General features: G+C 70.5%; 56 protein-coding genes and 1 tRNA gene. 35 read left to right on the top strand and 22 right to left on the bottom strand.

Annotation, left to right across the window (positions count from 1 at the left end; translation table 11 throughout):
- The coding region (locus tag AC156L_RS27860; protein ID WP_484407392.1) for a Shedu anti-phage system protein SduA domain-containing protein at positions 1-1,073 on the bottom strand (1,073 nt) is incomplete at its 3' end.
- On the opposite strand from AC156L_RS27860, the gene AC156L_RS27865 reads away from it, so the two are divergent.
- The 4 genes from AC156L_RS27865 to AC156L_RS27880 all read left to right on the top strand — a co-directional run bounded on the left by AC156L_RS27865 (position 1,059) and on the right by AC156L_RS27880 (position 6,497).
- Positions 1,059-2,897: an NHL domain-containing thioredoxin family protein gene (locus tag AC156L_RS27865; RefSeq protein ID WP_484407393.1), complete on the top strand. Its 1,839-nt coding sequence runs from the start codon at positions 1,059-1,061 to the stop codon at positions 2,895-2,897. The two genes, AC156L_RS27860 and AC156L_RS27865, sit on opposite strands and share 15 nt — an antisense overlap.
- Before the next feature lie 49 nt (positions 2,898-2,946).
- Positions 2,947-3,267, top strand: a complete 321-nt coding sequence (locus AC156L_RS27870) for a GroES family chaperonin (protein WP_259626260.1) — start codon at positions 2,947-2,949, stop codon at positions 3,265-3,267.
- A gap of 562 nt (positions 3,268-3,829) precedes the next feature.
- Positions 3,830-5,581, top strand: a complete 1,752-nt coding sequence (locus AC156L_RS27875) for a VanW family protein (RefSeq protein ID WP_484407411.1) — start codon at positions 3,830-3,832, stop codon at positions 5,579-5,581.
- A gap of 100 nt (positions 5,582-5,681) precedes the next feature.
- Positions 5,682-6,497: a DUF1206 domain-containing protein gene (locus tag AC156L_RS27880; RefSeq protein ID WP_484407395.1), complete on the top strand. Its 816-nt coding sequence runs from the start codon at positions 5,682-5,684 to the stop codon at positions 6,495-6,497.
- 63 nt (positions 6,498-6,560) lie between these two features.
- Here AC156L_RS27880 and AC156L_RS27885 read toward each other — a convergent pair whose 3' ends face one another.
- Positions 6,561-8,396, bottom strand: coding sequence for an acyl-CoA dehydrogenase (locus tag AC156L_RS27885; protein ID WP_484407412.1), 1,836 nt, complete (start codon positions 8,394-8,396; stop codon positions 6,561-6,563).
- A gap of 470 nt (positions 8,397-8,866) precedes the next feature.
- Between AC156L_RS27885 and AC156L_RS27890 the strand changes: the two genes are divergently transcribed.
- The 3 genes from AC156L_RS27890 (at position 8,867) to AC156L_RS27900 (ending at position 11,807) form a co-directional block, all read left to right on the top strand.
- Positions 8,867-10,393, top strand: a complete 1,527-nt coding sequence (locus AC156L_RS27890; RefSeq protein WP_484407396.1) for a sodium:solute symporter family protein — start codon at positions 8,867-8,869, stop codon at positions 10,391-10,393.
- Between the two features lie 71 nt (positions 10,394-10,464).
- A complete protein-coding gene (locus tag AC156L_RS27895; protein WP_484407397.1) occupies positions 10,465-11,265 on the top strand; it encodes a class I SAM-dependent methyltransferase in 801 nt (266 codons plus the stop codon).
- Entirely contained in the window at positions 11,262-11,807 is a 546-nt protein-coding gene (locus AC156L_RS27900; protein ID WP_484407398.1) for a DUF6886 family protein, read from the top strand. Before AC156L_RS27895 ends, AC156L_RS27900 begins: the two co-directional genes overlap by 4 nt.
- Here AC156L_RS27900 and AC156L_RS27905 read toward each other — a convergent pair.
- Positions 11,785-12,276, bottom strand: a complete 492-nt coding sequence (locus AC156L_RS27905; RefSeq protein ID WP_484407400.1) for a Gmad2 immunoglobulin-like domain-containing protein — start codon at positions 12,274-12,276, stop codon at positions 11,785-11,787. The genes AC156L_RS27900 and AC156L_RS27905 overlap by 23 nt on opposite strands.
- Positions 12,277-12,402: 126 nt before the next feature.
- Here AC156L_RS27905 and AC156L_RS27910 point away from each other — a divergent pair, with 126 nt between their 5' ends.
- On the top strand, positions 12,403-12,930 hold the full coding sequence (locus AC156L_RS27910) for an AAA family ATPase (RefSeq protein WP_484407401.1): 528 nt from the start codon (positions 12,403-12,405) through the stop codon (positions 12,928-12,930).
- A gap of 189 nt (positions 12,931-13,119) precedes the next feature.
- Here AC156L_RS27910 and AC156L_RS27915 read toward each other — a convergent pair.
- Positions 13,120-13,193: transfer RNA gene (locus tag AC156L_RS27915), tRNA-Gly, on the bottom strand.
- Positions 13,194-13,308: 115 nt separating this feature from the next.
- Here AC156L_RS27915 and dcd point away from each other — a divergent pair.
- Positions 13,309-13,890: a dCTP deaminase gene (gene dcd, locus AC156L_RS27920; protein WP_484407402.1), complete on the top strand. Its 582-nt coding sequence runs from the start codon at positions 13,309-13,311 to the stop codon at positions 13,888-13,890.
- Here the strand turns inward: dcd and AC156L_RS27925 are convergent.
- Complete coding sequence (locus AC156L_RS27925) at positions 13,887-14,870, bottom strand: cation diffusion facilitator family transporter (protein WP_484407403.1); 984 nt, start codon at positions 14,868-14,870, stop codon at positions 13,887-13,889. The genes dcd and AC156L_RS27925 overlap by 4 nt on opposite strands.
- A gap of 225 nt (positions 14,871-15,095) precedes the next feature.
- Here AC156L_RS27925 and AC156L_RS27930 point away from each other — a divergent pair, with 225 nt between their 5' ends.
- Positions 15,096-15,476, top strand: coding sequence for a phage holin family protein (locus AC156L_RS27930; RefSeq protein WP_484407404.1), 381 nt, complete (start codon positions 15,096-15,098; stop codon positions 15,474-15,476).
- A 48-nt stretch (positions 15,477-15,524) separates the two neighbouring features.
- On the opposite strand, the gene AC156L_RS27935 is transcribed toward AC156L_RS27930, so the two are convergent.
- Positions 15,525-17,783 (bottom strand): (Fe-S)-binding protein, encoded by a 2,259-nt coding sequence (locus tag AC156L_RS27935; RefSeq protein WP_484407405.1) that lies wholly within the window; start codon positions 17,781-17,783, stop codon positions 15,525-15,527.
- A gap of 272 nt (positions 17,784-18,055) precedes the next feature.
- Here AC156L_RS27935 and AC156L_RS27940 point away from each other — a divergent pair, with 272 nt between their 5' ends.
- The 9 genes from AC156L_RS27940 (at position 18,056) to AC156L_RS27980 (ending at position 26,975) form a co-directional block, all read left to right on the top strand.
- Entirely contained in the window at positions 18,056-18,184 is a 129-nt protein-coding gene (locus tag AC156L_RS27940; RefSeq protein WP_330874668.1) for a hypothetical protein, read from the top strand.
- Positions 18,181-18,786: a TetR/AcrR family transcriptional regulator gene (locus AC156L_RS27945; RefSeq protein WP_330874667.1), complete on the top strand. Its 606-nt coding sequence runs from the start codon at positions 18,181-18,183 to the stop codon at positions 18,784-18,786. Before AC156L_RS27940 ends, AC156L_RS27945 begins: the two co-directional genes overlap by 4 nt.
- Positions 18,783-19,367: a hypothetical protein gene (locus AC156L_RS27950; protein ID WP_330874655.1), complete on the top strand. Its 585-nt coding sequence runs from the start codon at positions 18,783-18,785 to the stop codon at positions 19,365-19,367. Before AC156L_RS27945 ends, AC156L_RS27950 begins: the two co-directional genes overlap by 4 nt.
- 79 nt (positions 19,368-19,446) lie before the next feature.
- Complete coding sequence (locus AC156L_RS27955; protein ID WP_330874653.1) at positions 19,447-20,316, top strand: DUF4097 family beta strand repeat-containing protein; 870 nt, start codon at positions 19,447-19,449, stop codon at positions 20,314-20,316.
- A gap of 233 nt (positions 20,317-20,549) precedes the next feature.
- Positions 20,550-22,673: a substrate-binding and VWA domain-containing protein gene (locus AC156L_RS27960; protein WP_330874651.1), complete on the top strand. Its 2,124-nt coding sequence runs from the start codon at positions 20,550-20,552 to the stop codon at positions 22,671-22,673.
- 168 nt (positions 22,674-22,841) lie between these two features.
- Positions 22,842-24,710, top strand: a complete 1,869-nt coding sequence (gene dnaK, locus AC156L_RS27965) for a molecular chaperone DnaK (protein ID WP_330874649.1) — start codon at positions 22,842-22,844, stop codon at positions 24,708-24,710.
- Entirely contained in the window at positions 24,707-25,330 is a 624-nt protein-coding gene (gene grpE, locus AC156L_RS27970; RefSeq protein ID WP_330874647.1) for a nucleotide exchange factor GrpE, read from the top strand. The genes dnaK and grpE overlap by 4 nt, the downstream gene beginning before the upstream one ends.
- A 26-nt stretch (positions 25,331-25,356) precedes the next feature.
- Positions 25,357-26,541 (top strand): molecular chaperone DnaJ, encoded by a 1,185-nt coding sequence (gene dnaJ, locus AC156L_RS27975; protein WP_330874646.1) that lies wholly within the window; start codon positions 25,357-25,359, stop codon positions 26,539-26,541.
- Positions 26,538-26,975, top strand: a complete 438-nt coding sequence (locus tag AC156L_RS27980; RefSeq protein WP_330874644.1) for a heat shock protein transcriptional repressor HspR — start codon at positions 26,538-26,540, stop codon at positions 26,973-26,975. The genes dnaJ and AC156L_RS27980 overlap by 4 nt, the downstream gene beginning before the upstream one ends.
- 762 nt (positions 26,976-27,737) lie before the next feature.
- On the opposite strand, the gene AC156L_RS27985 is transcribed toward AC156L_RS27980, so the two are convergent.
- Positions 27,738-28,841 carry an FAD-binding oxidoreductase gene (locus AC156L_RS27985; RefSeq protein ID WP_330874643.1) on the bottom strand — a complete coding sequence of 368 codons (1,104 nt, stop codon included), beginning with the start codon at positions 28,839-28,841 and terminating at the stop codon, positions 27,738-27,740.
- Positions 28,842-29,297: 456 nt separating this feature from the next.
- On the opposite strand from AC156L_RS27985, the gene AC156L_RS27990 reads away from it, so the two are divergent.
- Entirely contained in the window at positions 29,298-29,759 is a 462-nt protein-coding gene (locus tag AC156L_RS27990) for a MarR family winged helix-turn-helix transcriptional regulator (protein WP_330874642.1), read from the top strand.
- Positions 29,756-31,387, top strand: coding sequence for an MDR family MFS transporter (locus AC156L_RS27995; RefSeq protein ID WP_330874641.1), 1,632 nt, complete (start codon positions 29,756-29,758; stop codon positions 31,385-31,387). The genes AC156L_RS27990 and AC156L_RS27995 overlap by 4 nt, the downstream gene beginning before the upstream one ends.
- Before the next feature lie 60 nt (positions 31,388-31,447).
- On the opposite strand, the gene AC156L_RS28000 is transcribed toward AC156L_RS27995, so the two are convergent.
- Positions 31,448-31,831 carry a VOC family protein gene (locus tag AC156L_RS28000; protein WP_330874639.1) on the bottom strand — a complete coding sequence of 128 codons (384 nt, stop codon included), beginning with the start codon at positions 31,829-31,831 and terminating at the stop codon, positions 31,448-31,450.
- Positions 31,832-31,969: 138 nt separating this feature from the next.
- On the opposite strand from AC156L_RS28000, the gene clpB reads away from it, so the two are divergent.
- The 8 genes from clpB to AC156L_RS28040 all read left to right on the top strand — a co-directional run bounded on the left by clpB (position 31,970) and on the right by AC156L_RS28040 (position 39,915).
- A complete protein-coding gene (gene clpB / locus AC156L_RS28005; protein ID WP_330874637.1) occupies positions 31,970-34,552 on the top strand; it encodes an ATP-dependent chaperone ClpB in 2,583 nt (860 codons plus the stop codon).
- A 259-nt stretch (positions 34,553-34,811) separates the two neighbouring features.
- Entirely contained in the window at positions 34,812-35,513 is a 702-nt protein-coding gene (locus tag AC156L_RS28010) for a type III secretion system chaperone family protein (RefSeq protein ID WP_330874636.1), read from the top strand.
- Between the two features lie 25 nt (positions 35,514-35,538).
- Positions 35,539-36,333, top strand: coding sequence for an SDR family NAD(P)-dependent oxidoreductase (locus AC156L_RS28015; protein WP_330874634.1), 795 nt, complete (start codon positions 35,539-35,541; stop codon positions 36,331-36,333).
- A gap of 41 nt (positions 36,334-36,374) precedes the next feature.
- On the top strand, positions 36,375-36,929 hold the full coding sequence (gene pyrE, locus AC156L_RS28020; RefSeq protein WP_330874666.1) for an orotate phosphoribosyltransferase: 555 nt from the start codon (positions 36,375-36,377) through the stop codon (positions 36,927-36,929).
- Positions 36,929-37,618, top strand: coding sequence for a hypothetical protein (locus AC156L_RS28025; RefSeq protein ID WP_330874633.1), 690 nt, complete (start codon positions 36,929-36,931; stop codon positions 37,616-37,618). Before pyrE ends, AC156L_RS28025 begins: the two co-directional genes overlap by 1 nt.
- 63 nt (positions 37,619-37,681) lie before the next feature.
- Positions 37,682-38,068: a DUF2784 domain-containing protein gene (locus AC156L_RS28030; RefSeq protein ID WP_330874631.1), complete on the top strand. Its 387-nt coding sequence runs from the start codon at positions 37,682-37,684 to the stop codon at positions 38,066-38,068.
- Entirely contained in the window at positions 38,028-38,765 is a 738-nt protein-coding gene (locus AC156L_RS28035) for a TrmH family RNA methyltransferase (protein ID WP_330874629.1), read from the top strand. Before AC156L_RS28030 ends, AC156L_RS28035 begins: the two co-directional genes overlap by 41 nt.
- 55 nt (positions 38,766-38,820) lie before the next feature.
- The gene (locus tag AC156L_RS28040) at positions 38,821-39,915 is read left to right on the top strand and encodes a glycoside hydrolase family 76 protein (protein ID WP_330874664.1); all 1,095 of its coding nucleotides are present in this window, start codon (positions 38,821-38,823) and stop codon (positions 39,913-39,915) included.
- Here AC156L_RS28040 and AC156L_RS28045 read toward each other — a convergent pair.
- From AC156L_RS28045 to AC156L_RS28060, 4 genes are all read right to left on the bottom strand, one after another.
- A complete protein-coding gene (locus AC156L_RS28045) occupies positions 39,912-40,994 on the bottom strand; it encodes an SDR family oxidoreductase (protein ID WP_330874627.1) in 1,083 nt (360 codons plus the stop codon). The genes AC156L_RS28040 and AC156L_RS28045 overlap by 4 nt on opposite strands.
- Positions 40,991-41,953 carry a cytochrome P450 gene (locus tag AC156L_RS28050; RefSeq protein ID WP_330874625.1) on the bottom strand — a complete coding sequence of 321 codons (963 nt, stop codon included), beginning with the start codon at positions 41,951-41,953 and terminating at the stop codon, positions 40,991-40,993. Before AC156L_RS28050 ends, AC156L_RS28045 begins: the two co-directional genes overlap by 4 nt.
- Before the next feature lie 305 nt (positions 41,954-42,258).
- Entirely contained in the window at positions 42,259-42,921 is a 663-nt protein-coding gene (locus tag AC156L_RS28055) for a hypothetical protein (protein ID WP_330874624.1), read from the bottom strand.
- 228 nt (positions 42,922-43,149) lie between these two features.
- Positions 43,150-44,127, bottom strand: a complete 978-nt coding sequence (locus AC156L_RS28060; RefSeq protein ID WP_330874623.1) for a LacI family DNA-binding transcriptional regulator — start codon at positions 44,125-44,127, stop codon at positions 43,150-43,152.
- Between the two features lie 71 nt (positions 44,128-44,198).
- Here AC156L_RS28060 and AC156L_RS28065 point away from each other — a divergent pair, with 71 nt between their 5' ends.
- Positions 44,199-45,050 (top strand): PfkB family carbohydrate kinase, encoded by an 852-nt coding sequence (locus tag AC156L_RS28065; RefSeq protein WP_330874622.1) that lies wholly within the window; start codon positions 44,199-44,201, stop codon positions 45,048-45,050.
- Positions 45,032-45,667, top strand: coding sequence for a nucleoside/nucleotide kinase family protein (locus tag AC156L_RS28070; protein ID WP_330874621.1), 636 nt, complete (start codon positions 45,032-45,034; stop codon positions 45,665-45,667). The genes AC156L_RS28065 and AC156L_RS28070 overlap by 19 nt, the downstream gene beginning before the upstream one ends.
- Here the strand turns inward: AC156L_RS28070 and AC156L_RS28075 are convergent.
- Complete coding sequence (locus AC156L_RS28075) at positions 45,651-46,337, bottom strand: DedA family protein (RefSeq protein ID WP_330874620.1); 687 nt, start codon at positions 46,335-46,337, stop codon at positions 45,651-45,653. The genes AC156L_RS28070 and AC156L_RS28075 overlap by 17 nt on opposite strands.
- 189 nt (positions 46,338-46,526) lie before the next feature.
- Here AC156L_RS28075 and AC156L_RS28080 point away from each other — a divergent pair, with 189 nt between their 5' ends.
- Positions 46,527-47,150, top strand: coding sequence for a TetR/AcrR family transcriptional regulator (locus AC156L_RS28080; RefSeq protein ID WP_330874618.1), 624 nt, complete (start codon positions 46,527-46,529; stop codon positions 47,148-47,150).
- On the opposite strand, the gene AC156L_RS28085 is transcribed toward AC156L_RS28080, so the two are convergent.
- Positions 47,133-48,773, bottom strand: a complete 1,641-nt coding sequence (locus AC156L_RS28085; protein WP_330874616.1) for an MDR family MFS transporter — start codon at positions 48,771-48,773, stop codon at positions 47,133-47,135. The two genes, AC156L_RS28080 and AC156L_RS28085, sit on opposite strands and share 18 nt — an antisense overlap.
- Before the next feature lie 124 nt (positions 48,774-48,897).
- On the opposite strand from AC156L_RS28085, the gene AC156L_RS28090 reads away from it, so the two are divergent.
- On the top strand, positions 48,898-50,277 hold the full coding sequence (locus tag AC156L_RS28090; RefSeq protein ID WP_414719817.1) for an FAD-binding oxidoreductase: 1,380 nt from the start codon (positions 48,898-48,900) through the stop codon (positions 50,275-50,277).
- Positions 50,278-50,341: 64 nt separating this feature from the next.
- Here the strand turns inward: AC156L_RS28090 and AC156L_RS28095 are convergent, their stop codons facing one another.
- The 4 genes from AC156L_RS28095 to AC156L_RS28110 are packed head-to-tail and all read right to left on the bottom strand — an operon-like array spanning position 50,342 to position 53,465.
- The gene (locus tag AC156L_RS28095; RefSeq protein WP_330874612.1) at positions 50,342-51,094 is read right to left on the bottom strand and encodes a DedA family protein; all 753 of its coding nucleotides are present in this window, start codon (positions 51,092-51,094) and stop codon (positions 50,342-50,344) included.
- Positions 51,095-51,150: 56 nt separating this feature from the next.
- A complete protein-coding gene (locus AC156L_RS28100) occupies positions 51,151-51,351 on the bottom strand; it encodes a hypothetical protein (protein ID WP_330874610.1) in 201 nt (66 codons plus the stop codon).
- Between the two features lie 27 nt (positions 51,352-51,378).
- Entirely contained in the window at positions 51,379-52,536 is a 1,158-nt protein-coding gene (gene nagA, locus AC156L_RS28105; protein ID WP_330874608.1) for an N-acetylglucosamine-6-phosphate deacetylase, read from the bottom strand.
- On the bottom strand, positions 52,533-53,465 hold the full coding sequence (locus AC156L_RS28110; protein WP_330874607.1) for an ROK family protein: 933 nt from the start codon (positions 53,463-53,465) through the stop codon (positions 52,533-52,535). Before AC156L_RS28110 ends, nagA begins: the two co-directional genes overlap by 4 nt.
- An 81-nt stretch (positions 53,466-53,546) precedes the next feature.
- On the opposite strand from AC156L_RS28110, the gene AC156L_RS28115 reads away from it, so the two are divergent.
- Complete coding sequence (locus AC156L_RS28115; protein ID WP_330874605.1) at positions 53,547-54,311, top strand: DeoR/GlpR family DNA-binding transcription regulator; 765 nt, start codon at positions 53,547-53,549, stop codon at positions 54,309-54,311.
- Here the strand turns inward: AC156L_RS28115 and AC156L_RS28120 are convergent.
- On the bottom strand, positions 54,308-54,886 hold the full coding sequence (locus tag AC156L_RS28120; protein WP_330874603.1) for a SigE family RNA polymerase sigma factor: 579 nt from the start codon (positions 54,884-54,886) through the stop codon (positions 54,308-54,310). The two genes, AC156L_RS28115 and AC156L_RS28120, sit on opposite strands and share 4 nt — an antisense overlap.
- A 66-nt stretch (positions 54,887-54,952) precedes the next feature.
- On the opposite strand from AC156L_RS28120, the gene AC156L_RS28125 reads away from it, so the two are divergent.
- The gene (locus AC156L_RS28125; protein WP_330874602.1) at positions 54,953-55,231 is read left to right on the top strand and encodes a YciI family protein; all 279 of its coding nucleotides are present in this window, start codon (positions 54,953-54,955) and stop codon (positions 55,229-55,231) included.
- A gap of 15 nt (positions 55,232-55,246) precedes the next feature.
- Here AC156L_RS28125 and AC156L_RS28130 read toward each other — a convergent pair whose 3' ends face one another.
- Genes AC156L_RS28130 through AC156L_RS28140 form a run of 3 tightly spaced genes read right to left on the bottom strand, consistent with a single transcriptional unit; the run spans position 55,247 to position 56,667 of the window.
- Positions 55,247-55,702: a hypothetical protein gene (locus tag AC156L_RS28130; protein ID WP_330874600.1), complete on the bottom strand. Its 456-nt coding sequence runs from the start codon at positions 55,700-55,702 to the stop codon at positions 55,247-55,249.
- On the bottom strand, positions 55,686-56,207 hold the full coding sequence (locus tag AC156L_RS28135; RefSeq protein ID WP_330874661.1) for a SigE family RNA polymerase sigma factor: 522 nt from the start codon (positions 56,205-56,207) through the stop codon (positions 55,686-55,688). Before AC156L_RS28135 ends, AC156L_RS28130 begins: the two co-directional genes overlap by 17 nt.
- Before the next feature lie 49 nt (positions 56,208-56,256).
- Entirely contained in the window at positions 56,257-56,667 is a 411-nt protein-coding gene (locus tag AC156L_RS28140; RefSeq protein WP_330874598.1) for a hypothetical protein, read from the bottom strand.
- Positions 56,668-56,711: the final 44 nt, after the last annotated feature.

Genomic DNA, 56,711 nt, shown 5'->3' on the forward strand with positions numbered 1-56,711 from the left:
TCCAGGATCGCGGCCCGGTTCTCGTCGAACGAGCACAGGTAGTTCGCGACCTGGGCGACCGCTCGGTTCACCTCGTCGGTCGTGATCGGAACGCCTCGGTGCAGCTTCACCGACCGCGTGTTCGCCCTCTTGAGTTCGACGACGTGCAGCACCCCGTCCGGCCGCAGCAGCGCCAGGTCGACCTCGGTGCCGGACGTGAGCCTCCTGATCTCGGAGACCTCGCTGTACTCGCCTCCGAACAACCATGCCGCGCGTTCCACCAGCCGCTGCAATCCGGATTCCTTGGTGAACGGGTTCTCGACCGCGGCGTGGAGTTCGTCCAGGTGCGTGCGTCTCAGCCTCAACTGAGCCGCCGCGATCAGGAGTTCCGCGTCGGGTGCCGCGAGCAGCGCCCCGACCCGGTGGTCGGTGGTCGTGTCGGCGTGGAACTCGAGTCGGTCGACCATGACGTCGACCATCCAGGCGAAGGTGCCGGACGAGCCTCGGAACGCGCCGTAGTGTCCAGCTCGTCTGGCCCTCACGAACCGCACCGCGCGCCGGCCCGCCCGGTCGAAGTGGGCGCGGATGTCGGCGACGGCGGCAGCGGGGTCATCGACGAGGAGTCCGTCCACTTCCTGCCGGACGAACTCGTTGATGCCGCTCAACCAGGTCTGGATCATCTGTGTTTCACGCATCTGGCCCGAGCCGCCGTACAGGTCGTGCTTCATCGTCAGGTCGCGTTCCAGCAGTCGGCCCGTCATGTAGGCGATGGCGTCCTGCGCACCTTCCTCGCTCGTCGCGTCCCTGGCCTGGCGTGCCTCCCTCTCGATGAACTCCAGCAGCTCGAAAAGGCGCTTTCCTCCCCGGTAGGGGCTCCGGTCGGCCATCAGGTCGAGCGCGTCCATGAAGTGCGGCGCGATCTCGGGGGACGCCAGTTCGTGCAGTTCGAGGAGCAGCGACTTCAGCGTGTAGTCGGTCTTGAGTGCCACGGTGGCAATCATCGCTCGACCGGTACGGTCGGACCGTCCACATGGTGGACCCCGGAACAGCCGCCCGGCGGCTTGTTGTTGACTTCCGTCGTGACCACCGCTCATCGCCGCCGTGCCCGTGTCCGCGCCCCCGAACTGGTCGGCCGCGGCTGGCTGAACACCGGCGGCGGGGACGTCCGGCTCGCGGACCTCCGCGGCAAGATCGTGCTCCTGGACTTCTGGACGTTCTGCTGCATCAACTGCCTGCACGTCCTCGACGAGCTGCGCCCGCTGGAGGCCGAGTTCGACGACGTCCTGGTGACCATCGGGGTGCACTCGCCGAAGTTCGTGCACGAGGCCGACCCGGAGGCGCTGGCCGCCGCCGTGGAGCGCTACGAGGTGCACCACCCGGTGCTGGACGACCCGGAGCTGGTGACCTGGCAGGCGTACGCCGTGAAGGCGTGGCCGACGCTGGTCGTGGTGGACCCCGAGGGCTACGTGGTGCACGTCGCCGCTGGTGAGGGGCACGTGGACGCGTTGCGGCAGGTCATCACCGAGCTGGTGGCGGAGCACGGGGCGAAGGGCGCGCTGCACCGCGGCGACGGGCCGTACGTGGCGCCGGAGCCCGCCGGGACCGAGTTGCGGTTCCCCTCGAAGGCGGTCCTCACGCCCGCGGGCACGCTGCTCGTGGCCGACTCGGCGCACCACCGCGTGGTGGAGCTGGAGGCCGACGGCGAGACCGTCGTCCGCGGCTTCGGCACCGGGGAGCGCGGTCGTCGGGACGGGCAGGACCCCACGTTCTCCGAGCCCGCGGGCCTGGCCGTGCTGCCGCCGGAGGTCGCGGACCGGGTCGGCTACGACGTGGTCGTCGCGGACACCGTCAACCACCTGCTGCGCGGCCTGAACCTCACCACCGGCGAGGTCACGACGGTGGCGGGCACGGGCGAGCAGTGGCGCGGCGGCGACACCGACGGGCCCGCCTCCGAGATCGAGCTGACCAGCCCGTGGGACGTCGAGTGGTGGGCGCCCGCGAACGGCGTCGCCATCGCGATGGCGGGCAACCACACCCTCGGCCTGTTCGACCCGGTCGCCGGGCGGCTCAGCCGGCTGGCGGGCACCACCGTCGAGGGGCTGAGCGACGGTCCGGCGCTGGAGGCGTTCTTCGCCCAGACCTCCGGGCTGGCCGCCGACGGGGACAGGCTGTGGCTGGTCGACTCCGAGACCTCCGCGCTGCGCTGGCTCGACGCGGACCGCACGGTCCACACGGCCGTCGGCAAGGGGCTGTTCGACTTCGGCCACCGCGACGGCGCGGCCGACCAGGCGCTGCTCCAGCACCCGCTCGGTGTGACCGTGCTCCCGGACGGCAGCGTCGCGGTCGCGGACACCTACAACGGCGCCCTGCGGCGCTACGACCCGAGCACCGACGAGGTGTCGACGCTGGCCACCGGCATCGCCGAGCCGTCCGGAGCGGTGCTCGTGGACGGCGAGCTGGTCGTCGTGGCGTCGGCCGCGCACCGGCTGGACCGACCGGTCTCGCCCGGCGTGGCGGCGGAACTGGTGTCGGGGCAGGCGCACAGGGTGCGCAGGCCGCCGTCGGAGATCGGGACGGGCGAGCTGGAGCTGGCGGTCGTCTTCACCCCGGCAAAGGGGACGAAACTGGACGAAAGGTATGGTCCCTCCACGCGACTGGAGATCACGAGTTCGCCACCGGAATTGCTCCTCGGCGGAGCGGGCGTGACGACCGACCTGACCCGCACCCTGCGGATCGCCGAGGGCATCGGCGAGGGCGTGCTGCACGTCGTCGCACAGGCCGCGAGCTGCACTGATGACCCCTCGGTGGAACACCCGGTCTGCCGGCTCACGCGCCAGGACTGGGGCGTGCCCGTCCGCGTCACGGCCGGTGGTCCGGACCGGCTGCCGCTGATGATGGGCGGTCTCGACGACATCTAGGGGTGGACACCTGGTCCAGCCCCCTGGCTCTGGCACGTAGACTCTGCGAGTGGCTGATGTCAAGCTCGAGATCCAGATGCTGCACGACCGCGTCTTGGTGCGGATCTCGCCCGAGGACGGGGAGCGCCGCAGCAGCGGGGGCATCGTGATCCCGTCCACGGCGCAGATGGCCAAGCGCCTCTCCTGGGGTGACGTCCACGGCATCGGCACCCACGTGCGCCACGTGAAGGTCGGCGACCGGGTGCTGTTCAACCCGGACGACCAGCTCGAAGTCGAGGTGCACGGGCAGACCTACCTGGTCATGAGGGAGCGGGACGTGCACGCGACCGCGACCGAGCAGACCGATCAGGGGACCGGTCTTTACCTGTGACACCCCCCGAACGTGATCACCGCGTGATGGCGTTCCGGTAACCACTCGCTAGACGACCTTTGACGAGCCAGAAGGGGGCGCGGTGCCGGACAAGCAGCGGCCCGAGCACGAGGCGGAGCGGACGATGGCGATCGAGCCCGTCCGGCCGCGGGAGACCGCGTCGGAGCAGACGGCGAAGTTCTCCGCGGACTCGCTCCAGGCGTCGCAGAACACTGGCTGGCCCGAGCACGAGCCCGACGGCGAGGCCGAGTTCGCGGCCTCCCCGACGGTGCGCACCATGCCGCCGCCCCCGCCGCCGTTCGTCCCGCCCACGCCCCAGGCCGAGGCGACGTCGTTCCTGAACACCCCGCCGCCCCCGCCGCCCGGCCCGCCCGTGGAGACGTTCCCCGGCGCGTCGAGCCCGACGGCGGAGGCGACCTCGTTCGTCAGCACGCCGGGCCCGACGGCCGAGGCGACCTCGTTCCTCGGCGCGCCCACGCCGCCTCCGCGCGCCGAGCCGCCGTCGTCGTTCTACGGTCCGGCCACGCCCGCGGACGGGACCACCGCGGTCCACGGCCCGGTGATGGTCGAGCAGCCGGAGGACGGCGACCCCGAGGCCGCCGAGGCGGCCCGCAAGAAGCGCCTGCGCAAGATCGGCATCATCGCGGGCGCGGCTGCCGGTGTGCTCGTCGCCCTGTACGGCCTGGACATCCTGGTCTCCAGCGGCAACGTGCCGCGCGGTGTGACGGTCGCCGGTGTCGAGGTCGGCGGGCTGAGCCACGGCGAGGCCGAGGCCAAGCTGCGCCAGCAGATCGAGCCGCGCCTGAGCCTGCCGTTCAAGGCGAAGGCCGGTGACGTCGAGACCGAGATCGACCCGAAGGCCGCCGGTCTGACGCTCGACTGGTCCTCCACGATCGACCGCGCGGGCAGCCAGCCCCTGTCGCCGTTCACCCGCGTGACCTCGTTCTTCACCTCCCGCGAGGTCGGATTCGCGACGTCGAGCGACCAGGCGAAGCTGACCGCCGCGCTGGAGGCCATGCGCGCCACGACCGACCACGACCCCGTCGAGGGCACGATCGTGTTCGAGGGCGCCACGCCCAAGGCCGTCGACCCGAAGCAGGGCCAGAAGCTCGAAGCCGACAAGGCGTCCGCCGTCGTGCTCGCCGACTGGGCCGAGGGCCAGGTCGAGCTGCCCGTGACGACGACCCCGGTCAAGACCACCAGGGAAGGCGTCGAGAAGGCGCTGAACGAGGTCGCGAAGCCCGCGGTCGCCTCCCCGGTCCTGGTCAAGGGCGAGGGCAAGGACGCGACCCTCACGCCGGAGCAGCTCGCCTCGGTCCTCGTCTTCGAGCCCGCCGACGGCGGTGCCCTCAACGCGAGGATCGACGGCACCAAGTTCGCCGAGGCCGCCGGTCCCCAGCTCAAGGAGACCGAGAAGGAGGGCAAGGACGCCGAGATCGTCTTCGACAGCGGCGCACCCGTGGTCAAGGAGTCCGTCGACGGCCTCTCCGTCGACTGGGAGAAGAGCCTCGTCACCGGCTTGGACGTGCTGAAACGTGCCGACCAGCGGGAGATCAAGGCCGAGTACAAGAAGACGCCCGCCAAGGTCACCACCGAGGCGGCGAACAAGCTGGGCATCAAGGAGGTCATCGGCTCCTTCGAGACCGGTGGCTTCGCGGCCGACTCCGGCACGAACATCAAGGTCGTCGCGGCCAAGGTGAACGGCGCCATCGTCAAGCCCGGCGAGACGTTCAGCCTCAACGGCTTCACCGGCCAGCGCGCGGCGGCGCAGGGCTACGTCGAGGCGGGTATCATCAACAACGGCGCCCCCGGCCGCGCGGTCGGCGGTGGCATCTCGCAGTTCGCCACGACGCTGTACAACGCGTCGTACTACGCGGGCATGAAGGACGCGGGCCACCAGCCGCACAGCTACTGGATCTCCCGGTACCCGGCGGGCCGCGAGGCCACCGTGTTCGAGAACCCGGACGGCTCCAGCGTCATCGACCTGAAGTTCACCAACGACGCCGAGACCGGCGTGGCCATCCAGACCATCTGGACGCCGTCGACGCTGAAGGTCGTCCTCTGGGGCACCAAGCGCTTCCAGGTCGAGGGCGTGACCGGCGAGAAGACGAACTTCACGGACCCGCAGACGATCCACAAGGAGACCCAGCCGTGCGCGGCGGGCACCGGTGCCCCCGGCTTCACGGTCACCGACACCAGGATCATCAAGGACCTGGCGGGCAACGAGATCCGCCGGGAGAACCAGACGGTCAAGTACGACGCGTCGCCGACGATCGTGTGCGGTCCCAAGGAGGAGAAGCCTCCGGGTAGCTGACCCCGCTTCCGCGGAAGCCCGTCCGGTGCCACCGGGCGGGCTTTCGTGTGTGAAGGGGGCGTTGGATGGGTATCACTCGTCCGAGTGATTGGAGCCCGCCGTGGGTACAGCACAACGCACAGCACGCGAGGTCAACGAGAACCCGGTCGTCCAGGTCGCGGGCCGGGTCGGCATGGTTTTCTACGGGATCCTGTACGTGCTCCTGGCCTTCATCACGGCCCAGGTCGTGTTCGGCGACGGTGGTGAGCAGGCCGACCAGAAGGGCGCGCTCGGGCAGATCGCCGCGACGTCCTACGGGCCGTTCCTCCTGTGGGTGACGGCCATCGGGCTGTTCGCCTTCGCCCTGTGGCAGCTCCTGGAAGCCGCCATCGGCTACACGTGGATCGGCAAGAAGCGCAAGCGCGTCGGCAAGCGCATCGGCGCCGCCTCGCGCGCCATCACCGGCGTGATCCTCGGGTTCGCCGCGATCAAGTACGCCTCCGGCTCCGGCGGCGGTGACTCCAGCCAGCAGCAGCAGGAGCTGACCGCGCAGGTGCTCGCCCTGCCCGCCGGGCAGTTCCTCGTCGGGGCGGTCGCGATCGGCGTCCTGGTGATCGCGTTCATCGTGATCCGCAAGGGCGTCAAGAGGAGCTTCGAGGAAGACCTCAACATGGGTGAGCTGCCCGGCGGGTCGCGCAAGTTCGTCGAGCGCACCGGCCGCATCGGCTGGATCGGCAAGGGCCTGGCGTACGCGATCATCGGCCTGCTGGTCGGGATCGCCGCCGTCAACGCGGACCCCGAGCAGTCCGGCGGCCTCGACAAGGCGCTGCACACGCTCGCGGGCGAACCGTACGGCGTGTTCCTGCTCGCCGTGATCGCGCTGGGGTTCTTCGGCTTCGGCGTCTACTGCTTCGCCGCCGCGCGCGCCCACAAGTGACCTGACGAAGACGGAGGCGCCCCGACCGGTTCCGGTCGGGGCGCCTCCCTGTCGCCGATCAGGTCAGAACGCGCTCTCGGCCACGTCCATCAGCGAGTTGTCGGTCGACTCGGTGATCTTGCGGCGGGCGCTCAGCTCGGGCAGGACGTTGCGGGCGAAGAACGACGCCACCGCGACCTTGCCCTCGTAGAACGACTTGTCCTTGGCGGACACCGGTTCCGCGAGCTTCGCCAGCGCCACCTCGGCCTGGCGCAGCAGCAGCCAGCCGACCAGCACGTCGCCCGCGGTCATCAGCAGGCGGACCGAGCTCTGGCCGACCTTGTAGATGTTGCGGACGTCCTCCTGCGAGGTGGTCAGGAAGCCGACCATCGCGCCGAGCATGCCCTGGAGGTCTTCGAGGCCCTGCTTGAGCAGCGCCCGCTCCTCCTTGAGGCGGCCGTTGCCGCCCTCGTTGTCGAGGAACTTCTGGATCTCGCCGTTGATGAACCCGAGCGCCTGGCCCTTGTCCCGGATGATCTTGCGGAAGAAGAAGTCCAGCGACTGGATCGCCGTCGTGCCCTCGTACAGCGAGTCGATCTTCGAGTCCCGGATGTACTGCTCGATCGGGTACTCCTGGAGGAAGCCCGACCCGCCGAGCGTCTGCAACGACTGCGCGAGCTGCTCGTACGCCCGCTCGGAGCCGACGCCCTTCACGATCGGCAGCAGCAGGTCGTTGACCTTCTCGGCCAGCGCCTTGTCCTCGCCGCCCAGCGCGATCCGGTCCTGGAACGTCGCCGTGTACAGGTACACCGCGCGCAGGCCCTCGGCGTAGGACTTCTGGAGCATCAGGCTGCGCCGGACGTCCGGGTGGTTCGTGATCGCCACGCGCGGCGCGGCCTTGTCCGTCATCCGCGTCAGGTCCGCGCTCTGCACGCGCTCCTTGGCGTAGGCCAGCGCGTTCAGGTAGCCCGTCGACAGCGTGCCGATCGCCTTCGTGCCGACCATCATCCGCGCGTACTCGATGACCTCGAACATCTGCGCGATGCCGTCGTGCACCTCGCCCAGCAGCCAGCCCTTGGCGGGCGTGCCGTGCTGGCCGAACGTCAGCTCGCACGTCGTGGAGACCTTCAGGCCCATCTTGTGCTCGACGTTGGTGACGAAGGCGCCGTTGCGCTCGCCCAGCTCACCGGTCTCGCCGTCGAAGTGGAACTTCGGCACCAGGAACAGCGACAGGCCCTTGGTGCCGGGCTTCGCCTCGATGCCGGGGCCCTCGGGCCGCGCCAGCACCAGGTGCATGATGTTCTCGGTCAAGTCCTGGTCGGCCGACGTGATGAACCGCTTCACGCCGTCGACGTGCCACGACCCGTCCTCCTGGAGCACGGCCTTCGTGCGACCGGCGCCGACGTCGGAACCGGCGTCCGGCTCGGTCAGCACCATCGTCGCGCCCCAGCCGCGCTCGATGCAGATCTCGGCCCACTTCTTCTGCTCTTCGGTGCCGTTGTTGTAGACGACCGACGCGAAGCTCGGGCCCGCCATGTACATGTACGCGGCCGGGTTCGCGCCCAGGATCAGCTCGGACGCCGCCCACTGCACCGTCGGGGGCACGCCGAAGCCGCCGAGCTCCTCCGGCAGCGACAGCCGGTACCACTCGCCGTCCCACAGCGCCTGGTACGACTTCTTGAACGACTCCGGCAGCGTCGCGGAGTGCGTCTTGGGGTCGAAGACCGGGGGGTTGCGGTCGGAGTCGACGAACGACTCCGCCAGCGGCCCGACGGCGAGCTTGTTCAGCTCCGCCAGCACCCCGCGCGCCGTGTCCTCGTCGGCCTGCTCGAACGGCCCCGTGCCGAGGTGGTCCTGCACGTTGAAGACCTCGAAGAGGTTGAACTCCAGGTCCCTGACGTTGCTCTTGTAGTGGCCCATCTCGTCACTCACTCCCGAAAGGTGCGGGGCCTGTCCCTCTGTCCCCTACTGACCGGTAACAACAGAGTATTACTTGTCAGTAACCCCGGCAAGGGGATTGCCCCGGATGTGGCGAGCGAGACCGTCGGCGAGCACGGTCCGGAATCCCCGAGAACGGCCTCCATCAGGACGGACCCGGTCGACAGGTCAACGGTTCGCCATCCTGGCCGCGCCGCGCATCCCGCCGGTATCGCCGCGATGGCGGCTCCGCCTTGTCAACGCCGCCGATCAGGTGTCGCCGCGTCCTCGACGCTCACATATGTGAACAAGGATCACAAATGTGAGTCAGTTCCTTGTCAAGGCCTTCCGCGAGCCGCAACAGCCTCGTAAGACCTACGTCACATGACCCGTGTGGATGAGCTGGGCACCGCCGCCCGTGTCGCCCAGCTCAGCCGCACGGGCCGCACTCACTGTGCACACCAGGAGGTCTCATGGGCACCCTCGACTGGGTAGTGGTCGCTGGGTACTTCTTCGTCATGGTGGCCATCGGTATTTGGTCGCGCGGGCGGGTCAAGAACATCGCCGACTTCTTCACCGCGGGCGGCAGGATGCCGTGGTGGCTGTCCGGCATCTCGCACCACATGTCCGGCTACAGCGCCGTCATGTTCGTCGCGTTCGCCGCCGAGGCGTACCGGTTGGGCCTCACGGTCTACATCTGGTGGTCGCTGACCATCGGCATCGGTGTGGGGATCGGCGCGTTCTTGTTCGCCGGGCGCTGGAACCGGTTGCGCGCCAAGCACAACGTCGCCTCACCGCTGGAGTACCTGGCACGGCGCTACAACGTGCCGACCCAGCAGCTGATGGCGTGGTGCGGTGCCGTACTCAAGGTCGTCGACATCGCGGCCAAGTGGGCCGCCGTCTCGATCCTGCTGCGCGGGTTCGCCGGGGTGCCCATCACGTGGGGCATCGTGCTGATCGGTCTCGTCACGATGGTCTACTCGGTGCTGGGCGGCCTGTGGGCCGACGCGCTCACCGACATGGGCCAGTTCATCATCCAGGGCGCCGCGGGCGTCGCGATGTTCGTCGCGGTCGCGGCCCACCTCGGCGGCATCGACTTCATGTGGACTATCTGGGACGAGCTCCCCGAGTCGCACAGCGACCCGCTGTCCGGGCCCTACACGTTCACGTTCTTCATGGCACTCTTCCTGATCAAGACGCTGGAGTACAACGGCGGCATGTGGAACCTGGCGCAGCGCTACATGGCCGCGCCGTCCGGTGCCGCCGCGAAGCGCTCCGCCCTGCTGTCCGCGGGCCTCTGGCTCGTGTGGCCGCTCGTCCTGTTCTTCCCGATGTGGGCGGCGCCGCTGATCGTGCCGGGCATGGAGGCCAACGCCGAGCAGGCGTACGTCGAGATGGGCAAGGCGATGCTCCCCGCGGGCATGGTCGGCCTGGTGCTGGCGGGCTTCTTCTCGCACACCATGGCGATGGTGTCGTCGGACGCGAACGTGATCTCCGCGGTCATCACCAGGGACATGCTGCCCAAGCTGTGGAAGGGGATCACCAGGCTGACGGCGGACAACCAGCTGAAGCTGGCCAGGATCACGACGTTCCTCTTCATCGGCCTGAGCATGATCATCGCGATCACGTCCGGCGGCCAGGGTTTCGTGCTCAAGGTCGTGGTCGACCTCGTGGCCGCCACGATGGGGCCGATCGCCATCCCGCTGATGCTCGGCCTGCTCCCGTGGTTCCGGAAGTTCGGCCCGTCCGCGGCGATGGCGTCGGTGGTCGGCGGCCTCGGCGTCTGGGCGTTCCTCTACGTCGAACAGCTCCAGAAGGCCGAGTTCGTCACCAAGGGCGTGCTGGTCGCGACGCCGCTGCTCGTGTCGCTGGTCCTGTACATCGCGTTCGGCCTGCTCAAGCCCGAGCAGTCGAAGGACCGGGACGAGCTGCTCGAATCGCTCAACACCGACGACGAGTCCAAGCCCGCGGGCGAGGAGTCGGCGACCGTCAAGGCCTGACCCGGCGGTGGTTCGGGGGCCGCCTCCTGGCCGCCCCCGAACCCACTTGCGGACGGTCCTAACGTCGACGCATGGGGATCTCACCGGAAGTGGCCGCCCACTACGACGAGGGCGCCGAGCAGACCCGGCTGTGCACCGGCAGCGGACTCCTGGAACTCCTGCGCACGCAGGACGTCCTGCGCCGCCACCTGCCGCACGCCCCGGCGAAGGTCCTCGACGTCGGCGGCGGCCCCGGAGCGCACGCCGAGTGGCTCGCGGCCGACGGCCACCGCGTCCACCTCGTCGACCCCGTCCCGCTGCACGTCCAGCAGGCGGGCTCGCTCTTCGGCGTCCGCGCCACCCTCGGCGACGCCCGTGCCCTCGGCGCGCCGGACGACGCCTACGACGTGGTCCTGCTGTGCGGCCCGCTCTACCACCTGCCCAGCGCCGCCGACCGCCTCCTCGCCTGGCGCGAGGCCGCCCGCGTGGTGCGCCCCGGCGGCCTGGTCGCCGCCGCCGTGATCACCCGCTACGCGTCGCTGCTCGACGGCGTCCGCCGCCCGTTCGCGTTCGACGAGCGCTACCGCGCCGTCGTCGCCCGCGCCGTCGACACCGGCGAGCACCGCCCGCCGCCGGACACGACGTGGTTCACCACCGCCTACTTCCACCGCCCCGACGAGCCCGCCGCCGAAGCCCGCGCCGCGGGCCTGGACGTGCTGTCCACCGTCGCCGTCGAAGGTCCGGCGTGCATGCTGTCCGAACGCGACCTGGAGGCCTCGCTCGCCGACGACACCCGCCGCGACTACCTCATGTGGGCGTTGCGCCGCACCGAGGACGACCCGACCGTGCTCGGTGCCTCCAGCCACCTGCTGACGTTGGCGAGGAAGCGGTGAGGCCGGAACCGGGGCAGGTCCTGCACTTCTCGGAGGACCCCACCATCACCCGCTTCGTCCCGCACGTGGCCGCGACCGCGAAGCAGCGGACCGCGTACGTCTGGGCCGTCGACGCGTCCCGCTGCCCCGACTACTGGTTCCCGCGCGACTGCCCCAGGGCGATGGCCTGGACGACACCCACCACGACCCCGGCCGACGGCGACCACCTCCTCGGCCCAGGGGCTCCCCGCCTGCACGCCATCGAGTACGGCTGGCTCGACGCCCTGCGCACCACCCGCCTGTACGCCTACCGCCTCCCGGCGGACGCCTTCACCCCGTTCGGCGGCCACGCCCACGTCGCCACCGAACCGGTCGTGCCGCTCGGGCCCGCGGAACCCGTGGGCGACCTGCTCCGGCTGCACGAGGACGCGGGCATCCACCTCCGCGTCCTCGACAACCTGTGGCCGCTGTGGGACAGGATCACCACCAGCACCCTCGGCTTCAGCGGCATCCGCCTGGGCAACGCCCGCCCGCGCCCCGTCAGGCCAGGGGAACCCGGATGACGGTGCCGGGCGTGATCACGTCGGGGTTCGTGATCGTGCCGGGGTTCGCCGCCACGAGCCGGTGGTAGAGGTTCCCCGACCCGTAGTGCCGCGTCGAGATGGCCCACAGCGTCTCGCCCGGCTCCACCACGTGCTCCAGGTAGTTCCGGTAGCCGGGAACGACCTTCGGCCCCAGCACGACCGGCACGACCACCTTGTCGACCTCCGACCCGTCTTCGGGCGAGGTCCAGAACACCTCGACGAAGACCCGGTCGAGCTGGAAGGCCGCCCCCGACACGTCCACGGTCACCTGGAACTGCCCGTGCCCCCCGACCCCGTCACCGGCCGTGAACACCCCGACGACCTCGTCGTGCCCCTCGTGCACCCGGTAGTTGAACGACGCCTCGAAGGCCCCACCCGCCACTCCGGCGATCCGCACGTCGTTGCTGACCAGATCGTGGGTCCGAGGCTGCTGAACGTCGATCGACACGGCAGGACTCCTCCCCTGAGATGGACGACGACGGTAACGCCAGAAGGACGTCTGACGTGCGCGAACCACTCGGACGCAGCAACGGGGACCCTGATGGCCCCCACCAGCCCGCTACCGTCGAGCCCCATGATCGTGTGGCTCAACGGCACCCACGGCGCGGGCAAGACGACCACCAGCGCACTCGTGCAACGACTCATCCCCGGTTCACGGGTGTTCGACGCCGAGAAGGTCGGCGAAACGCTCATGGACATCAAGCCGGGCCTGCCCGCGACCGACAACTTCCAGCACTGGCCACCGTGGCGACCGCTCGTCGTGGAAACCGCCCGCCAGGTGCTCGACTACACCGGCGGCACCCTGGTGATCCCCATGACCGTGCTGGTGGAGCAGTACTGGCGCGAGATCAGCACGGGCCTGACCAACCACGGCATCCCGCTCAGGCACTTCGTCCTGCACGCAGACCAACCCACCCTCCGCAAACGCGTAGAAGCCGCCACCCCCATCCCGTCCAGCTTCCGCCTCCGGTACTTGGAGCCGTACGCGGAAGCCGCCCGCACCTGGCTGCACGCCGAGGCGGAGGTGGTCGACACCACCCACCTCACCCCGGCCCAGGCCGCTCAGCGGATTGCGGACGGGCTGACCGCCTCTACAGCGTGATGAACGCACGGGCCGGGCGCCCAGGACACAGGGCAAGTCGCAGTCGATCCCGCGAGGAGGATCCCCACGCCGATCGGCGGCAGGCACGTTGCCGTGCGACCGGTCTGCACGCATCGCGCGGCGAGCGCGTCCCTTGCTCTTCGACAGCGGCAAAGACGAAGGCCCAGGTCAGTCGACCTGGGCCTTCGGTGGAGCGGGTGACGGGAATCGAACCCGCCTCTACAGCTTGGGAAGCTGTCGTTCTACCAATGAACTACACCCGCGCTGCTCTGCGGGACCGATCATACACAGCGTGCACTCGGGCGGCACGTGCCGGGGCCGTGCTGGCGAGCGGCACGCCTCGGGGCCGCACGCGCGGGCACCGTTACCCTGTCCCTCGTGTTGCTGAGCGATCGTGAACTGCGCAAAGAGGTCGACTCCGGTCGGCTGGTCCTCGACCCGTTCGACGGGGAGATGGTGCAGCCGTCGAGCATCGACGTGCGGCTCGACCGGTTCTTCCGGGTCTTCAACAACACCAAGTACACGCACATCGACCCGCGCCAGCAGCAGGACGACCTGACGTCGCTGGTCGAGACCGACGCTGACGAGCCGTTCGTGCTGCACCCCGGCGAGTTCGTGCTGGGGTCGACGTTCGAGGAGGTCACGCTGCCGGACGACCTGGCCGGGCGGTTGGAGGGCAAGTCGTCGTTGGGGCGGCTGGGTCTGTTGACGCACTCGACGGCCGGGTTCATCGATCCCGGCTTCTCCGGGCACATCACGTTGGAGCTGTCGAACGTCGCCAACCTGCCGATCACGCTGTGGCCGGGCATGAAGATCGGGCAGTTGTGCCTGTTCCAGCTGAGCAGCGCGGCGGAGTTCCCGTACGGGTCGAAGCAGGCCGGGTCGCGGTACCAGGGGCAGCGCGGGCCGACGCCGTCGCGCGCCTACCTGAACTTCCACCGCACGGACACGCACCGCTAGAGGGTGAAGCCGTAGCGGGCGAGGACGCGTTCGCGCATCGCCTGGTCGTTGCGCGGCACGGGCTCCAGGAAGATCTCGTCGAGGTCCGGGAACTCGGCGCGCAGTTCGCCGTCGATGCGGACGCACGCGCGTTCCAGGTCGGCCGCGCCCAGTGAGTCGTCGAAGTCGAGGCGGGCGCACAGGAGCACGTGGTCGGTGCCGGTCAGCATGCTGAGCAGGTCGACGACGGCCTCGACCTCGGGCGCGGCCCGCAGTCGCGCGCCGATGGCCCTGACCATGACGGGGTCGGCCTGGCGGCCGATCAGCAGGCCCTTGTTGGTGCGGGCCAGCGAGTACGCGACGGCCGCGAGGAGCACGCCGATCATCAGCGACGCGACGCCGTCCCACACCGACGAGCCGGTGACCTGGTGCAGGCCGACGCCCGTGAACGCGATCACGAGGCCGATCAGGGCCGCCGAGTCCTCCAGGAACACCGTCTTCACGGTCGGGTCGTCGGACAGCCGCAGGTACTCGACGACCGACCGCCGCTGCTCCTTCGACTCGCGCCGCACCTGGCGGACGGCCTGCGCCCACGACACGGACTCCATCGCGAACGCCAGCCCGAGCACGATGTAGCCGACCAGGGGCCGCGTCTGCTCCTCGGCCTCGCCGAACACCGTGCGGAACCCCTCGTAGAACGCGAACATCGCGCCCGACGCGAAGATCGACACGGCGGCGAGCAGCGACCAGAAGTACCGCTCCTTGCCGTAGCCGAAGGGGTGCTTGCGGTCGGCTGGGCGGTCGGACCTGCGCAGGGCGGTCAGCAGCAGCGCCTCGGTGAACGTGTCGGCGACGGAGTGCGCGGCCTCCGACAGGATCGCGGCGGACCCGGTGATGACGCCCGCCACCGCCTTCATCACCGCGATGGCCAGGTTCACGGCGAGCGCCAGCACCACCGTGAGCTTGCTCTCGCCGCCCTGACCCGCCTTCTCCTCAGCCATGGGGCAAACCCTAGGGCGGTGTGCGGATCGCCGCCCATTGGTGCGTACGGGTGAGATTCGCCCGTTCTCGCAACAAACGGGACGTTCGCGGAGTCTTAACCAGCGGGATCGGATGAGCAGGTGCCGCCGAAGGGGAGGGGGCCGCTCGCGTCCACAGTGGACCCGAGCGGTCCCCGTCACGGCGTGCGTCCCCACCGCCGCCGCCCGCCGCGGTTAGCCTGCGCCATGGGATTCTTGGTTCAGGTGCTGTTGACGGCGGTCGCGGTGTGGGTGTCCACCGTGATCCCCGGAATCGATCTGGGCGAGGCCTCCACCCCGGCGAAGATCGGCACGCTGGTTCTGGTGGCCCTCGTCTTCGGCGTGATCAACGCGATCATCAAACCGGTGGTGAAACTCCTCGGCTGCGTCTTCTACCTGCTCACGCTCGGCCTGTTCGGCCTGGTCGTGAACGGCCTGCTGTTCTGGCTGGCGGGCTACATCTCCGAGGAGCTGGGTCTCCCGTTCCAGGTCACGGGCTTCTGGCCCGCGTTCTGGGGCGCGATCATCGTCGCCATCACGGGCTGGGTGCTCAACATCGTCTACGAGAAGGCCACCGACAAGGACTGACCGCCCGGACGACGGCGCTCCCGGTCGGGGAGCGCCGCCGGTCCGGGATCAGGTGGTCGAGGCCTTGTCCTCGGTGGGCAGCGGGGCGCCGGTGGGCACCTCGTCGGTCGGGGTGTCCGGCTTCTCCAGGCCCCGGCGCACGGACGTGAGCAGCAGCTGGGCGACGTCGACGACCTCGACGTGCGACCCGGCCTTGCCCTCGTTCTGCCGCGCGGTCAACCCGTCGGTGAGCATGACCCGGCAGAACGGGCAGCCGGTCGCGATCTTCGACGGTGCGGTGCCGAGGGCCTCGTCGACCCGCTCCACGTTGATGCGCTTGCCGATCCGCTCCTCCATCCACATGCGCGCGCCGCCCGCGCCGCAGCACATGGAGCGGTCGCCGTGCCGCGGCATCTCGCGCAGCGTGGTGCCCGAGGCGCCCAGCAGTTCCCGCGGCGCGTCGTAGACCTTGTTGTGCCGCCCGAGGTAGCACGGGTCGTGGTAGGTGATGTCCTCGGTGACCTCGGCGACCGGGGTCAGCCTGCGCTCGCGGACCAGCTTGTTGAGCAGCTGCGTGTGGTGCACGACCTCGTACTGGCCGCCCACCTGCGGGTACTCGTTGGCCAGCGTGTTGAAGCAGTGGGCGCAGGTGACGACGATCTTGCGCTTGCCCGGCTCGCGGCCCTCGAACACCGCGTTCAGGACCTCGACGTTCTGCTGGGCGAGCATCTGGAACAGGAACTCGTTGCCCGCCCGGCGGGCCGGGTCGCCGCTGCACGTCTCCTCGGGGCCGAGGACGGTGTACTGGACGCCCGCGGTGTGCAGCAGCTCGGCCACGGCGCGGGTGGTCTTCTTGGCGCGGTCCTCGAAGGCGCCCGCGCAGCCGACCCAGAAGAGGTACTCCGCGTCACCGAGGTCGCCGTCGAACACGGGGACCTCGAAGTCCAGGCCCTCGGTCCACGCCAGTCGGTCCTTGGAGTTCTGGCCCCACGGGTTGCCCTTGTTCTCCAGGTTCTTGAACATGCCGCCCAGCTCGGACGGGAAGTTCGACTCGATCAGCACCTGGTAGCGGCGCATGTCGACGATGTGGTCGACGTGCTCGATGTCGACGGGGCACTGCTCGACGCACGCGCCGCAGCTCGTGCAGGACCACAGGACCTCGGGGTCGATGACGCCCAGCTCGTCGGGGCCGCCGATCAGGGGCCGCTCGGCCTCGGCGAGCGCCAGGACGTTGATGGACTCCAGGCGCTTCTGGTAGTCGTCGCCGGTGATGCCGACCTCGTCGCCCGCCATGTCCTTGCGGCCGCCGGCGAGCAGGTACGGGGCCTTGGCGTAGGCGTGGTCGCGGAGCTGGGTGATCAGCAGCTTCGGGGACAGCGGCTTGCCGGTGTTCCACGCGGGGCACTGGGACTGGCAGCGGCCGCACTCGGTGCAGGTGCTGAAGTCCAGCAGACCCTTCCAGGTGAAGTCCTCGACCTTGCCGACGCCGAACACGTCGGTGTCGGGGTCGGCCTCCTCCAGGTCGAGGACCTTGCCGCCGCTCATCATCGGGCGCAGCGCGCCCAGCGCCACGCCGCCGTCGTCCTCGCGCTTGAAGTAGATGTTGAAGAACGCGCTGAAGCGGTGCCAGGCGACGCCCATCGTCAGGTTCTTGCCGACGACGACGAGCCAGATCATGCCGGACAGCAGCTTGGTGAACGCCATGATCGAGACCCAGTTGGGCTCGGCGGGCAGCAGGTTCGACAGCGGCGCGGTGACGAAGCTCGACCACAGCGGTGGGTTCTCGAACCCGCTGGCCTGCTTGAACGCCTTCACGCCGAGGATGCCGAGACCCTCGATGACCACGACCGCTTCGACGAAGTAGGCCGACTTGAAGCTCGACCCGGCGAAGCGGGACACGCGGTCGGCGCGCCGGGGGTGGTTGAGCTGGCGGATGACCGCGAGCGCCACGCCGCCGACGACCGTGCCGATGCCGAGCAGCTCGACCAGCAGCAGCCACGGCGCCCAGGTGCCGATGACGGGCCAGTGGAACGCGGGGTCGAACATCTCGCCGTAGGCCTCGAACAGCACGGCGGAGCCGATCAGGAAGCCCCACATCACCATCCAGTGCCAGGGCGCGACGCTGCGCACCTTGGCCATGCGGGTGTGCGCGACGAACTCGACGACCAGCGTCTTCAGGCGCGCGGTGAACGGACCCGTGCGCGTCGGGTCGGGCTGGCCGAGCCGGATGATCCGCACCATCCTGATCGCTCCGGACACGAACACGGCCCAGGCGACGACGCTCACGGCCACGCCGATGACGCCGAGGGTCAACTGCAGGGCTCCCATGTGGTGGCGGCCTTTCTCCAGAAGCACGTGGCTCGGAGATTACGCCTCATTACTCGCCGGTAACCACTTGGGCGTGGCCGGGGTCGCAGAAGTGTATCGATCAACACCCGAACCCGTGGGACGGATGTTCCACAGTTTCGGCCCGAGTGAGAAGCAAGCTGTCACAAACGTGCCGGCCCGGCCCGGCCTCCCCGCGTTGATCTCGCGCGCCCACCACCATCAACGCCGAGGAACCCGACGGCGCGTTCCCGCCCCGAGGCCCTGGAGCCCCCGTGATCACCACCGTCGTGCAGGCCACCCCCGCGGCCACCGCCTCCGGCGCGCGTGCGGCGCCCACTATGGTCGTCGGCCTCATGCTGGTCGGCGGCGTGATCACCATCGAGCCGGGGAGCGCGTCCTGAACGAGCAGGTGGACGGCAGGAGAGCCAGGGGCGAACGCCGCAGGCAGGCCATCCTGGAGGCGACCCTCCGGGTGATCGAGCGCGACGGCGTCGCGGGCGTGAGCCACCGGTCGGTCGCCCGCGAGGCCGGTGTGCCCACCACGTCCACGACCTACTACTTCGCCTCGCTGGACGACCTCCTCATCGCGACCCTGATGTGGTCGGCGGACACGCTCGCCGACGACGTCAGCGACCTGATCGTCCGGCTGGTCAACGCGCCGGACACCGACGTCGAGGAGGTGACCCGGCGGCTCGTCGACATGGTCGGCGCGAACCGCGGCCGCACGATGGCCGAGTACGAGCTGTACCTGCTGGCCGCCCGCCGCCCGGAGCTGCGGCCCGCCGCGCGCCGGTGGCTGGACCTGATCACCGAGGCCGCCCGGCCGTTCGACACGGACCCGGTGGCGTTCCGGGCGTTCCTCGCGGCCGTCGACGGTCTGCTGATGCAGGGCTTGATCGCCGACGAACCACCCGGCGTGGCCGACCTGGAACCGGTTGTGTCTTACCTGATACGTCCGCGACAGCACCTGGATCGCCTCCAGGGCGGGACAATGGGTGAATGAGGTTCGCCGGTCGTGAGTCGTGGCAGGTCGGGCACGGGACCAACCAGGCGGTGAACACCGCCCTGTTCCTGCGCGACACGCTCGCGCTCTCGGTCGACACGGTGCCGGAGCTGCCGGGCCTCGACCCGTCCGTGCCGGTGTTCGTCCCCCGCGGCGTCGACCGCGCCGGCATCACCGAGGAGTGGCTCGGGTGGTGGGCGGACGTCCTGGACCACGCCCGCGCCGAGACGCCCGTCGACGTCCGGTCGATCCCCACCAACGAGGACTCGACGTCCCTGCTGACCCGACCCGCCCTGCGAGCCGCGGTCCGGGCGCTTCGGGAACCCGCAGCGGCCTGGGAGGCGGGCCGCGCGCAGAGCCCCCGGCCGGGGGCTCTGCCCATCGGTGAGGTCGTTCGCGGCGTCGAGGTCCGGCTCGGCAGGCAGGTGCGGCCGTTCCGGCTGGTCATCACGTCGGTGCCGGTCCAGGGCCTGGTGTGGGAGCGGATGACGCCGACCCACGTGATCGCGTCGCAGCGGTACCTGTCGGACCCGGCTGGGTGCGCGCCCGCGTTGCGCGCGGTCGTCGAGGACCTCGCGTGAAGCGGTAGGGATAGCCCCCGTATGGAGCCGGGGGGCCACCCTCGTGTGCGCCGGGGGTCGTGCCCCTAGCGTGGTTCCCATGAGCGGACAGGTCGGCAAGGGGGTAGTGGTGGGGAAGCGAATCGCGTTGTTGGCCGTCGCGGCGGTGGCCACGACGATGAGCCTGTCGTCCTGCGTGAGGATCGCCCAGGAGAGCTCCTCGGACGACTACACGGTGAACGACCAGATCTCCACCGTGCAGATCGACAACGACGGCGGGGACGTGAAGGTCCGCTCCGTCGAGGGCGCGAGCGCCACCACGATCAAGCGAACCCTCCGCTACGGCAAGGCGGCCTCCAAGCCCAGCGGCCCCACGCACCAGGTCAACGGCAGCTCGCTCGTCCTCAACGGCTGCGGCAACGGCTGCGAGGCCTACTACGAGGTGGCCGTGCCGTCGAAGGAGACGACGGTCAAGGGCGAGGTCGGCTCGGGCGACCTCGAGGTGCAGGACCTCGCGTCGGTCGACGTGAACCTCGGCTCCGGCAACGCCACCCTGCGCGGCATCGCGGGGGCGGTGCGCGTCGACAACAGCTCCGGCGACCTCAGCGGCGACAACCTCGCGGGCGGCGTCACGGCCAAGATCGGCTCCGGCAACGTGAAGCTGACCGGTGTCACCGGCGCCGTCACCGTGGTCAACTCCTCCGGCGACATCCGGACCGAGCAGGTCGACGGCGACGTGGACGCGGACGCCAAGTCCGGCAGCGTGGTGGTCGAACTGGCCAAGGCGCACAACGTGAAGGCCAACGCGGGCAGCGGCGACATCACCGTGACGGTGCCGAACGCGGGCTACCGGGTCGCGGTCGACACGAGCAGCGGCGACAAGAAGGTCGGAGTGAAGGACGACCCCTCGGGGCAGTTCGAGCTGAACCTGACCGCGAGCAGCGGCGACATCACGCTCAACGCCGCCTGAGACCGCACGGCCGCCGCGGGTGCTCCGTCACGGGGCACCCGCTGCGGCCATTCGGGTGCACCGAGGTCACGACCTGGCGCGGTACTGGTTTGACCGGCCAGATGTGCCGATCATGGGAGCAGCCGCCGAAGGTGGGTGACGGCCCACGGGCCGCCGCGACACGGGTGAACACGGGGACGTTCCACCTCGCACCTCGGGGTTGTCCGGACCCTTGATCGAGAGGTTTGCCCACGATGCTGAACCCCGACGGCCCTCCCGCGGAGGCGTTCGCCTACCGGTTGGTCAAGCTGCGGGACGAGATCGGGCTGACCTCCGCGCAGCTCGCGGCGATGACCGACTACTCCGAGGCGGACCTGGAGCGCGCCACCAGCGGCCGCGAACTGCCGAGCTGGGAGCTGACCAGCGCCTACATCCGGGCGTGCGGCGACAACCCGGAGCAGTGGCGGCCGTGGTGGGACCACGCGAAGAAGACGGCGGGGCCCGTCGCCGCGGCTCCACCGCCCCCGAGCGGCCTGCGGTTCAGCACGGGCCCCGCGGTGCGCTGGGGCGTGGCCGCCGCGCTCGTCGTGCTGGTGGTGCTGGGGATCGTGCTGTGGCCCGAGTCCGGTGACGGCACCAGCTCGACGCCGCAGGTGGCCACGGCGCTGCCCGCCTGCTCGACGCCCACGGCGAGCCTCACGGTCGCCGCGTCGGTGGACAAGCCCAAGCAGATGGCCGAACTCGCCGCCGCCTACGGGGCGCACGAGGCGAACGGCCAGTGCGTCGAGGTCGACGTGACGTCCGTCGACTCCGGCACCGCCATGGCCGCCCTGGCACGGGGCTGGACCGAGGCCGACGGCCGCAGGCCCGACGTGTGGTCGCCCGCCGCGTCGGAGTGGCTGCCGCTGGCGCAGCAGCGGGCCACGCCGGAGACGAGGTCGCTGTTCCCGGACGGGAAGGCACCCGCGATCATGACCAGCCCGTCGATCATCGCGATGCCCGAGCCGATGGCCCGCGCGCTCGGCTGGCCCGAGGCCGGGATCGGCTGGGAGGACCTGGCCACGTGGGCGGGCGACCCGCACTTCTGGGCGAGCAAGGGCCACCCGGAGTGGGGCGCGTTCAAGCTCGGCAAGACGAACCCGACCTACTCCACGTCCGGCCTCCACGCCACGCTCGGCGCGCTGTTCTCGGCCAACGGCAGCATCCGCGAGGTGCGCCCGGAGGACGTGGACAAGGACGCGGTGGCGCAGCGGATGAAGGCGATCGAGCACTCCGTCGTGCACTACGGCAAGACCACCCTGACGTTCCTGTCGAACATGCGGCAGGCCGACGCGGAGGACGCGCTCTCCTACATCTCGGCGGTGACGATGTCGGAGAACTCCGTGATCGCCTACAACGCCGGGTACACCTGCGGTTCCTACAGCGACGACGAGGGCTGCTCCAAGACCGAGCCTCCCAAGACCAAGCTGGTCGCCGTCTACCCCGAGGAAGGCGTCCTGCACTCCGACCACCCGTTCATCAAGCTGAACGGGCTCGACCGGGCCAAGAGCGCCGTCGCCGACGACTTCCTGTCCTACCTGCACTCCGACGCCGTGCAGCGCCAGTTCGCCGAGTACGGGTTCCGCGACCACCAGCAGAAGCCGATCGACCTCGGCGGGTCCGCCTACGGGTGGCTGCCCGACGCGGAGATCAAACCGCTCGGCACGCCCACCAACGAGGTCGTCGCCAAGGTGCTGGCCAGCTGGGTGAAGCTCCGCAAGCCCACCAACGTGCTGGTGTGCATCGACTCCTCGCTGTCGATGGAGGAGAAGGTGCCCGGCACCGGTGCCACGAAGCTGGAGCTGGTGAAGCCCGCCATGCGGCAGCTCGCCGACGGGTTCACCGACTCCGACCGCGTGGGGCTGTGGAAGTTCTCCTCCGGCATCGGCGAGGGCGGCGCGGACTTCGTGCCGCTGGTGCCGATCGGGCCGATGGACGGCACCCGCAGGCAGGACATCGCGGCGAACATCGACGGGCTGACCGCGGACGGCGCGACGGGTCTGTACGACACGATCGACCGGGCCGTGGAGGTCGTGCGCGGCACCTACGACCCGAACTCGATCAACGCCGTCGTGCTGCTCACCGACGGGGTCAACGACAAGGCCCGCGGCATCCAGGCGCCCACCGAGCTGATCGACGTGATCAGGGGCAAGGACGCGTCGGGCGACAAGCCGGTCCGGGTGTTCACCATCGCCTACGGCAGCGAGCTCGACGCCAACAACAAGGCGGGCGCGGAGGCGCTGGCGACGATCTCGAAGGGGACCGGGGCGAAGAAGTACGACGCCAAGGACCCGACGACCATCACGAACGTGATCATCGACGTCCTGTCGAACTTCTGACCGGGGGGCGTGGCCCGGATCACTCCGATCGGGGAACAACACCGGTGGGTCGACCGTTGGACAGGCAGGAAGGTTGAGCCCGTTGGACTCAAGTCCGGCGGACCTGGCAAACTTGAGCCGGCAACGCTCAACGCAGTACCCACCAGCACGTACCACCAGGAGGAATTCATGGCGCGAGCAGTCGGCATCGACCTGGGGACGACCAACTCCGTCGTCGCGGTCCTGGAGGGCGGCGAGCCGACGGTGATCGCCAACTCCGAGGGTTCCCGCACCACCCCGTCCATCGTGGCCTTCGCGAAGAACGGCGAAGTCCTCGTCGGGCAGCCCGCCAAGAACCAGGCGGTCACCAACGTCGACCGCACCATCCGCTCGGTCAAGCGCCACATCGGCACCGACTGGAAGACCGAGCCGGTCGACGGCAAGGCCTACACGTCGCAGGAGATCTCCGCGCGCGTCCTGATGAAGCTGAAGCGCGACGCCGAGGCGTATCTGGGCGAGGAGATCACCGACGCGGTGATCACCGTGCCCGCGTACTTCGAGGACGCCCAGCGCCAGGCCACCAAGGAAGCGGGCCAGATCGCGGGCCTCAACGTCCTGCGCATCGTCAACGAGCCCACCTCCGCCGCCCTGGCCTACGGCCTGGACAAGGGCGAGAAGGAGCAGACGATCCTCGTCTTCGACCTCGGCGGCGGCACGTTCGACGTGTCCCTGCTGGAGCTGGGCGACGGCGTCGTCGAGGTCAAGGCGACCTCCGGTGACAACCACCTCGGCGGCGACGACTGGGACCAGCGCGTCGTCGACTGGCTGGTCGAGCGCTTCAAGTCCGCGAACGGCATCGACCTGACCAAGGACAAGATGGCGCTCCAGCGGATCCGCGAGGCCGCCGAGAAGGCGAAGATCGAGCTGTCCAGCTCGAACAACGCCAGCATCAACCTGCCCTACATCACGGTCGACTCGGACAAGAACCCGCTGTTCCTGGACGAGACGCTGTCCCGCGCCGAGTTCCAGCGCATCACGAACGACCTGCTGGAGCGCACCCGCGCGCCGTTCAACAACGTGATCAAGGACGCCGGCGTCTCCGTCGGCGACATCGACCACGTCGTGCTCGTGGGTGGTTCCACCCGCATGCCGTCCGTGGCCGAGCTGGTCAAGGAGCTGACCGGTGGCCGCGAGCCCAACAAGGGCGTGAACCCGGACGAGGTCGTCGCCGTCGGCGCCGCGCTCCAGGCCGGTGTCCTCAAGGGCGAGGTCAAGGACGTCCTGCTGCTCGACGTCACCCCGCTGTCCCTGGGCATCGAGACCAAGGGCGGCGTGATGACCAAGCTCATCGAGCGCAACACGACCATCCCGACCAAGCGGTCCGAGATCTTCACGACGGCGGACGACAACCAGCCTTCGGTGCAGATCCAGGTGTTCCAGGGTGAGCGCGACTTCGCCTCGGACAACAAGAAGCTCGGCATGTTCGAGCTGACCGGCCTGCCCCCGGCCCCCCGCGGTCTGCCGCAGATCGAGGTCACCTTCGACATCGACGCGAACGGCATCGTCCACGTCGGCGCCAAGGACCTCGGCACCGGCAAGGAGCAGAAGATGACGATCACCGGCGGCTCCGCGCTGCCGAAGGACGACATCGAGCGCATGGTCAAGGACGCCGAGGCCCACGCCGAGGAGGACAAGCGCCGCCGCGAGGAGGCCGAGGTCCGCAACCAGGCCGAGACCCTCGTCTACCAGACCGAGAAGGTCGTCAAGGAGAACGAGGACAAGCTCCCCGAGGACGTCAAGGAGAAGGTCAAGGCCGCCGTGGCCGAGACCAACGAGGCCCTCAAGGGCACCGACATCTCCGCCGTCCGCTCCGCGGTCGAGAAGCTCGCGACCGAGTCGCAGGCCATCGGCACCGCCCTCTACTCCAACACGGGCGCGGCGGCCCCCGGTGCCGAGGGCGCCGAGGGTGCTCCCGGCGCGGCGGGCGCGGGCACCGGGGCCAAGGGCGCTGACGACGTCGTGGACGCCGAGATCGTCGACGAGGACGAGAAGAAGTGACCCACCCACAGGACGAGCAGCCCGACCTGGTGAACGACCACCACCGCGTCGAGCCGGAAGCCGACGAGGCTGCCGAGCCCGTGCACGGCGAGGTGCTCGACGTCGAGTTCGAAGGCGGCAAGCACGCGGCGCCCGAGGTCCTCTTCGAGGAGGACCCGGCCGCCGAGTACAAGGCGCAGCTCGACGAGCGCACGGCCGACCTCCAGCGGTTGACGGCCGAGTACGCGAACTACCGCAAGCGCGTCGAGCGCGACCGGGAACTCGTCATCAGCAACGCCAAGGCGCAGGTGGCGGGCGAACTCCTGGCCGTCCTGGACGACGTCGAGAGGGCCGCCGCTCACGGCGACCTGACCGGTGCGTTCAAGGCCGTCGCGGACAAGCTCGTCGGCGCGCTCCAGCACACCGGGCTCGAAGCGTTCGGCCACGACGGCGAACCCTTCGACCCGTCGGTGCACGAGGCGGTGCAGCACGGCACGTCCCCGGACGTGGCGGGCCCCACCGTCAGCGCGGTCCTGCGTCGCGGCTACCGCTTCGGCGACCGCGTCCTGCGGCCCGCCCTCGTCGCGGTGACCGACTTCGAGGCCGGGGACGTGTCCGTGCCCGACCAGGCGCAGGACTAGGCACAAGGGGAAGGAGGAGACGTCCGGTGAGTGCTAGGGACTGGATCGAAAAGGACTTCTACCGCGAGCTGGGCGTCTCCTCCGACGCCTCCGCGGACGAGATCAAGCGGGCGTACCGGAAGCTGGCGCGGGAGATGCACCCCGACGCCAACCCCGGCGACGCCAAGGCCGAGGCGCGCTTCAAGGCCGTGTCCGAGGCGAACGGCGTGCTCTCGGACCCGGTCAAGCGCAAGCAGTACGACGAGGCCCGCAGGCTGTACGGCGGCGGAGGTGGTTTCGGCGGGGGCGGTTTCGGCGGCGGTCGCGGCGGCTTCGACGTGAACGACCTGTTCAACCGCGCCGGTGGAGCCGGGGCGCAGCCCGGCGCCGGAGGTCTCGGCGACCTGCTCGGCGGCCTGTTCAACCGCCGCGGCGGCGCCGGGTCCTCGGCCACCCGGCCGCGGCGCGGCGAGGACGTCGAGACCGACGTCCGCATCGACTTCACCGAGGCGGTCAAGGGCGCGACGGTGCCCATGCGCCTGTCCAGCCCGGCCGCCTGCGGCACCTGCAACGGGTCCGGCGCGCGGCCCGGCACCGTTCCGCACACCTGCGTCAACTGCGGTGGCGCGGGCCTGGTCACCCGCAGCCAGGGCGCGTTCGCGTTCAGCGAGCCGTGCCCCGACTGCCGGGGCACCGGCCGCATCATCGACGACCCGTGCCCCGAGTGCGGCGGCGAGGGCGTGAGCACCAAGACCCGCACGCTGACCATCAGGATCCCCGCGGGGGTCGACGACGGCCAGCGCATCCGCCTCGCGGGCCAGGGTGAACCGGGCCGCAACAACGGCCCCACCGGCGACCTGTTCGTGCGGGTCCACGTGAACCCGCACCCGTTCTTCGGCCGCTCCGGCAACGACCTCACGCTGGACGTGCCGGTGACGTTCGCCGAACTCGCCCTGGGCACGACGTTGACGGTGCCCACCCTCGAAGGCAAGGTGACCTTCAAGGTGCCCGCGGGCACCGCCAGCGGCCGCATCCTCCGGGCCAAGGGCAAGGGCATCGAGAAGCGCGACGGCAAGACCGGCGACCTGCTGGTCAAGCTGCTGGTCACCGTGCCGAACAACATGGACGCCCAGGCCAGGGAAGCCCTGGAGGCCTACGCCGCCGCCACCGCGCAGCACGACCCGCGGGCGGAGCTGAACGCACTGCTGGAGAGCAAGGGGAGGTCGGCGTGAACACCCCCGGTTTTCCCTTCCCGCCGGGCACGGACGAGGACACCCCGTTCTTCGTCATCTCGGTGGCGGCCCAGCTCTCCGGCCTGCACGCCCAGACCCTCCGCAGCTACGACCGGCTCGGCCTCGTGTCGCCGGGCCGGACGTCCGGCGGCGGCAGGCGGTACTCGATGCGCGACATCGTGCTGCTCCGCGAGGTCCAGCGCCTCTCCCAGGAGGACGGCGTCAACCTCGCGGGCATCAAGCGGATCATCGAACTGGAGAACGAGGTCGACGCCCTCCGCAACCGCCTGTCCGAACTGACCCAGGAGCTGGCGAACGCCCTGGCAGCGGCCGACCACGCCGCCGCGTCGGTCCACAAGACCTACCGCCGCGACCTCGTGCCGCTGCGCCACGAGACGGCGCTCGTGGTCTGGAAGCCCCAGCCCCGCAAGTGATCCGAGGCGTTCCGGCCGCTGCGCCGGGACCTCGTCGTCGACCACCGGGCTTTCTTCGTCGACAGGCGCCGCGGTGCCCTCCGCAGGTCGCCCTCACGGCCCCTGCTCACCGTCGTGATCGGTAGGTCGGCGGCCGGTGGTGGCGGGCCCGCTGGATGATCGGTCGAACCCGCCCTCGGAGGTTTCCACGGCCCCGCTAACCCCTGGGAATCGTGAAATTAGTTCACGGAACAACCCTCGGCCACACCCGTCGAACCCGCCCGTCGGCGACTCCGAGTAACACTCGATCTTGAGCAAGCCTCGACTTCCGACGGGGGATCCCCCCGAATTCCACTCTACCCACGAGGTCTGACAGTCTCGGGCTTTCGGTCACTGAAAACCCTTGCTGACCAGCGGCGACGCATTTTCCGAATTCGGCGTCGCACAAAAATGTCGGTGCCGATTGGTAGCGTTGAAATCAGGGTTCCCCCTGGGTGGGGTACGCCTTTGTCGAGGTGGACGAAGTGCGTGAAAGAAGTGGGATGAGCGCGGTCGGTGGACTTGTCGACAATTCAAGACTGTCGGACCACCGCGCTACCCTGTGAATCGGGGGCCCGTCATTCCGGGTGACCCCGTTCCGGTGCTGGGGTCGGCTTGACTCGCCCGAGTCAAGCCGACCGCGCGTGCTCGTGGTGCGGCCGCTCGTGGCCCCAGTGGTTCTCGCCGTCACCACGCGCTCCGGGTGCGGGCGGGCAGCCGGAGCGTCGAACGAACGCGAACCCGTCAGTCCAGGGTGAACGGGTCGTACTTGATGCGGTCCAGCGGTGTCCCCGCGACGAGCATGCGGGAGACGGTCGAGCGGATCATCGCGGGCGAGCCGCAGACGAGGACGTCGCGGTCCTCCCAGGCGCCGTAGCGGGTGACCACGTCGGCCAGCGTGCCCTGTTCGACGCCCCTGGCGCCGGGGTCCGACTCCAGCACCGGCACGACGGTCAGCCACGGGTTGGTCATGGCGATCCGCTGGAGGTTGTCCAGGTCGTACAGGTCCTCGCGGGTGCGACCGCCGACGAACAGGTGGACGCGGGGGTTCTCGCCCCACTGGGCCATTTCGTCGATGATCGCGTGCATCGGCGCGACGCCGGTGCCGCCCGCGACCATCAGGATGTCCTGCTTGGACGTCCGGTCGACACCGAGCCTGCCCATGGGCGGCCCGAGGCGCCACACATCGCCCGGCTGGGTGTGGCCGACGACGGAGCGGCTGACCCAGCCACCCTCCACCGATCTGATGTGGAACTCGATCGTGCCGTCCTCGCGCGGGGCGTTGGCGGGTGAGAAGTACCGCCACAGCCTGCCGCGCTGGGGTGTTTCGACGCTCAGGTACTGGCCCGCCCGGTAGGGCAGCGGGTGGTCGGGCTGGAGCCGCACGACGGCGAGGTCCCAGCTCACGCGCTGGTGCTCCAGCACCGTGGCGCGCCAGAAGGCCGGGCCGTCGTCGGCCGCCGCCGCTTCCTGCATGGACCGGGCCATGATCGTGTACGCCTCGGCCCACGCCATCTCGACCGCGGGGGTCCAGGCGGTGCCTGCGTACTTCTTCACGGCGGCCAGCAGCGCGGTGCCGACGGACTCGTAGTGGATCGACACGACACCGAACTTGCGGTGGTCACGACCCAGCTGGCGGAGGAACGGGATGAGGTCGTCCGGGCGGTCCACCATCTGCACGGTGTGCACGAGGGCGCGCAGCAGGCGGCTGCGCTGCACCTCCATGTTGGCCGGGAACATCTCGCGGGTGGAGGGCGAGAGGCTGAAGAGCATGCCGTAGAAGAACTTGGCGACTTCTTCGGCGCGCGGCTCCACCACCGCGAAGCTCTCCCGGATCATGCGCACCATCGCGGTGACGCCGGGAGGTGGTTCGCGGTGTGGCGGAGTAGGGATGGGACTAAGTACGGCGTTCGCTGTCATGATCCGGGCGCAGTCTCCACGTTCTTAGAGGCGCCAGCAAGGCGCACCGTCCACGTCAAGCATCCAACCCCGACGCGACGACATTAACCCTTCATCTGGCTGGTTGACTCCTTGATGCCACCTTTGAGTGCAGCTTGGTTACATAGCGTCGCACGAATACCGGCCAACGGTGGAACATTCTCCTTGGTGTGTACCTTGATCGCCCCTTGTCTCGCACCCGCCGACGTGCGTCGCCCGGTGTAGTCACCCGGCGTCCCGCCGGGGTCGGCCTCCTGAGACCCGGATTCCTCCTGTCGGGTGGTCCTCCACGTCACAGTCGAGAAGGTTGTATTGGACAACTATCTGGGCATATAGTTGTCATTGACAACTAATGAGGTGATGGACATGGGTCCGACCAGGGAGAGCTGCGTCGACGTCCTCCGAGGGCTGCACGCGGTGTTCCAGCTCAAGCACGTGATCACCACGAGGGTGTGGGAGGAGAGGGACCTCCACCCGGCGGCCGTCGGCCTGCTCGCCGAGCTGGCCCGCCGCGGCGAGTCCCGCGTGTCGGAGCTGGCGCAGGTGCACCTGGTCGACCCGTCCGTGGTGAGCAGGCAGGTCGCGCAGCTGGAGAAGGCGGGCCTGGTCGAACGCCGCGCCTGCCGGTCCGACGGCCGCGCCCAGCTCATCACCGCCACCTCCCGCGGCCTCGAAACCCTCGACGGCTGGCGCGAGGCCCAGGTCACCCTCGTCCAGGAGGCGCTCGCCGACTGGACCGAAGAAGACGTCCACGAGTTCGTGCGCCAGTTCGGCTTGTTCACCGACGACCTGCGTGCTCACCTGCTGGTCCCGGAGGCTGTTCGATGACAGACGCGACACCCATGACCCACCGCAAGATCCTGGAGGCCCTGTCCGGGATCCTGCTCGCGCTGCTGGTGGCGATCCTCAGCTCCACGATCGTCGCCAACGCGCTCCCGACGATCCTGGCCGACCTCAAGGGCAACCAGACCCAGTACACGTGGGTCATCACCTCGACCCTGCTGGCGTCGACGGCCACGACCCCGATCTGGGGCAAGCTGGCCGACCTGTTCAGCAAGAAGCTGCTGTTCCAGATCGCGATCACCATCTTCACGATCGGCTCGGTGCTCTCCGGGTTCGCCCAGGACATGGAGCAGCTCATCGGGTTCCGCGTCGTCCAGGGCCTCGGCATGGGCGGCGTGCAGGCCCTCGCGCAGGTCATCATCGGCGCGATGGTCAGCCCCCGCGAACGCGGTCGCTACAGCGGCTACACCGGCGCGGTCATGGCTGCGGCCACGGTCGGCGGCCCGCTGGTCGGCGGGTTCATCGTCGACACGCCGGGGCTCGGCTGGCGCTGGACGTTCTTCATCACCGTCCCGCTGGCGGTGCTGGCGCTCGGCGTGCTGGCGAAGACGTTGAAGCTGCCCACGGTCCGCAAGGACGTGAAGATCGACTACGCGGGCGCGTTCCTGATCACCGGTGGCGTCAGCCTGGTGCTGATGTGGGTGTCGTTCGCGGGCAGGGACTTCGGCTGGATCTCCCCGGAGACGCTCGCCTACCTCGCCGGTGCGGCGGCGGCGCTCGTGGCCGCCTACTTCGTGGAGCGCCGGGCCAGCTCGCCGGTCGTGCCGCTGCGGCTGTTCAAGCACCGCACGCTCTCGCTCGCCGTGCTCGGCAGCGTCGCCGTCGGCACCTCGATGTTCGGCGCCTCGGTGTTCCTCGGCCAGTACTTCCAGCTCTCCCGCGGCTTCTCGCCGACGAAGGCGGGCCTGCTCACGCTGCCGCTGGTGGCGGGGCTGACGATCGCGTCGACCATCTCCGGCCAGCTGATCTCGAAGTACGGGAAGTGGAAGAACTTCCTGGTGTCCGGCGCGGTCGTCCTGGTCGTCGGGCTCGGGCTGCTCGGCACGATCGACCACGAGACCAACCTGGTGCTGATGGGCGCCTACATGCTGCTGACCGGTGTCGGCCTCGGGCTGACGATGCAGAACCTGGTGCTGGCGGTCCAGAACGACGTCTCGATGGCGGACCTCGGCGCGGCCAGCTCCACGGTCACGTTCTTCCGCTCGCTCGGCGGCACGGCCGGTGTCGCGGTGCTCGGCTCGGTGCTCGCGAGCCAGGTCAGCACGAAGATCGCCGCCGGTCTGCCGCCCGGCACGCCCGCGGGCACGGGTGGCGGCACGCTGGACCTCGTCCACCTGCCCGGCCCGATCCAGGCGCTGGTGCGCGGGGCCTACGGCGACGCGATGGCGACGCTGTTCCTGATCGCGGCCGTCGCGGCCGTCGTCACGGTCGTCGCGGTCGTGATGATCAAGGAGGTGCCCCTGCGGACCTCGATGGACATCCCCCAGCCCGTGGTCGGCTCACCGACGGGTGAGGCACCTGTCCACCTGCCTGTGGATGCCGACCTGCGGAATGTGGATAACTCCACCCCCGGTGTGGACAACTCGCTACTACATGTGGGTGATCGGAGGTAGGGAGAGGCCAAGATGTGCCCTCCGCCGCGCGGCGCTCGCGGCGGAGGGCCTTTCGCGTCCTCAGGGCTTGGCGGCCTTCTCGGCGGCGCTGCGCTCGACGCAGAACTCGTTGCCCTCGGGATCGGCGAGCACGACCCAGCCGCGGCCGTCTGGCTTGCGCTGGTCGTCCACCAGGGTCGCGCCGATGCCGAGCAGGCGGTCGACCTCCTGGTCCCGCGTGGTGTCCGGCTGGAGGTCGAGGTGCACCCGGTTCCTGGCGGACGCCTTCTCGTCGGGCACGGTCACGAACAGCAGGATCGGGCCGCTCGGGGGCAGGACGGAGGCTTCGGGGTCGCCGGGGAAGTCGTCGTCGGCCAGCGGGTAGCCGGTCACCTTGGACCAGAACGTCGCCAGTTCGAACGGGTCGGTGCTGCTGAAGGTGATGTGCTGCGGTTTCGCGCTCATGGTCCGATCTTCCCCAAGGGCGTGGTCGAGACCACAGCGATTATTCAAGTTGAGCGGAACCGACTCAACTTTGCTGACGTTGTGCATGATGGGAGCGCGTGCGGAAGGCTGGCGCGCACATCTGCGATGGGGTGAGGAATGGACGCTTTCAACCCGACCACGAAGACCCAGCAGGCGGTCTCGGCCGCGGTGCAGGCCGCGACGGTGGCGGGGAACCCGGACGTGGGTCCCGTGCACCTGCTCGGCGCGCTGCTGGCTCAGGGTGACGGGCTGACCGCACCGCTGCTGGCCGCGGTGGGCGCGGACCCCGGTGTGGTGCGCAAGGAGCTGGACCAGGTGGCCCGAGCGCTGCCCGCCGCGAGCGGCTCCTCGATGTCCGCCCCGCAGTTCTCCCGCGAGGCCGTGCGCGTGCTCGCCAAGGCGCAGGAGCTCGCGACCGAGATGGGCGACGAGTACGTCTCCACCGAGCACCTGCTGGTCGGCATCGCCCAGCACGGCGGCCAGGTGGCCGACCTGCTGCGCCGCCACGGTGCGACGCCGGACGCGCTGCGCGAGGCGTTCTCCAGGGTGCGCGGCTCGGCGCGGGTCACCAGCCCGGACCCCGAGGGCACCTACCAGGCGCTGGAGAAGTACGGCGTCGACCTGACCGAACGCGCCCGCAAGGGCGAGCTGGACCCGGTGATCGGCCGCGACCCGGAGATCCGCCGGGTCGTGCAGGTGCTGTCCCGGCGCACCAAGAACAACCCGGTGCTGATCGGCGAGCCCGGCGTCGGCAAGACCGCCATCGTCGAGGGCCTCGCCCAGCGCGTGGTCGCCGGTGACGTGCCGGAGTCGTTGCGCGGCAAGCGGGTCGTGGCGCTGGACCTCGGCTCGATGGTCGCGGGCGCGAAGTTCCGCGGCGAGTTCGAGGAGCGGCTGAAGGCCGTGCTCAAGGAGATCACCGACTCCGCGGGCCAGGTCATCACGTTCATCGACGAGCTGCACACGATCGTCGGCGCAGGCGCCACGGGCGAGAGCGCGATGGACGCGGGCAACATGATCAAGCCGATGCTGGCCCGCGGCGAGCTGCGGATGGTCGGCGCGACCACGCTGGACGAGTACCGCAAGTACGTCGAGAAGGACCCCGCGCTGGAGCGCCGGTTCCAGCAGGTGCTGGTCGGCGAGCCGAGCGTGGAGGACACGGTCGGCATCCTGCGCGGCCTCAAGGAGCGCTACGAGGTCCACCACGGCGTCCGGATCACCGACACCGCGCTGGTGGCCGCCGCGACCCTCTCCGACCGCTACATCACCTCCCGGTTCCTGCCGGACAAGGCGATCGACCTGGTCGACGAGGCCGCGTCCCGGCTGCGCATGGAGATCGACTCGCGGCCGGTCGAGGTCGACGAGGTCGAACGGGCCGTGCGCCGCCTGGAGATCGAGGAGATGGCGCTCTCGAAGGAGTCCGACCCGGCTTCGGTGGAGCGGCTGGCGGCGCTGCGCGCCGAACTGGCCGAGAAGCGCGAGGCGCTGGCGGGCCTGACCGCGCGCTGGCAGAACGAGAAGGGCTCCATCGACAAGGTCCGCGACCTCAAGGAGCAGTTGGAGCAGCTGCGCGGCGAGTCGGAGCGCGCCGAGCGCGACGGCGACCTCGGCCGGGCCGCCGAGCTGCGGTACGGCCGCATCCCGGCGCTGGAGAAGGACCTCGACGCGGCGACGAAGTCGACCGAGCAGGCCTCCGCGATGCTCAAGGAGGAGGTCGGCCCCGACGACGTCGCGGACGTGGTCAGCGCGTGGACCGGCATCCCCGCGGGCAGGCTGCTGGAGGGCGAGACGGCCAAGCTGCTGCGCATGGAGGACGAGCTGACCCGCCGGGTCGTCGGCCAGGTCGAGGCGGTGCGGGTCGTGTCCGACGCCGTCCGCCGCACCCGCGCGGGCGTCGCGGACCCGGACCGGCCCACCGGGTCGTTCCTGTTCCTCGGCCCGACCGGTGTCGGCAAGACCGAGCTGGCCAAGGCGCTGGCGGAGTTCCTGTTCGACGACGAGCGGGCGATGACCCGCATCGACATGAGCGAGTACTCCGAGAAGCACTCGGTGGCCAGGCTCGTCGGTGCTCCTCCCGGTTACGTGGGCTACGACCAGGGCGGTCAGCTCACCGAGTCGGTGCGCCGCAGGCCGTACTCGGTCGTGCTGCTCGACGAGGTGGAGAAGGCGCACCCGGACGTGTTCGACGTGCTGCTCCAGGTGTTGGACGACGGTCGGTTGACCGACGGTCAAGGTCGGACGGTCGACTTCCGGAACACGATCCTGGTGCTGACGTCGAACCTCGGGTCGCACGCCATCGCGGACGCGAACCTGGACGAGCGGCAGCGCAACGACGCCGTGATGTCGGTGGTGCGCAAGCACTTCAAGCCGGAGTTCCTGAACCGGTTGGACGACGTGGTGGTGTTCCACGCTCTGGCCACGGAGGAGCTGACGTCCATTGTGGACATCCAGGTCCGCAAGCTGGCGCAGCGGCTGGGGCAGCGGCGGTTGACCCTGGACGTGACGCCGTCCGCGCGGGACTGGTTGGCGTTGAACGGGTTCGACCCGGTGTACGGGGCCAGGCCGCTGCGGCGGTTGATCCAGTCGGCCATCGGGGACCAGCTGGCCAAGGAGTTGTTGTCCGGGGAGGTTCGCGACGGGGACGCCGTGCGGGTGGACGTCCTGGACGACAACTCCGGGTTGATCGTGGGGCGTGGATGAGACCCCGGCCCCCGTCCCGGTTCGCCGGGGCGGGGGCCGAATCCTGTGCTTGCGGGTGTTCTCTTACGCTCGTTAGGTCGTATCGGTCGGGTAACGACCTGGTCCGGCCCGTCCCCGCGCCCACCGTCGCCGCGGGCGATCGTTCGCGTGGAAAGCCGGTGGTGGGGCGCACCCGTGCGAGGTAACGGGTTGATCTGTTCGTGGGAACCACGCCGTTGGTGATCTTCGTAATGCTCGGCGGGACCGCTACCCTCGCACTGTGGGAATACCTGCCTGGGTCTGGTTCACCGTCTGCGCGGTGGCGGGAGTAGCCGGTTTCGCGCTGCTCGCGACCGATCGGGCGCAGCGCACCGCGCGCAACCGCGAGCGGCGGCGGTGGGCCGCGTTGCGCGGCTGGCAGTTCGAGGAGACCGACCACGTGCTCCCCACGCGGTGGGAGAGCGGGGCCATCGCCTACTACGGCACCGGCATCGCCAGGGACGTGGTGGCCGGGTCCACCTTCACCGCCGACGGTCGGCGGCAGGTGTACGTGCTGGACCACGAGACCAACGGCAAGGTCAACTCGGTTCTCGTCGGGGTGCGCTGTCGGCGCCCGTTGTCCGTGGTCATCGAGCTGTGGCTGCCCAGCGTGCCGTTCCAGCGCGACCAGATGCCCGACCTGCTCGGGCCGGTCGGGTCCCGCTACGCGTTCGTCACGGAGCTGGCCGCGGCCCGCAAGCTGATCACCCCCGACCTGGTCGACGCCGCCGAGGAGATCGGCGCGGACGTCACCGTGGTCTGGTTCGAGGGCGACTGGGTCATGGCGGCGGCGCCGCCGAACTCCAGCCCGGCGCGGTTGGAGCGCCTGCTGCGCGACGTGGGCGAGCTGGCCGACGTGGTCGACCCGTTCGACGCCGAGCAGGACGCCGAGAGCGGCGGCGAGGTCTACCGGCCGTCGTTCGGCCGCAAGCCGGCCAGCTAGGGCCGACCCGCTAGCGTTCCGACCCATGCCCACCGCACTGGTCACCGGGGCGACCGCAGGCATCGGAGCCGCGTTCGCCCGTCGTCTCGCCGCCGAGGGCCACGACCTCGTGCTCGTCGCCAGGACCACCTCGCGCCTCGACGAGCTGGCCGAACGGCTGACCGCGCGCCACGGCGTCGCCGTCGAGGTGCTCACCGCGGACCTGTCCGACGCGAAGCAGCGGACCGCGGTGGAGGAGCGGCTCACCGACCCCGCGCGGCCCGTCGACCTGCTCGTCAACAACGCCGGGTACAGCAGCGCGGGCGGCTTCACGGACACCGACGTCGACCGGCTCCAGGCGCAGCTCGACGTGAACGTGACGAGCGTCCTGCGGTTCACCAGGGCGGTCGTGCCCGGCATGGTCGAGCGCGGGCGGGGCGGCGTGGTGAACGTGGCCAGCGTCGCGAGCTTCCTGCCCGGCAGCGGCACGACCTACAACGCCGAGAAGTCGTACGTGGCGGTGTTCTCCGAGGCCGTGTCGATGGCGGTCGAGGAGGCGGGGTCGCCGGTGAGGGTGATCGCCCTGTGCCCCGGCTTCACGCGCACCGAGTTCCACGAGCGCGCCGAGATCGACATGAGCACCACCCCGGGGTTCCTCTGGCTCGACGCGGACCGCGTGGTGCACGACTGCCTCGCCGACCTGCGCGGGGGCAAGCCCGTGTCGGTCCCCGGCCTCCAGTACAAGGCCATCGTGGTGGGGAGCAAGCTCATCCCCAGGGCGCTGCTGCGCAAGGCCTCGGCGCGGTTCGCGAGCCGCCGGGGCAGGACCTCGTCGCGCTGATCCCGGTGGGTGTGCAAAGGTTGGGACCCGTGCGAACCGAAGTGGTCCTTGACGCCGGTGCCAAAGCTGAACTGGCCCGGTTGGTGAGTGAGTTGGCCGTCGTGCACGGCAGGGTGACGCTGTCCTCGGGGCGTGAGGCGGACTACTACATCGACCTCCGGCGGGCGACGCTGCACCACGCCGCCGCCCCGCTGATCGGCAGGCTGCTGCGGCAGCTCACCTCGGACTGGGACTACGTCGCCGCGGGCGGACTGACGCTCGGCGCCGACCCCGTCGCGACCGCGATGATGCACGCCGCGGCGGCCTCCGGTGACGTGCTGGACGCGTTCGTCGTCCGCAAGGAGGCCAAGAAGCACGGGATGCAGCGGCGGATCGAGGGCATCGAGGTCACCGGCCAGCGCGTGCTGGCCGTGGAGGACACGACCACGACCGGCAACAGCCCGCTGACCGCCGTCGAGGCGCTCCGCGAGGCGGGCGCGACCGTTGTCGGCGTGGCCACCGTCGTGGACCGCGGCACCGGCGCGAAGGAGATCATCGAGGCCAGGGGGCTGCCCTACCGCTACCTCCTGGACCTGGCCGACCTCGGTCTGGGCTGATGACCGGGCTGGTCCTCCTCCTCGTGATCCTGGCCATCCTGGGGGCCGGGGTCGCGGTGGGGCTGTCCCGTCGCAAGCGCAACCCGTTCACGAACCAGCAGTTCGTGTCGGAGTGGGAACAGCGGATGCGTGCGGTCGAGGCGAGCCTCGGCTGGAGGTTCGTCGCGGAGGACCAGGGCTTCCAGGAACGCGTGCCGCACGTCGGCCGGATGCTCGAAGCCGACCGCAGCCGGGTGAAGTTCCAGCTCGTGGGCCAGTGGCGCGGCGTGCCCGTGCTCGCCGTCGAGGTCGTGCTGCGCACGGACAACGTGGTGACGCACGAGTTCCGCACCTACTCCGCCGTCGTCGTGCCCCGGCCGATGCCGGGGCCGTGGGTGCTGATCAGCCCGCGCGAGGACAGCGTGTGGGGGATCTTCGAGCAGTTCACGCTCACCGGCGACCCGGTGTTCGACCAGCGCTACGAGGTGCGCCGGGCCAACCCGGCGTTCGCGACGGCCCTGCTCGGCTCCGGTCTGACGCAGGCGCTGCTGCACGACCCGCGCGCGGCGGGGGTGGCGCTCGCGTTCGACGAGCACGCACTCGCCGCCGTCGTGCCCGGCCACCTGGTGCAGGCGCCGCTGGGTCATCTGGCGGACCTGCTGCTCGATCTGGGGGGCCGGGTGCCGTGGCAGGCGCTACCACGCGGGTGAACCGCGCGTTTATCCCGAGCGCTGGGTGGAATCCCCGTTCTACATTGGAACGGGGAGGTGGACGTGGTCTCTCAAGCGCTGGCCGAGTTGGTCATGGTTGTGCACTTCGCCGTCCTGGTGTTCCTCGTCGTGGGCGGCTTCCTGGCCTGGCACTGGCGCGGGGTCATCTACCCGCACCTGGCCATGGCGACGTGGGGGCTCCTGGTCGTCGCGTTCCCGCTGAACTGCCCGCTGACGGCGGCGGAGAACTTCTTCCGCGTTCGCGCGGGGCAGCCGGAGCTGGTGGAGGGCTTCATCGACCACTACATCGACGGGGTCGTCTACCCGCAGGCGGCGGCGGGTGCCGTGCAACTGCTGGTGGCGGTCCTCGTGGTCGGGTCGTGGACCGGGTACTGCCTGCGGTGGCGCGGTGAGCGCCACGCGGGATCGCGCCACGTCGGCGCCCACTGAGCAGACCGTCCTGCTGGAGGGCTTCCACGCGGTGAAGCACGCGTTGCGCTTCGGCGCGCCCGTGGAACCCCTCGTGACGCTGAGCCGGTCCGCGCTGCTGGGCCTCGCGGAGTCGCACGCCCCCGACCTGCTGACGCGGCTCGACCACGCCCGCGAGGTCGACCGGGCGGAGTTCACCGCGCTCGTCGGCCGCCCCCACCCGACCGGGGTCGCCGGGTTCGCCCAGCGGCCCGCCGTCGACGTCGCCCGCCTGGTCGAGGACCGCGCGACCCCGCTCGTCCTGCTCGACAACCCGCGCAACCTCGGCAACCTCGGCGCGGTCGTCCGGGTCGCCGCCGGGCTGGGCGCGGGCGGTGTGCTGTCGATCGGCGACGTGGACCCGTGGCACCCGAACGTCCTGCGCGGCAGCGCCGGGCTGCACTTCGCGCTGCCCGTGGGCCGGATCGACGTGGTCGACGGCGTCGAGGGGCCGGTGTTCGCGCTGGACGCGGACGGCTCGGACATCGCGGACGTGCGGATCCCGTCGAACGCCGTGCTGGCGTTCGGGTCCGAGCGGCACGGGCTGTCCGACGCGGTGCGCGAGCGGGCCGACCACCTGGTGTCGCTGCCGATGCGCCCTCTGGTGTCCAGCTACAACCTGACCACGTCGGTGGCGATGGCGCTGTACCACTGGTCTCTCCTCCAGCGCGCGTCTTGACCGGTCAAGAGATCACGATGGCGTCGTGACGGTCGAGAGGTCCACCCCGAAGCTCATGGCAGCGCGAGCCGGTGTAGCCGAGCGAGCGGTGCAGTCGCGCCACCTGCGCCGGGTCTGGGGGGTGCCGGGCACGCTGCTGGGCGCCGCCGCCTGGCCGGTGGACTGGCGGGGGCGCCTGCACGTCCGGTTCAACTACTGGTGGCAGGCGCACCTGCTCGACTGCGTGGTCGACGCGCAGCTGCGCGCCCCGACCGAGGCGCGCCGCCAGGTCGTGCGGCGGCTGGTGCGCGGGGTGCGGGTGCGGAACCTGGTCGGGTGGACGAACGACTTCTACGACGACGTGGCGTGGCTCGGGCTGGCGCTGCTGCGGGCGGGCGAGGACGTCGGGGTGTCCCGGCCTGCCGGGGTCTCGGCGATAGCGGCCAGGCTGCGCGACGGCTGGACCGACCACGGTGGCGGCGGCATCTGGTGGAAGCGGAACGACGACTTCAAGAACGTCCCCGCGAACGGCCCCGCGGCGATCTTCCTCGCCCGGCTGGCGAAGGCGGGCGGCTCGCACGGCGACCTGGTCCGCGCCCGGTCCACCGTGGACTGGATGGAGTCGGTCCTGGTCGACCCCGAGTCGGGGCTGGCGTGGGACGGCCTGCACGTGCACCCGAACGGTGAGATCCGCGAGATCGAGAAGAACGTCTACTCGTACTGCCAGGGCGTGCTGCTCGGCGCCAACCTCGAACTGGCGCAGGACTCCCCGACGGCGCTGGACCGGGTCGAGCGGCTCGTCCGCGCGGTCGACAAGGAACTGGCGGTCGACGGCGTGCTGCGCGGTCACGGCGGCGGGGACGGCGGGCTGTTCGGCGGGATCCTGCTGCGCTACCTGGCGCGGGCGGCCGTCGTGCTGCCGGGGTTCGAGCGCAGGGCCGCCGCGGAGATCGCCGCCGAGGTCGTGTTCGCGTCGGCGGAAGCCGTGTGGAACAACAGGACCGTGGCGGTGAGCGGGCCGGTGTTCGGTCCGGAGTGGACGGCCCCGGCCGTCGCCCCCGCTCGGGAGCGACGGCCGGAGAGCGACCTGTCCGTGCAACTCGGCGGCTGGATGGCCCTCGAAGCCGCGGCGCTGCTGGAGCGCAGCGGCTTCGACCCGCCGCGCCGCTAGCGGGCGAGCGCCTCCCGGTACCAGTCCAGGTAGTTGGCCAGCTCGGTCAGGTCGAACCGCCACGAGTGGAGCGCGGGTTCGCCGACGGCGTCGACCAGGTTCTTCTGGTCGAACCGCTTGTGGCCCGTCATGTACGAGCCGTAGAACTCGATCTTGCGGTCGAACTCCCGCTCCAGCTGGGTGAACCCGTCGACGTCGTCGGTGTGCACCGGCCGGGGCAGCCCCGCCTTCTCGAACATCACGCCGAGGCCAGGTCCGACCTGGAGCGGGTCCGGGTGGGTCAGGTGGAACACGTCGGCCGTCGACCCGGACTGGCTGATGCTCACGGCGTCCGCCACGACCAGGTCGACCGGCACGAGGTTGACCCGCGCGAGGGCCTCGGCCCGCACCCGCATCGGCTTGGCCAGGTCCTCCGGCGACCCCAGCGCCCCGAGCGCCCGCCGGAACTGCCCGAGCCGCCGCTGGATCCCGTAGAGCCCGGACTGCCCGCCGCACAGCGCGTACGTGCGGCTGTGCCCGATCACGACGCTGGGTCGCAGGGTGCGGGTCGCGAACGCCGTGGCCTCCGACACCAGGCGTTCCGCGCCGACCTTGCTGTCCTCGTACCGGTTGTTCGTCTCCACGCCGTCCATCCGGACCTCGGCGATCTCGCCGTCCAGCCGTCCGGCCACGTACGCGGTGCTCGTGTAGTTGAACGTCGACGCGCCCGCCGCCTCGGCGAGGTCGAGCGCGTTGCGGGTGCCCTCGACGTTGGTGTCCCGGAGGGCTTCCCAGTGCCGGTCCTCGTAGCGCAGGTCGGCCGCGTTGTGCCAGAACTCCCCGGCTCCGCTCAGGCCCTCGACGCCCAGGCGCGGCTCGCCGAGGTCGGCCGGGATGACCGTGACCCGCTTGTCGATCTCCCGCGCGTCCGCCCCGTACTCGCGGGCCGCCCTCGTGAGCGCCGTCCGCAGCCGCTCCTCGGGCTCGACCTTGCGGCCCGGCCGGACCAGGCACACGACCTCGTCGTCGGTGCGCGCCAGCAGCTCCAGCACCAGGGCCGCCCCGACCAGCCCGGTCGCGCCGGTGACCACCTGCTTCACGACCGCCTCCCGGTGGGGGTGAAGCACGCGGGCATCCGGCCGATCGCGTTGATGAAGTTCCCCGCGACGTAGCGGGGGGCGCCGATCCGCAGGTCCGGCAGCTGCCGGTACACCTCGGTGAGGACGTGCCGCAGTTCCAGCTTCGCCAGGTGCGCGCCGAGGCAGTAGTGCGGTCCCCCGCCGCCGAACGAGATGTGCCGGTTCGGCGTGCGGGTGATGTCGAACGTCCACGGGTCGGTGAAGACCTGCTCATCGCGGTTGGCCGACGAGTAGAAGAGCACGACGTGCTCCCCCGCCTCGATGGTCTGCCCACCCAGTTCGGTGCGCTCCACGGCGGTGCGGCGGAAGGTCATGATGGGGGTGGACCAGCGCAGGACCTCCTCGATCGCACCCGGCAGGCGTGCGTCGAGGTCGGCCAGCAGCAGGGCGCGCTGGTCGGGGAAGCGGTCGAGCGCGTGCACGCCGTGGCTGATGGCGTGCCGGGTGGTCTCGTTGCCCGCGATGAACAGGAGGATGAAGAACGCGCGGATCTCGTCGTCGGTGAGCCGCTCGCCGTCGACCTCGGCCTCGATGAGCGCGCTCATCAGGTCGTCGGTCGGGTGCTCGCGCTTCTCGTCGATCAGGTCGAGGGACATGGCGGTGAACGCGACCACGCCGTCGCGGATCGCCTGGGCCGGGTCGGTGCCGCCGAACTCGGGGTCCTTGCAGCCGATCATGGCGTTCGCGTGCACGAGGGCGCGGTCCCGTTCGTCCTCGGGCAGCCCGATGATCTCGCAGATGGTCCAGATGGGCAGCCGCTCGGCGATGCCGGTGACGAAGTCGACCTCGCCGAGGTGGGCCACGGAGGCGACCACGTCGCGGGCGGCGCGCCGGATGGCGGCGTCCATGAGCGACATCCGGCGCGGGGTGAACGTGGTGGTGATGAGCTTGCGCAGCCGGGCGTGCTTCGGACCGTCCATCGCGATGATGGACTGGGTGGCCTCGGCGAGCGCGGGAGGCAGGATTTCCAGCGTGACGCCGCCGAAGTACGCGGACGAGGAGAACGCACGAGGATTGCGGCTTACCGAGGAAACGTCGTTATGGTTTACGACCGCCCAATAACCCTGCGTTTCGACGGACGGGATAACGGGGTTTTCAATGGGAGCCTGCCACGAAACCGGCCGATTCCGTCTCAACTCGGCGAATCGCGAATCCCGGTCTTCGGGAGTCAGTGCCCAGAATTCCTCGGAGGAGAGGTCGGTCGATACCGGGCTGTGGAGGGCTGTCATGGTGTTTCCGCGAGTTCCGACGCGATCTCGCCGCGCAGCACGGACTCCAGCTCCACCAGCGCCCTGGCGACCGTCGAGCCGTCGAGCACCCGGTGGTCGTAGGTGAGGCGCACGTCCAGCGTGCCGTCGTCCTCGAACTGCCCGTAGTTCAGCGTGGTCGTCAGCGGCGAGAGCTGGTGCAGGCTGGCCCCGCCCTCGGACGCCGTGGTGCTGGCGGCGAACGTGCCGAGGAAGTACGCGCGGAACGGGCCGCGGGCCTGCACGGCGAGCCACCAGATCAGCCTGCGGACCGGGAACGGCAGGCTGCTGAGCCCGATGATGCGCCGGTAGCTGCGCAAACTCTCCAGCGGAGCCGTCTTGTACCTCCGCACGACGGCGTCGATCTCGCGCAGCGACAGCGTCTCCGGGCGGGGGATGCGGGTGAAGAACACCGCGCTCTCGCCCTCGTACGCGCGCTCCACGCTGAACGACGCGGCCGTCTCCGGGTGCTCGTAGAGCTGCGCCCACGGGAACGAGAAGTACGCGCGGCGCAGCTCCGGGTGCCGGGCGCACACGACGCCGTAGGCCTTCATGAAGATCGCGCACCAACTCACGTGGTCGGTCGCCGTGGCCCGCGCGGCGACCACGCCGCCCAGTCGCATCCGCCGTTGCATCGGCACGCTGGGAACCTTGCGCGAATGGTGGAGCAGGTCGCGCATGAACTGTCGGGGCGGTGAAAGCCGCAGTGTTCGTCCGCGTCGAACGGGAACGTCCCGTGCGGGGCTCGGAAGCTCCCCTGATTGCCGTGTTATCGGTGTCCTGATGAGCATGCGTCCGACGATAAGGACGAAAAGTACGCTCTCGGAGAACGCTGTCCGGAATAGGGGTTGATGTAAATCATATTGCGCTCAGTGGCAGCCGCAGGACTGGCGGTGCTTCAGGGTCGGGGCGAGCCGGATGGTTTCCGGCGGGCGGTTCGGATCGGTGATCCGCGAGAGCAGCAGCCGGACGGCCGTTCGGCCGATCTCCTCGATCGGCTGGGCCATCGTCGTGAGGGCCGGTTCGACCAGCTCGGACCACTCGACCTCGTCGTAGGAGACCAGCGCCAGGTCGCGACCGATGCGCAGCCCTCGGGTGCGGATCTCGTGCATCACGCTGGTCAGGACCATGTGGTCGCCCGCGACCACGGCCGTCGGCGGCGACTCCAGGTCGAGCAGCGGGGCCAGCTTGCCGTCGGAGGACACCAGGTCCTCGTCCCACTGGAGACCGGAGCGGCCGAGCCCGAGCCGGTAGCCGAGCACGCGCTCGTCGGTGGTCGCGAGCCCGATCTGGCCGGTGACCATCCCGATCCGCCGGTGCCCCAGCTCGGCCAGGTGCCGGGCGAGCTGCGACGTGGACTGGACGTTCTCCGGCCCGACCTGGTCCATGTCCTGGCTCATCGTCAGGCGGTCCACGAGCACCGTCGGGATGCCGAGGCGCCGCAGCTCCGGCAGCACCGCGCCGCCCGCCCCCGCCGACGGGGTCAGCAGCAGGCCGTCCACGCGACGGCCGCGCAGCATCCGCACGGCTGCCTGCTCGGACTCGGCGGTGTCGCGGGTGTCGATCAGGACGAGCGAGTAGCCCGCGGTCGTGGCCTCGTTCTCGATCGCGGCGATCAGCTCGGCGAAGTACGGGTGCGACACCAGCGAGACGGCCAGTCCCAGGGACTTCGTGCCGCCGGTCACGAGGGAGCGGGCGATGGCGTCCCCGGTGTAGCCGGTCTCCTCGATGGCCTTGAGGACGCGCTCCTTCGTCTCCGGGGCCACCGACCTGGTCTCGTTGATGACGTGTGAGACCGTGGTGATGGAGACCCCGGCCAGGGTCGCGACCTCCCGCATGGTGATCATGTGGTGCTTGCCCCGTTCCGCCTGTGCGCAATCGCTTGCGACCGGACCCTACCTGCTAGGAGGCGCTCGCGATGGTTGTCGTGGTGTGTGTCGGCCTGACGACCGTGGACGTCATCCAGCAGGTAGCTGAATTCCCCGTTCCGGGTGACAAGGTCCAGTCCACGGGTGTCCACCTGACCCCCGGCGGACCCGCGGCCAACGCCGCGACCACGGTCGCCGCGCTCGGCCACGAGGCCGTCCTGCTGACCGCGCTCGGGCGGGACGCCTTCGGCGCGTTCGCCGCCGCCGGGCTCGCCGAGCGGGGGGTCGAGTTCCACGACCTCGCGCCCGACTCCCGCATCTCGCTCAGCATGGTCGCCGTCCGCGAGCGCGACGGCGAGCGGACCGTGATCTCCCGCAACGCCGCCGAAGTCGACCTCCGGGCCACTGTGGACGCCGTAACACCGTTTGTGTTGCGGGCGGACGTCCTCCTGCTCGACGGACACCTCGGCCGGATGGCCCTGACGGCCGCGAATGTGGCCAAAGATGCCGGTTTGCCGGTGGTGCTCGACGCCGGGAGCTGGAAACCTGTGCTTGAAGACCTGCTGCCGCTGGTGGACGTAGCGGCGTGCTCGGCGGCTTTCGAGCGGACCGAGGACGAGCTGCACGCCCTCGGGGTGCCGCTGGTGATCCGGACGAACGGTGCGAACCCGGTCGCGTGGTCGTGTGACGGGAGACTCCACGCACTGCCGGTACCCCCGGTGGACGTGCGCGACACCAACGGCGCGGGGGACGTGTGGCACGGTGCTCTCGCCGTCGCGCTCGCCCGGCAGGACCCGGTCGCCGACGCGATCGGGTATGCGAACGCGGTGGCGGCGGTCAGGGTGCGCAACACCGCGCAGGACTGGCTTGAGGAGTTGGCAAGGTGGCAGGACAGCAGGTGAAGTTCGACGAGCTGCTCGACCGGGCTCGCGGGCTCGTGGACACCGGTGAGCGCAGGCTGCTCGGCATCGGCGGCGCACCTGGCTCGGGCAAGTCCACGCTCGCGCGCCGGTTGGTCGACGCGCTCGGAGCCGACGCCGCGCTCGTCGAGATGGACGGCTTCCACCTGGCCCAGCGCGAGCTGCTCCGGCTGCGCATCAGCGAGCGCAAGGGCGCGCCCGACACGTTCGACGTCGCCGGGTACGTCGACCTGCTCGGCAGGCTCAAGGCAGCAGGCCCGGACATCGTCTACGCGCCCGAGTTCCGGCGCGAGATCGAGGAGCCCATCGCCTGCGCCGTGCCCATCGGCCCGGACGTGCCGCTCATCGTCACCGAGGGCAACTACCTGCTGCTGAACTACGACAAGTGGAAGCGCGTCCGCATCGTGCTGGACGAGGCCTGGTTCCTGTTCATCGACGACGACCTCAGGGTGCAGCGGCTGATAGACCGCCACCTGAGGTTCGGCCGGACGCTGGCGGAGGCCGAGGAGCGCGTCCTGCACGGCACCGACCACGTCAACGCCCTGATGGTGAACTCCTCCAAGTCGGGCGCCGACCTGCTCATCACCGACGTGGTGTGAGGTCCGCTTCCGCGTCGAGGTCGATCGGCTTGCGCATCTCCTGGCGGTAGCGCCACACGCCGTACGCGGTGCCGAACACGAAGAACGCGATGCTGACCACGACCGCCGTCGTCTCCAGCCACGGCATCGACGTCAGCAGGCCGGCCCCGTAGTACCCGGCCAGCACGAGCGTCGGCACCCACGCGAGCGCGCCGAGCGTCGTGGCCAGCAGGAACCGCTTCTTGTCCATCTGCGCCGCGCCCGCGACCATCGGCGCCAGCGTGCGGACCCACGGGATCCAGCGGGCCAGCACGATCGCCCAGAACCCCCGTCTGTCCAGGAAGTCCCTGGCCTTCTCCAGGTTCTGCCGGTTCAGCATCCGGCCGCCCTTGCGGGCCAGCAGGTGCGTGCCGGTCGTCTGGCCGATGTAGTAGCCGATCAGGTTGCCGACCAGCGCCACCAGCATGGCCGCCGCGGAGAGCAGCCACGCGTTCCACGCACCGGTGTGCTGCGCCAGGATGACGCCCGCCGCGAAGAGCAGCGAATCACCGGGCAGGAACAGCCCGAAGATGAAGGCGCACTCGACGAACAGGAATCCCAGCGTGATCAGCCACACCGCCACGGGCCCCGCGGTTGCCAGCGGGTTGAGCGGGTCGATCGCGAGAGTGAGGGTCGAACCGGACAGAACCACCCGGTCAGCCTACGTCGGAGTGGGGTGCCCGCAGGACGACCTTGACTCAACCGGTAGCTGAAAGCTGTGCGTCGTAACGGATTGCGCACAACCGGTCACGGTCCAGAGTGGCATCGACCTGCCACACGACCCTGTGGTGCGAACGACCGGCACCGCTCAGCGCTGATCCGCCCTAGCCTCTGCGGTGCCATGTCGAGCACCCGGATGACCAAGCCGCAGCGCCGTGAGCAGATCCTCGCCACGGCGGCGGAGGTGTTCGCCACCACCGGCTACGCCCACGCGGGCATGCGGGAGGTGGCGACCAGGGCGGGCATCACGACGCCCGTGCTCTACGACCACTTCGCGTCCAAGGCGGACCTGTACTCGGTCCTCCTCGGCAAGCAGGTCGACTCGCTGGTCGGCGAGTGGGCCGCGCCGGTGGCCCCGGTGAGCACGTACGACCTGTTCCACGGACGCGTCTGCTCGATCTACGCGTGGATCGAGCAGAACGAGCTCGCCTGGCGGATGATCTTCGGTGAGCCGCCGCGCGACGAGGACGCGGCTCGGGTGCACCGCGAGGGGCAGGCGAGGGCCACCAGGCACCTCACGGCGCTGTTCCGGTCGGTGCCGCACCTGGACCTGTCCGTCGACCTCGACCGGGACCGCGCCGACGAGGTGCTGGCCGAGGCGGCGAAGAGCGCGTTGAACGCCATCGCCACGTGGTGGTGGAGCAACCGGGACGTCTCGCGCGAGCACGTCGTCGCGCTGACCACCGACCTGCTGTGGCGGGGCGTCCGCGAACTCACGGGCTCGGCGTCACACGTGCGGCACTGAGTCGAGGTCCGTGGTCGTCGTCCGCAGCGGGATCTCCTTGATCAGGAACGTGGTCGCGAACGCGACGACCATGACGAACGCGCCGGTCAGGAACACCGCGTCGATCGACTCCGCGAAGCCCTCCAGGAACGGCCTCGCCAGCCGGGGGTCGACCTGCTGGAGGAACGACGAGTCCTGGAGGACGCCCGCGTCGCCCCCGCCGCCCTGGAGCGCGTCGAGCACCGGCTTGTTGACCGGGTCGGCCAGCACCGCCGGGTCCTTCAGCGCGGCCTGGAACTCCGGTGTCGGCACGATCCGGGCGAACGCGTCCCCGATGCGGTCCGGCACCGTGCTGAACATGATGGACAGGAACACCGCGACGCCGACCGTGCCGCCCATCTGGCGGAAGAACGTGGCGGACGCGGTCGCGACGCCGAGGTCGCGCATCGGCACGGCGTTCTGCGCGGCGATCGTGAGCGTCTGCATGCAGTTGCCGAGCCCGAAGCCGAAGATCGTCATGTAGACCGTCGGCTGCCAGATCGGGGAGTCGACGCCGACCGTGTAGAACAGGAACATCGCGATCACCATCAGCGCGGTGCCGATGATCGGGAACACCTTGTAGCGGCCGGTGCGCGAGGTGATCTGGCCGGACAGGATCGAGCCGACCATGATGCCCAGCGTCATGGGGATCATCAGCAGACCGGCCTCGGTGGGCGTGTGGCCCTTCACGATCTGGAGGTACTGCGGGATCATCGAGATGCCGCCGAACATGCCGATGCCGACGACGAACCCGGCGATGATGATCATGGTGAACGTGGACGAGCCGAACAGCTTGAGCGGGATCAGGGCCTCGTCGCCCATCTTGGACTCGACCCGGATGAACAGCGCCACGCCGACCACGCCGACGACGTAGCAGGCGATCGACCCGACCGAGCCCCAGCCCCACTCGCGGCCCTGCTCGGCGACGATCAGCAGCGGCACGATGCCCGTGGTCAGGAACAGCGCGCCCCAGTAGTCGATGCGGTGGTCGTGCGCCTCGTGCGGGAGCCGCAGCACGCGCCACACGACGGCCAGCGCGACGACGCCGATCGGCACGTTCACCAGGAACACCCAGCGCCAGCCCGTGATGCCGAGGATGGTGTCCTGACCTGCGAGGAAGCCGCCGATGACCGGCCCGAGCACGCTGGAGGTGCCGAACACGGCGAGGAAGTAGCCCTGGTACTTGGCGCGCTCGCGGGGCGGCATCATGTCGGCGATGATCGTGAACGCCAGCGACATCAACCCGCCCGCGCCGAGGCCCTGGAGGGCGCGGAACGCCGCCAGCTCGTACATCGACGTGGAGAACGTGCAGGCCAGCGACCCGATGACGAAGATGGTGATCGCGGCCAGGTAGAACGGCCGCCTGCCGTAGATGTCCGACAGCTTGCCGTAGATCGGTGTCGAGATGGTCGACGTGATCAGGTAGGCGGTCGTGGCCCACGCCTGGAGGCTGAGACCCTGGAGGTCGTCGGCGATCGTCCGGATCGACGTGCCGACGATCGTCTGGTCGAGCGCCGCCAGGAACATGCCGACCATCAGGCCGCTCAGGACGGCGAGGATCTGCCGGTGGGTGAGCCTGCCGCTCCCAGTCTCCGCGTTGACCATCCACCGAGTCTGCGCCATGCCCCCGGATGCCGCCGCACGATCGTCCCGGCGCCGGGGACCTCTGTGCCCGGATGTCGCAAACGCACCGTTCCGGTGTGACGAAGACCCCGCTAGCGTGCTGGGCATGGCCCTGGTCGAAGAACTCCGCGCGGCGTTGGGTCCGAACGCCGTCCTGACCGACACCGACGTCACCGCCGCCTACCAGCGCGACATGATGCCGCTCGCGCCGTACGGCTCACCGCTCGCGGTCGTCCTGCCCGCCGACACCGAAGAGGTCCGGGCCGTGGTGCGCGCGTGCGCCGCGGCGGGCGTCCCGATCGTGCCGCGCGGCGCGGGCAGCGGACTGTCCGGCGCGGCCAACGCGATCGACGGCTGCGTGGTGCTCGTGACCACGAAGATGAACGCGATCGTGGAGATCGACGCCGACAACCGGCTCGCGGTCGTGGAGCCGGGGGTGGTCAACCTCGACCTGCGCGGGGCCGTGGAGAAGAACGGCCTGTTCTACCCGCCGGACCCGTCGAGCTACGACTGGTGCACGATCGGCGGCAACCTGTCCACGAACGCGGGCGGGCTGTGCTGCGTGAAGTACGGCGTCACCACGGATTCGGTGCTCGGCCTCGAAGTCGTGCTGGCCGACGGCGAGGTGCTGAAGACCGGCCGCCGGACCGTGAAGGGCGTGGCGGGCTACGACCTGACCAAGCTGTTCATCGGCAGCGAGGGCACGCTCGGCGTGATCACGAAGGCCACGCTCGCGCTCCGACCGCTGCCGCAGGCGCCGGTGACGCTGGTGGCGGCGTTCAACACCACGGAGGCGGCCGGGGTCGCGGTCAGCGCCGTGGTGCGCGAGGGCCTGGTGCCGTCGCTGATGGAGATCATGGACCGCACGTCCATCGAGGCCGTCGAGACGTACCTGAAGACCGAGCTCGGCGCCGGCCCCGGCTGCGCGGCGCTGCTGATCTGCCAGTCCGACGCCGGTGCCGAGGTCGGGATGCGCGAGCTGGCCGTCATCGAGCAGCTCTGCACCAACGCGGGCGCCGAACTGGTCTACGCCACCGAGGACGTCTCCGAGGGGCGCGACCTGCTGACCGCCCGCCGCGCCGTCCTGACGGCGCTGGAGGTCTACGGGGCCTGGCTCACCGACGACGTCTGCGTGCCCCGCACCAGGATCGCCGAGCTGATCGCGGGCTGCGAGCGCGTCAGCGCCGAGGTCGGCCTGCGCATCGCCGTCGTCGGCCACGCCGGCGACGGCAACATGCACCCCACCATCGTCTACGACCCCGCGTCCGAGGACGAGTTCTCCCGCGCCCGCAAGGCTTTCGACGAGATCCTGTCCGTCGGCCTCGCGCTCGGCGGGACCGTCACGGGCGAGCACGGCATCGGCAAGATCAAGCGGGAGTGGCTGGAGCGCGAGATCGGACCGGTCGGCCTGCGCGTGCACCGCGAGATCAAGCGAGCCCTCGACCCGGAGAACCTCTTCAACCCCGGCTCGATGTTCTCGATGTGACGTCCACAAAGGACGACGCCCGTGAGGTGGGACCTCACGGGCGTCGTCGTGGAGCTGGAGGGGATCAGCGGTCGTGGTCGACCTTCGGGAAGACCTGCGTGGCCTCCGAGGAGGTGTCCACCCTAGGGAGGACCTGCGTGATGTCGTCGGCCTCCTGCTGGACCAGCGACTTCTTCTCGCGCTTCGCCTTGATGAACTCGATGATGATCGGCACGACCGAGATCAGCACGATCAGGATCAGCATCATCTCGATGTTCTTGCGCACGAACTCGATCTGGCCGAGGAAGTAGCCCAGGACCGTCAGGCCCGCGGCCCAGGCGATGCCGCCGATGGCCGAGTAGGTGAAGTACTTCCTCGCGTCCATCCGACCCACGCCCGCCATGGCGGTGATGAAGGTGCGGACGATCGGCACGAACCGGGCCATGACGATCGCGCGGGCGCCGTACTTCTCGAAGAAGCCCTCCGTCTTCTCGACGTACTCCTTCTTGAAGATCTTGGACTCCGGCTTGTTGAACAGCGCGGGCCCGGCGCGCAGGCCGATGTAGTACCCGACGACGTTGCCGACCATGGCGCACACCGTCACGAGCACGCAGACCAGCCACAACGGGTAGTCCAGCGCGCCGGTGGCGACGAACAGCCCGGCGGTGAACAACAGCGAGTCACCCGGCAGGAAGAAGCCGACCAGAAGGCCGCACTCGGCGAAGATGATGAAGCAGAGCGCGAAGAGCGCGAACCCCCCGAAGCTGCTCAAGAGGTATTCGGGGTTCAGCCACTGCGGGCCGAGGGCAACCGTGGAGGTGGTGAGCGCAGCCGTCACGCGTCACACGGTACAGGCATTCCGAGACGGGCAATTCCGGCATCGGTGATGGGCGGTCAGCGCAACGTGACCACGGCGACGACCGTTCCGGCCGCGAGTCCGAAGAGGAGCGCGAGCAGCAGCACCCACCGGGCGGCCAGCGCCGGCGGGCGCGCGGGCTCCCCGGCCGCGGGCGCGGAGCGCACGACGTGCATGCCGGAACTGGTGGCCTGCGCGCGCAGCGCGTCGGCCACCAGCCGCTCCTGGTCGTCGGGCATGGCTCCGACGCTAGCCCAGACCGGGTCCTAGTCCTTGACCCACGCGCCCCTGCTCATCACATCGCGTGGTCGGAGCTCGGCGTCGAGCACCACCAGGTCGGCCGCGAGGCCCGCGCGGAGTTCACCGGTCCGGTCGCTCAGGCCGAGCAGCGCGGCCGGTCGGGTCGACGCCGCCCGGGACGCCTCGACGATGCTCAGCCCGCACGAGGTCACCGCGTTGCGGAACGCGGCGTCCATGGTCAGCGTGCTGCCCGCCAGCGAACCGCCGCCCGCGAGCGTGGGCACGCCGTCGACCACGCGCACTTCGAGACCGCCCACGTCGTACACGCCGTCGCCGACCCCGGCCGCCGCGATGGCGTCGGTGATGAGCACCGTGCGGCCCGTGCCCGCGTGCCGGGCGGCCAGCCGCACCGTCGTGGGGTGCAGGTGCACGAGGTCGCAGATCAGCTCGACGGTGACGCGCTCGTCGTCCAGCAGCGCGCCGATCGGGCCCGGCTCGCGGTGGTGCAGCGGGCGCATCCCGTTGAACAGGTGGGTCGCCACGGACGCGCCCGCGTCGATCGCGGGGCGGATCTGGGCCTCGGTGCCGTCGGTGTGGCCGACCGCCGCGAGGACATCGTTGTCGACCAGCAGCTTCACCGCGTCGACCGCGCCCTCCAGCTCCGGAGCCAGGGTGATCATCCGGACGGCGCCCCCGCCCGCGGCGAGCAGCTTCGCCACGGAGTCGCGGTCCGGCGGGCGCAGGATCGCCGGGTCGTGCGCGCCGCAGCGCGCGGCGGACAGGAAGGGGCCCTCCAGGTGCAGCCCGGAGATCAGGCCGTCCTGCGTCAGCTCGGCGAGCTTCGCGATCTGCTCGACCATCTCCGGCACCGGCCGCGACACCAGGCTGGCGAGCAGCGTGGTGGTGCCGTGCCTGCGGTGCGCCGACGCCGCCTTGCGCACGCGGTCCGGGTCGGCGTTGGTGAACGCCTCGCCGCCGCCGCCGTGGCAGTGGATGTCGACGAAGCCGGGCACCAGCCACGACCCGCTCACGTCCGTCGTCGGCCCGTCCGGGACCGTCCCCTCGCCGACGGCCAGGATCCGGCCGTCGCGCACGGTCAGCCACCCCGATTCGAGCACGCCGTCCGGCGTGACCACCCGACCACCGGTCAAGGTCACGTCCACCGGTCCGCCCCACGTGCTCATGAACCCTCCAACTCGTCGATGGCGAGCAGCGCCGCGCCGAGGCATCCGGCCTCGTCGCCGAGCGCGGCCAACCGAAGTTCCGGTCGTCGCTGGAAGGTGATCAACCCGTCCAGCTTCTTGCCCAGTGGCGCCGCGAGCAGTTCGCCGGACAGGGCGAGACCGCCGCCGAGCACCACCGCCTCGGGTCCGAGCACGCCAGCCAGGAGCACGATCCCCCTGGCCAGCGCGTCGATCGCCTCGTCCCACACGGCGCGGGCGTCCGGGTCGCCCGCGCGCACCATGGCCGCCACCTCGGCCGCGCCGCCGACGGGGATGCCGGTGCGCTCGGTGAACCGGCGGGCGATGCCGCCCGAGGACGCGCGCACCTCCACGCACCCGACCTGCCCGCAGCCGCAGGGATCGCCGTGGCCGACGTCGACGTGGCCGACCTCGCCCGCGTAGCCGTCGCCGCCGTGGATCCGGCCGTCGAGCACCAGCGCGCCCGCTATCCCGGTGCCGATGGGCATGATCACCCCGTTGCGCAGCCCCCGCGCGGCGCCCATCCGGCACTCCGCGAGGCCGCCCGCGCGCACGTCGTGTCCGAACGCGACGGTCAGGCCCGTGCGCTCGGCGATCCGGTCGCGGAACGGGAAGTCGTTCCAGCCCAGGTTGGTCGAGTACACCCCGACCCCCGTGCGCTCGTCGACCACGCCGGGGACGACGACGCCGACGGCGTCGACCCCGTGCTCCGCGGCGGCCCGCAGCCCGTCGACGACGTCGACGACCAGGTCCACCACCGCCTCGGCGGTCGCCGTGCCGTCCGCGCCCCTGGGGGTGCCCCGCCGCTGTTGTTCCACCGCGACCACGCGCTCCGGCGTGCCCGCCACCAGCGCTGCTTTGGTCTCGGTTCCGCCGACGTCGACGGCGACCACGTGTCTCGTGCGTGCCACGAGGGTCGATACTGCGGCATGCACCGCCCATTGGTCTATACCAAGGCCCGGAATGGGTCCGGTCGCGGAATCATGTGGGCGGTGAACCGGTACGAACGGCTGACGGCGTTGCTGGAGCTCCTGGCCGCCCGCGGCAGGCTCGGAACCGACGAGGTCGCTGTCGAACTCGGCGTCTCGGCGGCCACCGTCCGGCGCGACCTCGACCACCTCGCCGAGCAGCAGCTGCTCAGCCGCACCCACGGCGGTGCCGTCGCCCAGGCCGTCTCCTACGACCTGCCGATGCGCTACAAGGCCTCCCGCAGGGCCGACGAGAAGCAGCGCATCGGCCAGGCCGCGGCGGCGCTGGCCGCGCCGGGTTCGGTCGTCGGGCTCACCGGCGGCACCACCGTCACGGAGGTCGCGAGAGGACTCGCGACCAGGCCCGACCTCGACGTGACGGTCGTGACGAACGCCCTGAACATCGCCGGTGAACTGGTCGTCCGCCCCCGCGTGAAGCTCGTCGTCACGGGTGGCGTCGCGCGCCCGCAGTCCTACCAGCTGATCGGCCCGCTCGCCGCCAGGATCGCGGACGAGCTGTCGCTCGACCTGGCGTTCCTCGGCGTCGACGGGCTGGACCCGGTGCTGGGCGCGACCGCGCGCCACGAGGGGGAGGCCGAGCTGTGCCGGGTGTTCGCCGCGCACGCCGAACGCGTCGTCGTGGTCGCGCACTCGTCCAAGCTCGGCAGGCGGACGCTCGCGCGGATCGTCGGCGTCGACCAGGTGGACGTGCTCATCACCGACACGACCGCGACGGACCAGGCCGTCGCGCCGTACCTGGAGCGCGGGGTGGAGGTCCAGCGGGTCTAGCGGGCCGCCATGATCTTCTGCAACGCGTCGAGGGCCCGGCTGGCCGTGGACTTCACGGTGCCCTTCGAGATGCCGGTGGCCTCGGCGATCTCCGCCTCGGACATGTCGCCGTAGTAGCGCAGCACCAGCACCTCGCGCTGCCTCGGCGGCAGCTGCTGGAGCGCAGCGACCACGGCCTGGTGCTCCGCGGTCAGCATCGCGAGGCTCTCGGCCGAGCGGGCGTTCACCGCGTGCGGGGGTGTGTAGTCGCGCGCGGTCTTGCGGCGGCGCAGCACGCTGCGCGACCCGTTGACCACCGCCGTCCGCAGGTAGCCCAGCGCCGCCTGCGCGTCGCGCAGGTTTCCCCAGTTCCGGTGCAGACCGGTGAAGGCCTCCTGCACCACGTCCTCGGCTGTCGCGGGTTCGTCGACGAGCAGCAGCGCGAGGCGCACCAGCCGCATCCGGTGCTGGCGGTAGAGGTCCTCCAGCGTCAGGGGACCGGCGGGCGCCGGGGCCGCGCCGTCCTGGATGCGGAGGTTGGTCAGCGTGTCCTGCACGCGCACGACGCCGCTGCTGTTCTGCTCGGGACCGACCACGGGGAGGACGTTACCGGTCGGCGGGTAGCTTCGGCTCGGCAACACAGGTTCTCGGTGGAGGTGCGCATGGCCAGGTTCGCGGTCCAGTTCGTCTACGGGCCAGATCGGGACAGGTTGGCCGAGGTCAGGCCCAAGCACCGGGACTACCTCGACACGTTGGTGGACAAGGGCGTTCTGCTGCTCTCCGGCCCGTACGCCGACATGGAAGGCGCTCTCCTGGTCTTCGAGGCGGCCGACGAGGCGGAGCTGCGCGGCTACCTCGCCGCCGACCCGTACGCGGGCGCGCAGGTGCTCGCCGAGACCACCGTGCGCGAGTGGAACGCCATCAAGGGCACGTTGGTCTAGCTCCCCCGCGGATCGTCAGGACGGGTCCGCTCGCGGTTCCCCCTCCGGGGCGATCGGCGGGTGGCCCTCGTCCGGCCCGTCGCCCGACGAGGCGGGGGGCACGTCGAGCGGTGGTCCGCTCGACGGGGCCGGGACGCCCGGCGGTGTGGTCGACGGCGCTGGATCGACCGGCGGCGCTGGATCGACCGGCGGGGCGGGGTCGGCCGACGGCGCGGGGGTGCTCGTCGTCGTGCCGGTCGCCGGGCCCGCGGGCGGCACCGGGGTCGGCGACCGCTCGCCCGGCAGCAGCACGATCGCCACCACGACGGCCGCGGCCGTGGCGAACCCGCTGCCCGCGGCGGCGGCCGCGCGCCGCCCGCGGCGGACCCGTTCGCCCGCCCGGACGACGTCGGAGACGTCGAACCCCAGGTCGGCGTCGTCGGCGGCGTGCAGCGCGCCGAACACGTCCCTCAGGTCATCTCCCCGCACCACGTCGCACCTCCATCCGAAGTTCGTCGAACCCCGGACCCAGCCGCCGCCGCAGCGCGGCCAGGCCCCGGTTGCCCTGGCTCTTCACCGTGCCCACCGAGCAGCCGAGCGCCGCCGCGGTGTCCTCCAGGCTCAGGTCGTGCCAGTACCGCAGCACCAGCACGGCGCGCTGCCGCGCGGGCACCGACCCGAGCGCCTGCCAGAGCACGATCCGCACCTCGGTGGACGGATCGGGCTCCGGCAGTTCGGGCGGATCCCCGACCAGCCGCTCCCGGCGCCAGCGGACCCGCCGCCGCTCGGTGATGAAGGTGCGGACCACGATCTGGCGCAGGTACGCGTCGAGCCCCTCCCGGCGGGCCGCCCCCGGCCCGGCCAGGTAGAGCTTGAGGAACGCCGACTGCACGACGTCCTCGGCCTCCGGGTAGTTCCCGCACAGCAGGTACGCCGTGAAGCGCATCGAGCGGGCGCTGCGGGCGAAGTGCTCGGCGAACTCGACGTTCCAGTTCAGGTCTGTCACCGCGTGGTGGTCTCCGGCTCGGGTCTCCTGGCGGCGTGGATCAGCGCTCGGCGACCGAGGGCGCGTCGACCGGGGCCGGAACGGCCCGCGGGCCTTCCGCGGGCGTCGCGGAGGGGGCTTCGTCGACCGGCGGCGTCCCGACCGACGGGAAGCCCTCGGCGGGTGCCGCGGAGGGCTGGTCTCCGACCGGGACCGCGCCGGGGACGCCCTCGGCCGGGACCGCGACGGGGGCCTCGGCGGCCGGGACCGCGACGGGGGCGTTCTCCGCCGGGACCGCGACGGGGGCTTCAGCGACCGGGTGCGGCTCCGCCCGCGGCGCCTCGGCCGGGGACGGGGTGCTCGACGACGGGACGGGACCGTTCCCGCTCACCGCGCCCGCGATGGCGGGCACGGCGATCCCGACGCCGCCGAGCACGATCGCACCGACCACCAGAACCAGACGTTTGCGCATGTTCCGCTCCTCGCGTTCGACGAGGGGCACCGGTGCGGCGCCCC

The organism is Umezawaea sp. (assembly GCF_057122925.1).

Bases quoted from the DNA above. Each gene is read 5' to 3' on its own strand.
- AC156L_RS27875 (WP_484407411.1), top strand. From the start codon at position 3,830: ATGGTCGAGCAGCCGGAGGACGGCGACCCCGAGGCCGCCGAGGCGGCC.
- AC156L_RS28090 (WP_414719817.1), top strand. From the start codon at position 48,898: ATGGCCCTGGTCGAAGAACTCCGCGCGGCGTTGGGTCCGAACGCCGTC.
- AC156L_RS28050 (WP_330874625.1), bottom strand. From the start codon at position 41,953: ATGGACGGTCCGAAGCACGCCCGGCTGCGCAAGCTCATCACCACCACG.
- AC156L_RS28015 (WP_330874634.1), top strand. From the start codon at position 35,539: ATGCCCACCGCACTGGTCACCGGGGCGACCGCAGGCATCGGAGCCGCG.
- AC156L_RS27935 (WP_484407405.1), bottom strand. From the start codon at position 17,783: ATGGGAGCCCTGCAGTTGACCCTCGGCGTCATCGGCGTGGCCGTGAGC.
- dnaK (WP_330874649.1), top strand. From the start codon at position 22,842: ATGGCGCGAGCAGTCGGCATCGACCTGGGGACGACCAACTCCGTCGTC.
- AC156L_RS27990 (WP_330874642.1), top strand. From the start codon at position 29,298: ATGGGTCCGACCAGGGAGAGCTGCGTCGACGTCCTCCGAGGGCTGCAC.
- AC156L_RS28125 (WP_330874602.1), top strand. From the start codon at position 54,953: ATGGCCAGGTTCGCGGTCCAGTTCGTCTACGGGCCAGATCGGGACAGG.
- AC156L_RS27910 (WP_484407401.1), top strand. From the start codon at position 12,403: ATGATCGTGTGGCTCAACGGCACCCACGGCGCGGGCAAGACGACCACC.
- AC156L_RS28025 (WP_330874633.1), top strand. From the start codon at position 36,929: ATGACCGGGCTGGTCCTCCTCCTCGTGATCCTGGCCATCCTGGGGGCC.
- AC156L_RS27890 (WP_484407396.1), top strand. From the start codon at position 8,867: ATGGGCACCCTCGACTGGGTAGTGGTCGCTGGGTACTTCTTCGTCATG.
- AC156L_RS27955 (WP_330874653.1), top strand. From the start codon at position 19,447: ATGAGCGGACAGGTCGGCAAGGGGGTAGTGGTGGGGAAGCGAATCGCG.
- AC156L_RS27925 (WP_484407403.1), bottom strand. From the start codon at position 14,870: ATGGCTGAGGAGAAGGCGGGTCAGGGCGGCGAGAGCAAGCTCACGGTG.
- AC156L_RS28000 (WP_330874639.1), bottom strand. From the start codon at position 31,831: ATGAGCGCGAAACCGCAGCACATCACCTTCAGCAGCACCGACCCGTTC.
- clpB (WP_330874637.1), top strand. From the start codon at position 31,970: ATGGACGCTTTCAACCCGACCACGAAGACCCAGCAGGCGGTCTCGGCC.
- AC156L_RS27895 (WP_484407397.1), top strand. From the start codon at position 10,465: ATGGGGATCTCACCGGAAGTGGCCGCCCACTACGACGAGGGCGCCGAG.
- AC156L_RS27930 (WP_484407404.1), top strand. From the start codon at position 15,096: ATGGGATTCTTGGTTCAGGTGCTGTTGACGGCGGTCGCGGTGTGGGTG.
- AC156L_RS27885 (WP_484407412.1), bottom strand. From the start codon at position 8,396: ATGGGCCACTACAAGAGCAACGTCAGGGACCTGGAGTTCAACCTCTTC.
- AC156L_RS28085 (WP_330874616.1), bottom strand. From the start codon at position 48,773: ATGGTCAACGCGGAGACTGGGAGCGGCAGGCTCACCCACCGGCAGATC.
- AC156L_RS28140 (WP_330874598.1), bottom strand. From the start codon at position 56,667: ATGCGCAAACGTCTGGTTCTGGTGGTCGGTGCGATCGTGCTCGGCGGC.
- AC156L_RS28040 (WP_330874664.1), top strand. From the start codon at position 38,821: ATGGCAGCGCGAGCCGGTGTAGCCGAGCGAGCGGTGCAGTCGCGCCAC.
- AC156L_RS27995 (WP_330874641.1), top strand. From the start codon at position 29,756: ATGACAGACGCGACACCCATGACCCACCGCAAGATCCTGGAGGCCCTG.
- AC156L_RS28100 (WP_330874610.1), bottom strand. From the start codon at position 51,351: ATGCCCGACGACCAGGAGCGGCTGGTGGCCGACGCGCTGCGCGCGCAG.
- AC156L_RS28080 (WP_330874618.1), top strand. From the start codon at position 46,527: ATGTCGAGCACCCGGATGACCAAGCCGCAGCGCCGTGAGCAGATCCTC.
- AC156L_RS27985 (WP_330874643.1), bottom strand. From the start codon at position 28,841: ATGGTGCGCATGATCCGGGAGAGCTTCGCGGTGGTGGAGCCGCGCGCC.
- AC156L_RS27950 (WP_330874655.1), top strand. From the start codon at position 18,783: ATGAGGTTCGCCGGTCGTGAGTCGTGGCAGGTCGGGCACGGGACCAAC.
- AC156L_RS27960 (WP_330874651.1), top strand. From the start codon at position 20,550: ATGCTGAACCCCGACGGCCCTCCCGCGGAGGCGTTCGCCTACCGGTTG.
- AC156L_RS28065 (WP_330874622.1), top strand. From the start codon at position 44,199: ATGGTTGTCGTGGTGTGTGTCGGCCTGACGACCGTGGACGTCATCCAG.
- nagA (WP_330874608.1), bottom strand. From the start codon at position 52,536: ATGAGCACGTGGGGCGGACCGGTGGACGTGACCTTGACCGGTGGTCGG.
- AC156L_RS28060 (WP_330874623.1), bottom strand. From the start codon at position 44,127: ATGATCACCATGCGGGAGGTCGCGACCCTGGCCGGGGTCTCCATCACC.